This is a genomic window from Olivibacter sp. SA151 (assembly GCF_054130995.1).
In genome coordinates this window covers 2,018,500-2,076,170 of record NZ_CP096391.1, presented here as the reverse complement: position 1 = coordinate 2,076,170, position 57,671 = coordinate 2,018,500, and the positions used below count along the sequence as shown (strand labels likewise).

The following is a 57,671-nucleotide window of genomic DNA, read 5'->3' as shown; positions in this document are numbered from 1 at the left end:
ACAGGTTCATAACTCCAGGTCGCTCCATGATCATCGCTATAAATATTTCTTCCGTATGCCGGAACAATTAATCTACCTGGATGATCGTAAGCAGTTCTGATACCGATCCCTGGACCAACACAATCCCATTTATAACTCAAAGGAGTTAATGTACCGGTGCGATCTACGGGATCAGACCAAGTAGCGCCATGATCATCACTGTATGAAGTATGAATTCTTCTATCACCCCAAGCTTGAAAATCCGACCATTTGGTTTTGAATTCGTCGTTCCATTCTAAAAAGAGCCATATTCTACCGTTTACGCCTACCGAAGGGTCATAAACAGCTGTGGGATTTCCCCAGGTACCATTTCCTTTTCCCACTACCTCTCCTAATGCCGACCAGGTTGTTCCGTTATCCATCGACCTTTTAAATACCACATTGATATCGCCATAGTCGCTTGGACTCCAGCGCCTACCTTCCGCAAAAGCTACCAGCGTTCCGTTCTTGGTTTTAATAATCGATGGGATACGGTACGAATGGTAAATCCCTTCACTACCCCCGTTAAAAACAATTATCCGCGTGTTAATTGGTGCTGCTAAGGCTGCATGCTCAGTAAGACTTTGCTCCTGATCAAGACCCGGTAGTTTTTCTCGATCGGCATTTGTTACTTTAGCGCAACTCAATGCGATAGACAAAACAAAACCTAAACCGAGGTATGCCAGATTAATTGGTTTAGTAATCCACATTTTAACGTTATTCATTTAGATTTATATTTCGTTATTAGTACTTATGTAGTACATATCAAATGTGACAACTATTTTAAATATTTCCAAATTTTTATCGAAAAACTTCCTCGGCTCGCAGAATTGGCTATCACAATTCTCTACAGGCAAGTTCTCCCAACAACTTAAGATCTCTTTCCAATTTCTCATCCCACAATAGTCCGTAGTTTAACCGGAGGCAGTTATCGTATTGGTTTTGTAAGGTGAATATTCTGCCCGGAGCAAAACTAATTTTATAGCTTAAACACTTTTCATAGAGAGTGACAGCATCGACAGCCTTGGGTAATTCTACCCAGATAACAAATCCTCCTCGCGGTCTGGTGGCCATTGTCCCCTCAGGGAAATAGTCTGAAATAGCCCTTGAAAATTTCAACATGTTACCGTGAAGTGTGTGCCTTAGTTTGCGGAGATGACTCTCGTACCGACCCGTTTCGAGAAACCAGGCAATAACTTCGTGGGTAACAGAGGTGGATGAAATACTATGATAGAGTTTCATTCGCCTTACCTCGTTTTTGAATTTTCCAGGAGCGACCCAACCGACCCGATAGCCCGGGGCAAGTGTTTTCGACACGGAGCTGCACCATAGCACTAACCCACTTTCATCGTAAGTCTTGCATGATTTCGGACGTTGTTGACCAAAATATATATCGCCATTGAGATCATTCTCAATAAGTGGGATGTTATATTTTTCCAAGAGACGTACGGTCTGCTTCTTATTTTCATCCGGCATACAACTGCCTAGCGGATTACTGAAATTGCTGATAAAAAGACATACATTTATTTTGTTTGCTTTCAGTGCATCTTCCAACGCATTTAAATCAATACCATGCTGAGGATCCGAGGGCAATTCTAATACTTTAACACCTAAAACCTGAGCTAGTTGCAGCATTCCAAACGAAATCGGGCTTTCCATCGCCACCGTATCGCCTCTTTTTGTTAATGCCATCATGCAGTAAGATAATGCATTCAAGCAACCGCCGGTTGTGATAATTTCGTCGTGGTTCAAATGCCCCTCCATCGCAAAAGACCATCGGGCAATCTGACGTCGTAATCTTTCATTCCCTTCGATTTTATCATACATTACGCCGCTTCCTTTTAACTCTCTCATCGCCACTGTTAAACCCTTATTGAGTTTTGCAATAGGCAACAATTCATTCGCCGGAATCCCTAAAGCAAGTGCCAAATGGCCATCTTCTCCCAAACCGTCATAAATTTTGCGAACTAATAGCTCGCTGTCGGCATAATGTGCTTCGGCCTCGGGTTTGGTAATTTGAGGAAGCGCCGGGACTTTCGTTTTGGAATAACGCACATAATATCCCGATTGAGGTTTCGTTTCAATCAACATTTTACTTTCCAGATTATAATATGCACTTAATGCCGTATTCTGACTTACTCCATACTCACGGCAAATAGTCCTTAAAGAAGGAAGCTTATCACCTGTTCGTAAAGCACCATTTAAGATTTGTTGCTCAATAACTTTGGCGATCCGTATATACATGAAATCTAATTTCTCTTTAACTTTTTTCATTCGTTATTCATTTAACTGCTACCATCAAAAATAACATATCTGCATCTGCTATCATAAAGATGTTTTATCGAACTTTGTTTATCAAAACGAACGTAAATACGATGGCACACAATGAGATAAAAACAGGTTTTCTTTTCGCAAATCGCGAACTACTCATTCTTGCACTTCCGGGAAATATCCGATCCCGAAAAAACACCTACTATAGTATGTACCGTAAGATCGCCTAAAACCAGCAACAATGGACTCAGTTCAAAAACACATATTTATTATCGGTTCAGGAGCCATCGGCAAAGCGCTCGCCGTTTTCCTTAAACTTGCCGGAAGAAAAGTGACTGTAATCAGAGGAAGGGTAAAAGATGCTTGCACAACAACCAGGCGTATAGGTATTGAAATCCAAAATGGCGTGACCCTCGAAGCCAATGTCAAAATTACAACATTGGATTCGCTTCCAATGATTGATGGCATTGTTGTTCTCTCCAACAAATCGTTTGGGAATGAACAATTGGCGCGTGCACTAAAAGGAAGAACAGGTAACTCCCCTATTGTTCTCTTGCAAAATGGGTTAGGTATAGAGCAGTCCTTTCTAGATCACGGATATCCACAGCTATACCGTTGTGTACTCTTCGTAACCAGTCAGCTAATCAACCAATCTAATATAAGGTTTAAGCCCGTAGACATTTGTCCAATCGGTATTGAACGGGGAAATAAGGCTGATCTGGAAAGGGTCGTCAACCACCTCAATACACCAAATTTTAGGTTCAGAAGCGAACTCCACTTACAGCATATTATTTGGAAGAAAGCTATTATAAATTGCGTTTTCAATTCCATTTGCCCCTTATTGGAAATTGACAATGGTATATTTCATAGAAGTCAGGACGCGCTAAAAATTGCACGCAGAATCATTGTAGAATGTATTAATATTACTACAGAAAAAGGGATAGCAATTCGTCAGGACGAAGTCGAAACCGGTTTGCTGCAAATAAGTCAGTTGTCTGAAGGACAAGCGATATCGACTTTACAGGATATTCGAAACAAAAGAAGAACGGAAATAGAAACGCTGAATCATGAAATAGTACGGATAGCGGAGCAGATGCATCAGCAGGACAGCGTTCGTGAAACCAGATTGTTGGGCGAGCTTATCAAGCTCAAATCAGAGCTTACCCAAAACATTATAGATACGGAAGTAATTGGCAAATTATAAAGGAAAGAAAGAATGACTATGAAAACAATACTAATAACAGGTGCAAGTAGAGGAATTGGCGCTGCGACAGCGCTTCTTGCCGCCCGAAATGGTTATGCAGTAGCAGTTAATTACCAAAAAAATCATAAGGCAGCGAATGAGGTTGTCAACCAAATTCTTTCCATGGGAAGCGAAGCCATTGCAATTCAGGCCGACGTTTCTAAAGAAGATGAAATCCTTCATTTGTTTTCCGTAATTGATAGCCGGTTTGGAAATCTCCATTGCCTCGTTAACAATGCCGGCATACTGGAACATCAGATGAAGCTTGTCGATATGGATTATGCCAGGTTACAGCGGATGTTCAAAGCCAACATCCTTGGTTCGTTTCTTTGTTGTAAGGAAGCGATTAAACGTATGTCTACAAAATTAGGTGGCAAAGGCGGCACCATTGTTAATGTTTCATCCATTGCTTCCAGAACCGGTGCACCTTTTGAGTATATTGATTATGCAGCCACTAAAGGAGCGTTGGATAGCCTTACGATCGGATTGTCTAAAGAGGTGGCGGACGAGGGTATTCGGGTAAATGCCGTTCGTCCTGCATTTATCTATACCGATATACATGCCGATGGCGGGGAACCTGATAGAATTAATCGACTAAAAGAAGGCATACCATTGAAAAGAGGTGGTTTGACAGAAGAAGTAGCTGAAGCTATTTTATGGCTTGCGTCAGAAAAATCTTCGTATTCTACAGGCATTTTCATCGATGTCACCGGGGGCAAATAGATGAATTTTAACCGCTTAAAAGATAAAACATAAAGAAAAAACACCTATTTATAAACCGTATCAAAACCTCATGACAAGGTGCTTGTAAAATTGATGGGACATACTCGCTCGAGTAAATTGCGCCGCCATACAAAACGACGATCGAAAATGATTTTTTTATAAGACTCTAAAAGCTTCATATCGCAACAATAGTTTTTCATTGAACCCTTGCATTTTTTAGTTCGTTTGGATAAAATCGAACTGAACAAAATAAAGACCTATGTACTTTGGTAAAAACAACAATTATGACCAAGTGTAGCATCTTATTTTTGGGAATACCTCCTATCGCAATATCAAGCAGCATCGCTAAAGCACAGCATTATGATTACGAAATGCCTGCGTTAAACCGGTTGATGACCAAGATTGATAGTGTCATGCAGAAAGAGCACCTGCCAGGATTAACAATTGGGTTATGCCAATCTGGAATATGTAATTCATACTTTCACACAAATACCATAAATTTACGAAAACAGTCCAAAATATCTAATGTCTGAAATAAATACCTTAGCTGCTTTTTATGCCTTTTCGGGCGGAGCATTATGGCTATTAGGATCCCTGCTCTTTATTGGATTTGATAAAGTAAATACCCAAGCCAACCGATGGCTTGGGGCATTCTATTTTATTCTGGCATGCAGTTTTACGCAACTTTTTCTGGAAGAATTTGAAATAGGTGGCAGTTTCCTTATTCATCTGCTCGAACTACCAAGATGGGCGATGCTTCCCTGTCTATATATGGCAGTAAGCGGCTACGTGTCCCCATCTTTACCAAAAAAAGATAAGCTTCTCCACTTCGTTCCTTTTTTGCTTTTCCTTGTATTTTCTTTGGTGTACTTAATGCCAAAATTCTTTAATGGGCAATACCATCTGCCGATATTACCTCCGTGGATCGGCTTTATCGTTCGATATTTTTCTTTTGGCCAGATGGTTTATTATTGGATCGTCTGTTTCTTGTTGCTCCGTCGTCACCAAAAGAATATAAAACGAGTTTCTTCTTTTACCGATAAAATAGATCTGGAATGGCTAAGATATCTATTGATTTCCGTGTTAGTTTTGATTTTTATCCGCATACTGAGCATATCCAGCATTCACGTAACTTATTACTCCCCAATCCTTTATTTTTTAGGAATAATTCTTTTGGCCTATTCAACGCTGTCTCAGAAATCAATTTATGCTATCGAGGCATATCAACCGCCGGAAAAAGACGGAATTGCACCCCAGAAAGTGTTAAATGAACGGCTTACCGCAGAACAAGTGGAGGAGCTCAAATCCATCGTTACGAGAAAAACAGACAGTGAAAAGTTGTACCTCGATCCAAGTTTGACACTTTCAGTGCTTTCCGGTAAAATTGGCATCAGCACCCATGAACTCTCTTATGTTCTCAATAACGGGCTTGGTAAGAGCTTTTATCAGTTTATAAATGAGTTACGGACCGAGGAAGCAAAATCATTACTCTTATCAGAAGACACCAAGCATTTAGATATGCTCGGTGTTGCAATCAGAGCTGGTTTTAATTCCAAAACTACATTTTATACCACCTTTAAAAAAGCGACTAAGCTCACACCTAAAGAATACATTAAAGCAAATTCAAAGACTAGTTGACAGCAATTCCGTTCATTTGCATCCACCCGAACTTCTTCTAATCACTGAAGGGTTATCATTGCATCATAAGATAATTACGAAATACGCATGTTCGAAAAACACAAGCGCATGCGTATTCCATATGACCATTAAAAAATAAATCATAATCGGATGAATCCAATGAACAAGTCTGCAATCGCTCCAAAAGATTCGTGTGGTCATCGGCAGCATTTTATTCGGAAACGTATTTCTTGCAATAAGCTGTTTTGCACAGCCCCCCGGCCGTACATTGCCTTCCCACTTATTTTTTTATTGAATGATAAAGAAGCGACACAGGTCTCATGTTTCGAGACGATGTATGGATCAAAGCAAAATAGAAGGTTATGATATGGAAGATTTTAATCGAATTTTCGTCATTTGGTATATATTAGTCGTTTGGACAGCTGATGGAATAGCACAGCAAGTGACGGACGAAAACTTCAATTATTCGGTTTCCATCCCTATGTACGGGGTTGGAAATGGCCCCGTAATATTATTTGATGAAGCCCATAATAATGCGTCGACATTGAAGGGGACCTATGCCGCCTTTGGTAAACTGCTAACAAGTGACGGTTATCAGGTAGTAAGCAGTAAAGAAAAGGTGACTCTAGAACTTTTAAAAAAAGCCGAGATCTATGTAAGCGTCAATGCGATGTATGATATGGAAGACTGGGATTTACCGGCGAGGTCGGCCTTTTCCCAAGACGAAATAAATGAACTCTGCCATTGGGTAGCCAATGGGGGAAGCTTATTTCTTGTAACGGATCATATGCCCTGCGGTGCCTCGGTCAATGAACTAGCAGGAAGATTTGGAATCAACATACTAAATGGCTTCGCTATTCGAAAGGATGGTCGGCCAGAGATATTTTCAAAAGAAAAAAAAACACTTATTTTAAATGAGATTACCAATCGTCCCGGTAAAAAAATCGATAGCATTATGTGCTGGGGTGGAACGGGATTTATTGTTCCGACTCATGCCCATGTAATTTCTGTATTGGGCGACGATTACCGCATCTACCTCCCTAGCTATGTTTCCCAAATAAGAAAAAGATTATCAGACACTATTCCTTATATTTCTGGAAGAGGGTTAGTGAATGGCGCATATTTAGAATTTGGTAAAGGAAGAATTGTCATATTCGGTGACGGGGCACCTTTTTCAGCGCAGCTCCAAGGTGTCAAAAGTGAGAAAAGAGGCATGAATCATCCCGCAGCAACACAGAATGCCCAATTTCTGCTTAATATTATACACTGGTTAGACAGGAAATAATAAATGTAAAAACAGCTATTTCCAGTGCGGGTTTTGGCAACTTTTGTTAGCCCGCTATTTGTTCATCCATCTATACGCTACTCCTTTATTTTTTCAGCTTAGCTACTTGTATGGCTATTAATTTGGGCAAATAATTGGGTGTACAATTTTTAGCAACTATTTCATCTTTATACAGCCCTGTACGTTCTCCCAGTGCAACACATCTCGGACGATACTTCTCTTCAAAAATTCCGATTTGAGCCGTCGTGAAATTCATTGCCCATTGAACTTCAGGCACTTCTTTTTCGATACGTGCTTCAATTTTAGAAAGCAATTCTTCACTATTTGACGGTGGCGTTTGTCCAACCCAACGTAAACGAGCTTGGTAATACCAAAAAATTCGTCTTTGTAGTGAAGATTGACTGTTTTCCCAAGTTTCCATTAATGAAATAGTCTTTTTGTCTTTTGAAAGTTGGTTTGCCATTAACCAGTCTATTAGTTGAAGTCTTTCATCTTCATGATGTTGCTTCATGTCGTTATCCAAATTGTCAATGAGTTTTTGCGAGAGTTGCTTTTTGTCCATAATCAAAATTGCCAACTGTCGGGGTAAAAATTGGCCTGTTGACCAAAGCTCCAAAGCCAATTCGTGGTCTTTTTTTATCTCACCCGCAATTTTTCGTAGGTCTCCCAGCTTAGTTTTAGCATTGATCTGAGCCAAGATGTTTTTCGCTTGTGAAGAGAGTTCCATATCAATCTTTTTGTTTTCGGAGAAATAAACAATTTCTGACCCTGAATAACCGTCCGCTTACCTTGTTGTTCTCGATTCAGGAAAATATTTCTTTGTGTTTGTTTCGGTTGTATTTTCCATCTTAATTAGCCTTGTTTCCAAAGCTAAAAATCCAATAACAAAGGTGACGATAATCCCAATTATATACCCTAAATAATCCATACAGTAAGCTTGAATTTTTGTTTTATTCTTTTTCGGAGAGTTCCTTGATAATGTTTATCGCATCATCCCACATTTTCTGATGAAACGGAATATCGCTTTTTGCCATTTTACCAACTTCAATGGAAAGTATGTATCCGTCTTTATCAGGAACGATACGATACTTCTCATAGTAATCGCCTAATGCGGTTTCGGGTTTCTGTTCCACATCATCATAGTAATGCAGTTGTAAATATTCTTCCGGTCTATGAACTTCTACTACTCCAGTTGCACCGATATTGTTTTCTGCATCTCTCCAAATAATTAGCGAGCCTTCATTCCAATCTGTTTCTGCAATCGCACCTCCACCAAATGCTGTTCCCCATTGATTATTAGGATTAAGAACAATATCCCAAATATTTTTCAGACTTGCCCGAATGCGAATTGACTTGTTAAAGCTGCCTGTTTCCACAAAATTGCGAAGCGATTGCCCAAGGATACTTTCCCAACCCTCATTGAAATCTGCTTTTTCGAAGTCAGGATGCGACAGAAAGCTGTCCGTACCTGAATGGGTCAGTTTCAAACGGGTTTTGTTCTCGTCTTCACTAAACAACTCAAATGTTACTAATGATTGTCCCTCATAACCCTCATAGCTCCAAGTATAAGCAATTTTTGTTATTGGCTTAGCTTCCACAACCTGACACTTGTGCAAATATATTTTCCCCTCGTTTTCTGCAGAAAATTGAAACTCAAATCCAACTTCTGCTTTGAAGTCGGATACGTCAAAATACCACTGTTTCATTTGGTCTTTATTCGTAAGAGCTTCCCAAACTTTTTCCATCGTGGCTTCGTAAATACGTTCGATTACTACTATTTTCTTGTTCATTATTTTGATCTTTTATTGTTGTTAAGAAATTTGCCCAATGCGTCCAATTTGCTTTCCCAAAACTGTTTGTACTGTGATACCCATTCGTTTATTTCGTTCAGTTTTTCCAATTTTGCTTCGCAAATCCGTTCACGTCCTTGTTGCTTCATATTTAGCAAACCACATTCTGCTAATATTTTTAAATGGAGTGATATGGCTTGCCGACTTACATCAAACTGTTCAGCAATGGTGTTGACATTGACAGGTTCTTTTGCAATCATACCGATAATAGCTCTCCGTGTCGGGTCTGCAATAGCTTGAAATACATCTCTTCGTGTCTCCATAATATGCAAGTATTTGCTTGCAAATATAAAAGCAAGCATTTACTTGCGCAATTTTTTTTATACTTAATTTCAATTAATACCTTGGAAGCATAACTTATTAGCCATTAACGGATAGCAATAAATCGAGCAATATGCTTACGTGCTCGACCTCCATTCCATTGACAGAAGTTGGGTATAGGAAGGGTAGCAGGATTACCTCGCTGCGCTCGGTGATCCTATAGGTGAGGATGACAGACAAAAAGCTCCGCACTACGTGCTTGGCTTTTGTTGTTTTACAACTCGCTCAAGCAAGCTTGGCTCGTTGTAAAACAACAAAAGCCCTTGCTTTCGCAAGAGCTTTTTGTCCGTCGGGGTGGCAGGATTCGAACCTACGACCTCCACATCCCAAATGTGGCGCGATACCGGGCTACGCTACACCCCGATCTTTCCATTTAACAATCGTATTCTTTTGTAAACGGAGTGCAAATATAGAATTTGTTTTCTAATAAATAAAATTTATTTAACAGTTTTTTTTGATGCAAATTGTAGGAACTTTCCTATCAATTTGCCGGTGCGTTCTAGGTTTTCAGCAGTACATTTTTTTAGTTCCTCAAGGGACACTGCTCCATGCCCCGTTGGAATTAAGATATCAAAATAAGTGTCCATTTGTTCATTCGTTTGCAAGGGGACGTTACCGGCTACTCCGATGACAGGTAGTCCCAAGGCTTTCGCCCTATATGCCACACCGAAAGGGCCTTTTCCATCCAATGTTTGTAAGTCAATAGCCCCCTCTCCTGTTATCAGCAAATCGGCTTTGATGAGCTTTTTATCGAAGTCCGTCACTTTCAAGAAATAATCAATCCCATTCAATAGCTCGGCATCCAACATAGCCCACAATCCCGCAGCCACCCCACCTGCTGCACCACCTCCTATTAACCGACCGGCATCTTTGTTTAGCTGAGTTGTCCAGATATAATTCAAATGCTCTAAAAAATCGTCCAATATCTCCTGTTGTTCCACGGAAGCACCTTTTTGTGGTCCAAATACAAAAGCGGCCCCGTTGCTCCCTAGCAGCTTGTTTTTTACATCTGTTAAAACAGTAAACCGGCAGTATTCAATTTGCTTGTCTAATCCCGACAAATCAATTCTATCAAGTTTCAAAAGTTCCAATGGAGATACCTTTAGCTCCTCCCCCTTTTTATCTAGAAACTTGGCGCCCATTGCGCTTAATATACCACAAGCTCCATCCACGGTTGCCGAACCTCCTACACCTAAAATAATATATCTTGCACCCCTGACTAGAGCATCCTTTATCATAAGTCCGGTTCCCTGACTGGTTGCCTTCATGGGATTTAGTTCATTGTCGGCTAGCAATCGTATCCCCGATGCATCGGCCATTTCAATGTACGCAGTAGCAGTCTTCTGATCATAGCCGTAATTGGCCTTGATTGGCCTACCTAAAGGATCAATTGTATTAACTTCAACAGTATTCAGACACAGATGTTTGATCAGCAACTTCATGGTGCCATCGCCCCCGTCTCCAATTGGAAAACAGCTAAGGGAACATATCAGCCCACTCTCTTTCAGGCCTTCAGCCAGTGCAATGGCTGCTTGATCGGCCGCCAAGCTATTCTTAAACGCATTAGGTGCTATGAGTATCTGCATAACTATTCTTTTGCCAGGCTGTTAATCAATTCGTGGCGGCATGAGTTTATATACGACCGGTGTTATGATCCGCGACAGAAGGGTCGAGCTAATTAATCCGCCTATCATAACAATAGCCAAAGGCGAAATGAGGGGATTACTCGACCAAGCAATCGGTAGCAAACCGCCAATGGCTGTTAAAGTCGTTAATATAATTGGCAGAAAACGGATCTCCCCTGCCTTCTCAATTGCCTCATTCAATTCCATACCTTCACGCCTGAGTTGATTGGTAAAATCCACCAGCAAAATTGTGTTCTTGACCTCTATGCCTGCTAACGCCACAATACCGATCGTGGCTACAAAGGATAACGTGTTACCGGTGACCAGCAACGCCAGTACCGCCCCGACGATACCTAATGGAATAACCGAAAGAACAATAAGCGTACTCTTGAAGGTCTTGAACTCCAATACAAGTACTGCAATAAAGAGAAAAACGGTAACCATAATGACAGTTCCGAATCCACCGAATGACTCTTGTCTACTTTCTACTTCACCACCCATTTCGTAGTGGTAACCGGTTGGTAGCTTCATACTATCCATCTTCTTAATTACCTCATTGATAACCCGGTCATTTAAATACCCTTTCTTAACAAACGCATTAACCGAAATCGTTCGTATCTTGTTGATGTGATTTATGCTGACAGGCGACGACTCAAAGCCGACTTCGGCTAATTGCTTTAATGGTATAGCTACGCCTTGTACATTGTTTACGTAAAGATTATTTAGTACCGATAAATCCGGATAAGCCGCTCTTGGCACGCTAAGGCGTATACGGTAGTCGTCATCGTCTGAAGCAGGATTTGTATAAGTAGCTAAATCGATACCTGCCAACGCCATACGAATTGTTCTATCGATGGAAACACTAGGCACGCCAAGACTTAGTGCTTTTTCCTTGTTAATGCTTAAACGAATATCGGTTTTATAGTTCTTAACGGGGTTATTCACATAAATAGTCCCTTCTGTTTCTTTTAAAGTTTGTTCAACATGAGCGGCCAACGATCGTAAAGTGTCTAAATTTTCACCAAACAAACGAACTTCAACCGGTGATATAATGGGCACGCCTTGCTCAAAATCTTTTACTTCTACCTTAGCGCCCGGGTACGGCGTCCACGCATCTCTTAACCTTTCGATAATGGCGACCTTTTCATCTGATTTAACGTCACTCCTAAGTTGAACGAAAATTTCAGCAAAGTCGGTGCGCTGATTTTGTTGGGCAACGTTATAGTAAATACGTGGGTTACCTTTGCCCACATTCGCTGTATAATACTGCACTTGAGGAATCGATTTTAATTCTCGTTCTATTTGTCTGGTAATGCTATCGGTATAAAATATACTTGCTTGCTGTGGTGCAGAAATATCAATTAAAAATTGTGGCTTCTCCGATGCCGGGAACAAACTGAAGCCAATGACAGGAATCAAACCCAGCGAACCAATGAAAATGATGCCTGCCACCAATATCGCGATCCACGGTTTTTTAAGCGCCTTATCCAGCAAGACGGCATAGGTTCCGTGAATGATCCGTTGAAAAGCCCTTAATACAGCATTTCCTTCCGGGTTCTCATGCGCTTTCAACAAACGACTTGATAGAAAGGGCACAACCGTCAGCGCAATAATCATCGAGGCAATGACGGTGCTGATAACGGCTACCGGCAAACTTCTAATGAAATCACCGGAAGCTTCCGGCATAAACATTAATGGCATAAAGGCAATGACCAGCGTTGCCGTACAACCCAGAACCGCCATAGCAATTTGCCCTGTTCCTTTTATCGCAGCATCAAGCCTTGAATGTCCTTCCCGCAGCCATCGTTCTATGTTTTCAACCACAACGATGCTGTCGTCCACCAAAAGTCCCAGTGCAACAACAAAACCAACGATACTTAATTGGTTTAAACTGAAACCAAAAATATGTAAGAGCACTAAACCAATGGAAAGAGAAAGAGGTATCGCTATCATCACGACCATGGAAGCCCGATTTCCTAATGGCAATAAGGTAATTAAAACCAATGAAACAGCAATTAAAAAATCAATACCCAAACCGCTCAAGCGATGATTAACATTCTCCGCCTGATCAAAGTGCAGCACCAAATCCATGTTTTTTGGCAAGCTTTGCTTAAATTTTTCAATAACAGGCAAATAAGCCTCTTGCGTTTTGCTTATATTTTCACCGGATTTCTGTGCCGCATTAATTAACAAGCAACGGTAACCATTTAGGCGGGTAATGTGGTCATCAGGTGCAAAGTCCGGATAAACATCCGCAACATCCTTTAACAATACATTCTTCCCTTCGCTACTAAATACAATCGTATTCCCAATCTCATCGATACTTTGGTAGTTACCGCTGGTTTTGACACTGAAGGACTTCCCTCCACCCAATATGCTACCGCCCGGAATATTAGCGGCTTCACTTTGAACCGCTTCCATCACCGTGTTAAGTGGAATATGCATCTGCGCCAAACGATCGGGGTGGACATCTATGCGCACCAGCTGCTCGGGCAAACCACTTATTTTCACTTCTTTGAGTGACGGAATCTTCTCCAATTCATCTTGTAGATTTTCGGCTACTTTCTTTAATGCCTTTCGGGATGCATTTTGGGATATTAACGCCAACTGAACAACATTTACCCCGCTGGGTTCCACCTTCTGAATGTCTATATTATAAATATCTTGAGGCAACTCTGCGCGTAATGCTCCGATTTCCCGCACCAGCTCCTGATATTTACTATCGTAATCACTTTCAAATTTATACTCCACCGTTAATACAGCGAGCCCATTTAAAATGGTAGTTTTAATCCGCTTAATATCATCCAAGCCATATATCTTCGTTTCCATTGGCTTAACCACCAGTTCCTCCATATCTTTTGGACTTGTCCCGGGATATACCACTACCACCGGAAACATAGGCGTTTGCATTTCCGGATCTTCTGCCCTTGGCATGCTTAACATAGTGCTTATGCCCACTACTACCACCATGATGACCATAATCAAGGTGAACTGGCTGTTCTTTATTGCATACGATGAAAGGTTCATTTTTTTTAGCTTTCAGCAGTCAGCAATCAGCTTTCTGCTACTTAACGAATTCCTGCTCTACTACTTAACCACTCAACTACTTAACCACTCAACTACTTAACTAATTAACCACTCAACTACTTAACCACTCAACTACTTAACTACTTAACCACTTTAATTGGTGACCCATCTGTTAAATAGGCACTTCCTGAAATAATCAACGATGGGGTGTTTTCCAATCCCGCTGAGATTGACACCGTATTTTGTTGAATAGCATCTACCTTTACCTCAACCTGCCTAGCTGTTTTTCCGTCATTCGTAACGAAAACAAAAGCCTTTCCGGCATCGCCATCTAAAATAGCGTCGTAGGGTATTTGCCAATGAGACGCATCTTCCTTCGTCTGTATGACAGCTTGGGCAAACATACCCGTACCGATTTTTTTGCCGTAATCACCCGGAAGAAGTTTAAGCATAATGGTGAATACACCGGAAGCGGGGTCGATCCCCTCCGATTTTTTATAAACCAGCGCCGCCACCTTGTTCCCAAGCACTTCGGAAGAGATAATAGCAGAATCACCGACCGCTATACGCGACCACTGTTGATCACTCACACCTACTTTCAACTGCCAATCGCTGCCCCCCGTCCTATTCAACTGAAGCACAGGACTTCCCGGACCCACAACTTGCCCGTCATTCACAAAGCGTTTCAGCACATAACCTGCTGAAGCCGCCCTAATCTCAGTTTGATTTCGATTATAATTGGCTGCCCGCAATTGCTCTTGGGCAATTCGAAGGGCAGTTTCGGCATTCTGTAACTGTTCAAGGGTAGCCACACTATCTTTGAATAAGGCTTGCGCCCGCTGAAAATCACGTTGTGCTTTTTCCTCAGAAAGCTTAGCCTGTCCGACACTCGCAGCAACCTCTGTCGGATTCAACGTTGCCAACAATTGACCGGTTTGTACGGCATCACCCTCTTTCACATATATCTTACTAACTACGCCACCATTTTTAAAAGAAAGAATCGCTTCGTTGTCGGTTGTAAAAACGCCGGATGTCTTGATTTGCTGTCCTACCGATTTCTGAGATAATGTTAATAATTTTACGGGTATCGTATCCTCACGGAGCCCATCGGCCGATCGATCGCTGGTGCTTTTACAGGAAACAAAAGCAACCAGAAGTACTAATAGAGAACCAAATCTATTCATAACCTTATTTTTTTAATGGATAAGTGGCTGTTTCCCTTTCCAACTCCGCGGCAGCCAACAAGACGTTATATTTATTAATGAGTGTAGATAATTGAGCGGTGGTTAATTGATTTCTTGCGTCAATTGTTTCAATGTATGTATTAGAACCTACTTTATACCCCTTTTCAATCAGCCGTTGATAAGACGCGGCAGCCTCTAATTGCTTTAAAGAAGAGTGATAATTCTGCCACGCGGCAATCAGATTGTTCTTCGCGATCCTCGAGCTCACTTCCAGTTGTTGTTGCACATGCGCTCTATTAAGAGATGCGTCAGCCAACTCTAATTGCGACTGCTTGATTTTTATGCGGTTTCTATTACCGGTGTATATAGGCAAATCAAATTGCAAACCAACCATCAAATAACGCGATTGATCGTTGAAACGCATTTGCTCCGCTTGGGAGCCCAAATCCAAAAATCCGCTGATCTTAGGAATGGAAAACTTTTTGTTCATCTTAATGACATTTTCATTGATAGCTATCACTTGTTGAAGTGATTTCAACTCCTCACGTGACTGAATATCAGGATCTGCCTGTAACAGAACAGTTGCTTTTTCCAAGGCCGCATCAGCATTATACAGAGTATCTATGAATGTCTCTCCTTTTCTGTTGAGTAATGCGTTAAAATATAACCGAGCGTTTATTTGTTGTTGCTCCGCCTGGGTAACCTGCGATCTTACCTGCTCGATTTCGCTGTTAGCGCGAAGCACATAGGCCGGTAGTCCTTTACCGTTTGCCAATAGACGTTCGTTAACCCGCTTGGATTCCTCAGCCAGTTTTAATGCCGATTCATATATTTTTACAGCTTGGTGTGCATTTAAAAAGTTGAAATAGGCCGACTTAATATTTTTCACCAATTCACGCTCGTAAGTCTGCACCTCAAATTCTTGTAAATGAACCTGTTGCTCATTAATCCGCTTATTGTATCCAATATCCGTATTAATAATGGGTACCGTCGTTCTAATCCGAGCGTCATAATAGTTCTTTGGCAAAAAATTGATCGATTCGTTCTGCAGCTGAGGAAAGTTTTGAGAATTTGTCAATTGATTCAAGGTCGTATATACCGGGTTCATCAAATCACCTAAAGGCAATAATATATTTCGACCTCCCGAGGCCGTGCTATAAGTTGCCTGAAGAGCAACGCTTGGCTGGTACATACTCTTTGCTGTCTGGAGAGCCAACATCGCCTTATCCAAGGAAATGTTTTTTTGCTTGAGCACTAAATTGTTATGTCTTCCCTCCTCGATATAAGCATCTAACGTACTGATTTGCGCCCTCGACAAGAAGGGGATCAGTAACACTAAACAACAAGTTATTATAAACAGTGTTTTCATTATTAACAGTGTTCTTTAATGAATAAAAAAATTAACCTTTTATCTGTTCCAGAAATTTAATATAACTATCAAAAGCGCAATCAAGAATTTGAGTCCCCTCCTTTAGCTCAATCAAATGCTTCTCAACGACATGGGTGATATGCCCGTGCATATTAAGCGCACACAAACCGTGCACGGTCGACCAAACCAACAAGGAAAACATTTTAGTGTCATGTCCCTTAAAATAACCGGATCGTTGACATTCAGCGATCGTATAAACCAGAAAGTTAAAAGCCTCTACACCATCGTCCCACTGCTCTGCCTCGCTACCGCAAATTTTCTGAAGATATTCCAAAGGCTCCTTCATGATGAACATAAGTTCATAAAATTCACGATTTTCCATGGAAAACTGCAAATAGGTTCGCCCCATCGCTTTCAAGCGCTCAAATGGGTCATCCACGTTACTAAGGGCAGAAAATTTAGTGCGCAACACCTTGAATCCCTCCTTCTGTAACGTATAGATAATATCGTTTTTATCTTTATAATAAAGATAAATGGTAGTCGGACTGAACTCAATGGCTGATGCTATTTTCCGGATAGAAGTAGCTTCATAACCTTCTTTCAAAAACAACACTTTCGCAGCGTCTAAAATACGCTGACGCAAATCTTCTTTATGCCTCTCTTTGCGTTCCTTTATTCCCATTTTTTATACCTCAAGCAAATAACACAGCAAACATAGTTAACAGTGTTAATATTTCCAAATTTATTTTGTAATCAGCTCTTAGATGTTAGTCAAGAGGTGTCATTAATTAGCTTGCGGCAGACACCGAAACCTCTCCGTCTTATAATATTGTTACACCAATCCATATATATTCAAAAACAAAAATTTTACCTTCGTTCAAAAAAATTGGCCGACTAACAAATCGGTATTTGTTCAAATAAGCAATAAACATTTGGGCATCTATAAAAAAGAATTGTTTATTTTTAACTTAATGATTCAATTTGCCAAATTTCTACAACAAATAATTTAACACACATGAAGTATTATTCCCCTTTACTTTACTGCAGTCTGGCCTTTGCTGTCTTTCAAGGCTGCTCGCAAGCTGAAAAGAGCACAACACTCACTAATACTCCTGAGAAACTAATCGATCCTGCCAATATGGACACAACTTTTAAACCGGGAGATGATTTTTTTCATTATGCAAGCGGCGTCTGGCTGAAAAACAATCCAGTACCGGCCAAAGAAACGCGTTGGGGTAGCTTCAACCAACTACGAGATTTTAACGCAAAAGCAGTAAAGAGCATTTTGGAAGAGGTTTCCACAAAAAAAGATGCAAAAACAGGTAGCGTAGAACAACGCGTGGGGGATTTTTTCTCGAGTGCGATGGATAGCGTTGGAATCGATGCTGCGGGCAAAGAACCAATTAAAGATGATTTAACGCGCATCAACAGTATAAAGGATATCGATGGCGTTGTCAAAGAAATTGCATTTCAGCGAACTATTGGAATTGGTTCCCCTCTTTATAATTTTTACGTCGATCAAGACGAAAAAAATACAGCAGCCAACATTGCGCAATTTGGTCAAGGTGGACTCACACTCCCTGATCGCGACTATTATCTAGTTAATAACACGAGAAATCGTGATATTAAACAAGCCTACGAAACTTATGTTCAGCAGCTATTTACCCTGGCAGGAACTAACGACACGGAAACGGTTAAAAAGTTTGAACAAATATGGAATATAGAAGCTGCTCTCGCGAAAGCCGAATGGAGTCGGGAGGATATGCGAGATCCCTACAGAACCTACAACAAACTTACATTAGCCGACTTAAAGAAGAACGCTCCCCAACTCAATTGGGAGACGACTTTTAGTACGCTAAAGATTGAGGATGCAGACAGCGTAATAGTCAACAATCCTTCATTTTTCGTCGAGGCATCTAAGCTACTTGCAAAAAAATCGGTTGACGAATGGAAAACATATTTGCAATGGAATATGCTTAAAACTGCAGCACCACACTTAAGCACGCCTTTTGTCAAAGCTAATTTTGCTTTCACACAGGCCCTGACAGGTCAGAAAGAGATGACACCCCGTTGGCAACGCAGTTTTGAAGTGATTGATCGTTCCATCGGTGACTTATTAGGCCAATTATATGTAGCCAAATATTTCAAACCTGATGCAAAAAAACGAATGGTTGAATTGGTAAAGAACTTATCGGAAACTTACGAGGAACGAATCAAGACACTGGACTGGATGAGTGAAACGACCAAGAAAAAGGCCATTGAAAAACTACAGGCCTTCACACCCAAAATCGGCTATCCCGATAAATGGGAAACCTATGACGGTTTGGAAATAAAGAAGGATGATTATTATGGAAATATCCGCCGTGCCAAGATATGGAACTATAACGACATGGTGGACCAGTTAGGCAAACCGGTAGACAGAACACGTTGGGGTATGACACCGCCGACTGTGAATGCCTATTACAATCCGGCAAACAATGAAATTGCTTTCCCAGCCGGTATTTTACAATTTCCGTTTTTTGACTTTTCGGCAGATGATGCAGTTAATTATGGTGGGATCGGCGCCGTCATCGGTCATGAGATGACGCATGGCTTTGACGATCAGGGAAGGCAATACGCTGCCGATGGTAACTTAAAAGACTGGTGGACAAAAGAAGATGCGGATAATTTCAAAAAATTGGCGAATAAGGTGGTGGAGCAATACAATGGCTACACCGTTCTTGATACACTTCATGTAAAGGGCAAGCTCACCTTGGGAGAAAATCTGGCGGATTTGGGCGGTTTGGCCATGGCCTATGCAGCATTCAAAAAGACTCCTCAAGGGCAATCCAACGAAAAGATTGATGGCTTTACCCCTGATCAGCGTTTCTTTTTATCATGGGCTCAGGTATGGCGTATGAATACTACACCTGAAACAGCCGCTCAATTGATTTTGGTGGATCCCCATGCACCTGCTACAGCACGGACAATCGGCCCCCTAGTTAATATGGATGCTTGGTATAAAGCCTTTAATGTAAAAGAAGGCGATAAGCTATACAAACCGGAGAATGAACGAATCAGGGTTTGGTAGAAAGGTATAAAGCGTAGGGTATAGGGTATAAGGGGGCGGCATACCTTATACCCTATACCTAAAACCTTACCTTAAATCTCAATAAGCTCCAAACATAGGTTCTTTTAAACGACAGATAGGATGATATTCTTTAAAGTCAACTGCCATAGCGATATATCCGTCTCTTACGGGTTCTTCTCTAACCAAATCGGTGCTTAAGTACTTTTTATTGTCATCACATAGCAAAGTAACAACAACTGCATCTTCCCCCAATTCTTCCTTCAGCTTAATGGCTCCAATCACATTAGCACCCGAGGAGATTCCTACGGCCAATCCTAACTGTTCGGCCAATTTTTGGGCCATCAAAATAGCATCACCATCATTCGCCCGAACTACCTTGTCCAATTGATCTAACTGAACAATGGCAGGTATAAATTCATCAGATATCCCTTGTATCCGGTGCGAGCCAACTTTAAATCCTGTAGATAGCGTAGGACTTTCGGCCGGTTCCAAAGGATGAATCCGAACTTGGGGATGTACACTGCGTAAATAACTTCCTACACCCATGACTGTCCCACCGGTGCCGACTCCGGCAACAAAAGCATCTGGCTGTAGGCCTTTGCTTTTTAATTGTTCCCAAATTTCACGTCCTGTTGTTCGTTCATGTGCTTCACAATTATACCTGTTTTCAAATTGGCGAGGTAAAAACACACCGCCTCTCTCAGCCATCTCTTCACTCATTTTAATACTTCCCAAAAAGCCACCCTCCTCTTTACTAACCAACACAATCTCGGCTCCCATGCTTTTTATGATGTCAATACGTTCGCGACTAAGCCAGTTAGGCATGATAATTTTAACCGGGTGCCCAAGCGTCCTGCCAATCGCTGAAAAGGCTATTCCCGTATTTCCACTCGTTGCTTCAACGATGGTGTCAGTTGGTTTTATTTGACACCCTAAATAAGCTTTATACATAATATATAAAGCCATCCGGTCTTTAATACTTCCGGTTAGATTATAATGTTCGCACTTGACGTAAATCTTATTGGCTTTTCCAAGATATTTGTAATGTAATTCCAGCATCGGCGTATTACCTACTAAATGCCATAAATGCTTGAATCGACTATCCAATTCAGGCGATAGGCAAGCGCTTAATACCTCTTCTTTTGAAATAAAGTTCATTGTATTCAATTTATTGGTTGATAAAAAAATTGCCCTATATTCTTTAGAAAATTCTATATAGACTTAGTAGACAAAGGGTTATTTTTTTTAGCGAAGTATTTTATTGGTTAAATTAACTCCACACTTATTAAGACAAAGGCTGAGCGCCGATATTAGCAGCAAAGGTAGTCTTTTTTATATAAACAATGAAATTCCCTTAATTACGATCGCAATCGGCATAAGCAAGTACGTTGATTTTATGTTTTGTCTACACAAATGCCTGAATCGTCGTCCATAACAACCTTATTGTATATAGTAGCGAACAACCGATTGCACAAGCAAATCTATTTCCTTACTTTCATTTAAAACTTGATAAAGAAGCATTGTTAGCATGTTAACATCCTTATCCTTCAAGCAAGTCCATGTGGCTCTTCATATTTTTATATGGAGCGTCCTATTGCTTTTGCCCTATCTTATCGGATCTGCTGACAATAATTATCAAATTGGTGCTATACCCGGTTGGCTCTTTACACTAACAGGCATAATACATGCCGCCATATTTTATGGAAATGCCTATTTTCTTTATCCAAAGCTATTCAATAAACGATTCTGGTGGTTATATATAGTTGGTAGCCTCTTGTTAATTTTCGTTTCTCTCCGATTAAAGCATTGGCTGCTTTTAAACTTTTTTGCTGAAATTCCCCGTAGTCCTTTGGTTTATAGATTCCTCTTCGCTCCTTCCATTCTTGTCTTTGTCATAAGTTTTGTTTACCGTATGGTGTTAAACAGGATTCGAGCAGAACGATTGCAAAAAGAACGGCTAGCGGTTCAATTACAGGCCGAACTTAAATTTCTCCGCACGCAAATCAGTCCGCATTTCCTTTTCAACGTATTGACCAACATGGTGTCCCTTGCCCGAAAAAAATCTGATAAATTAGAAGAATCCCTTATTATGTTGTCAGGTATAATGCGTTACATGCTTTACGACACAGAAGGCAAAAAAGTCGCTTTAATCAAGGAAATTGAATATTTAGAAAATTACATTCAGCTGCAAGCCTTGCGATTTGGGCAAGAAGTCAGGATAATCAGCCAGCTGTCAAGGCCAGCCGAGGACAAGCAATATGTTATTGAACCCATGTTGCTTATACCATTTGTTGAAAATGCTTTTAAACACGGTGTTACCCACTTGGAAGCTCCACAAATCCATATCTCTTTGACAGTAAAGGATGACGTGCTCTTTTTTGAAGTTCGAAATCACTATCAAAGCCAGCATAAAACCGTCCATGAACGATCAAGTGGTATAGGACTGGAGAACACGAAACAGCGTTTAGAACTTTTATATAAAGAGAAATACGCATTAAAAACCAATGCAGACAATAATCTGTTTTGCATACAACTTACACTTAAACTAATATGATGAGGTGTTTAATTGTAGATGATGAAGTATTGGTGCGAGAGCTAATGGAAGATAATATTCGGCAAGTACCCTTTCTAAATTTAATAAAATCCTGTAGAAATGCGCTGGAAGCGGCAGCTGTATTGCACCAAGAACCGATCGATCTGATTTTTCTGGATATACAAATGCCGCAAATAAGTGGCCTGGAATTTCTGCAGACACTCAAAAAACCACCATTGATCATCTTGGTTACCGCTTATGAACAATATGCGTTAGAAGGTTTTAATCTACAGGTGGTAGACTATCTCTTAAAGCCCTTTGGCTTTAAGAGATTTTTAAAAGCTTGCAATCGCGCACAGGACTTGTTCGCCATGCAAACCGCCGTAACACCAAAAAAGGAGGAGACGGATCACTTCTTCGTTCATGTTGAGTATACTTTAGTTAAGATTTTGATAAACGAAATAGACTATGTGGAAGGGCTTAAGGACTATATTAAAATTCACTTATCCTCTACATCCAAACCCGTGTTGACGCGCATGACCATGAAATCGATAGAAGAACGATTACAGCCTTTTTCTTTTATACGTACACATAAATCTTACCTTGTTGCTGCAAATAAAATCACGACCATTAAACGTGATTTCGTATGCATTCGAGACCAAGAAATCCCGATTGGCGAATCTTTCAAGGAACGGGTTAATCAATTATTGAATCTCGGAAGTTAAATTTTTGCTGTTTGTCGATACATATGCTATCCTGGTCTACTTTCCTAAAATACTAAAATCAAAGCCACTAATTTTAAATCAGTAAGGCAAAAAACTGCATCAAAAAGGAAATTTGGTGAAAGCCTTATGAGAAGGTTTAATTTTAAAATTTGGTATTATGTTAGTCTTCATTGCAATTCGGATACTTTTTGTAGCCTGCATGATTTTTATAATCGGCTACATTTATGGGGGATTTTCCCGCAAGCCTGTGTTGGCGACCATTTCGAAAGTCGCTGCAATTCTCGTTATTTTTCTTTTTATAGCAGCCAATATTTTCGCTTTCCAATGGCGAGGCAATAGGCTTTTTGGGAAACACGTACATCATTGCGATCAGATTGAATACAGGCAAGATAAAGAAGAACGTTAATTTACTGGAGTGGGTTTTGACAATGCCGTCTGCACAAGTTGCGCAGACGGCGTTTTGTTATTACGAAACAATGATAAACAATCCTTTATTTTTTCGAGATAATTCGCTCGTTTACTTTTCTCCAATCAAAGACATGAAAGGTTCGGTTGGTACTCATAGCCACCAAAATCCCTTCAGGAAATTGCGCTCCTAAATTTACGGAACTAGCGTCGGCTCCATCCGTCTCCATTGCACTAACAGGAATTTCAGCTAATAAAGGATATTCGTTTTTATTGGCTTTAGTTCCTTCCCGAGGATAAACCATAAAGGTATGCGAGCCTTGGTTAGACACGAGAATATAACCGGTTTCAGCCCCCGTTTTGTAAATAGCAATTCCTTCATGATCCTTTGAAAAACCACTTTGTCCGAAAAGAGCTAGTTCTTCATTATTATTTACCGCAGGATCAGCCATATATTTCCGAATCCCCGTTTGTTCATCGGAATAATAGATATAGCCCAGTTCGTTATCGACCGCAATGGCTTCAATTTCCTTCTTGCCACTATACTTCCCAAATTTCCGTACAAGGTCACCGCTGACAGATCCGGCTCCATTGTCTCTTAACCGATATTGCCATAAATAACCCGCTGCCGGGCCCGATTTTCTGCCTACCACCGCAAATACTTGCTTGTCTCTCGGCCGCGTATACAAAGCAATGCCCATTGGAGCTCGCTCCTCTTCACCTACAAATACATCTATTCCGCCGTTATCCACGGGACTTAAATCAGGCAGCGTAAAAACTCGTATTTTATTTGTCTCACGCTCAGTCAACACCGCAATGTCCACACTTTTCCCGTTCAATTGAAAACCGTAAGCAATATCAACGTTATTCGGCCTTTTAATCCCCTCTACTCTTTTGACAATTTTCCCCTGCAGATCAAAAGCATAGAGAGCTCCATCACTATCTTTATCCGTTCCGATAATTAGGCTTTTTTCCACCTGTGCTGAATTAATCCAAATGGCTGGATCATCACTATCATGTTTAACCTTTTCGGTAATGACCGTTGCAACTAATGTATCTGTTGGGTGATCCAATGGTTGAGTTGATTTACTATCATTTTTATTGCTAGCCGATTGACAACCAAAAGCCAGTACAGTAGCCATAAACGCTAAAACGAAGTATACTTTATTTCTTTTGTTCATTATTCTTTTTCTCACAAAAATGCCTTTATTGACTGAATTAAATCAATTTTCAAGCGTTACAAATAGTGAACATGATTAAAATAAAGGCAACAATTTGTAACAATACGTCCTAAATTTAGATTATGCCCGCCTCTTCTCTGTTATTGAAATAGTATTAATGATGCATTTATAGAGTTTTAACAAAGGGTTAATAAGGATGTTACCCTTATTAACCCTTTGTCAACACCTTATTAACCCCTTATCAACCCTTTGTTAATGGTAACAATAGTATCAAGTATTCGAGTGGAAAGCCTAATTAAACCATAAACAAGAACGCTTTATATAGCTTGAAGAAATGCCGTTAAACTCTTGCCCGGCTCGACACCTAATTTTTTACGAAGACGATACCTGGATACACGAAGACTGTCTGTAGAGATACCCAAGAGGGCAGCCATGTCCGGTGTATTCATGTTGAGTTTAATGAGGGAAACCAGGCGCAGATCTGCCGCAGATAAATCAGGGTTAATCTGTTGTAAATGCAGAAAGAAATCTTGATTAATTTCTTCGAATACTCTTCGGAAATCAACCCAGCTAGCTTCTTTATGAAAGCTTTGGTTAATCTTATTGAGTAATTGCCTAAGCTCTTTTTTATAGCTTCTACTATCGTTTCGAATAATTTCAGTCAAAGCCAGTTTCATTTCCTCCAGCAATTTATTTTTTTCAATTGCCTGGAGCGTATGAGACGTAATTTCTTTTGCTTTGCTTTCGATTTCGATCTGTAATTGCTCTTCCTGAAGTTTTTTATTTTGCAGCTCTACTTCCATTAAACGTTGCTTAGCCTGTAGCAGATCCGTTTCCTGATCGCGAAGCTGCCTTTCATTGCGTATTTTTTGCCGCTGGTTTCTCACCACGATTATGAATAAAAGAACCAATAAACAAGCGATAATACCAAGTGTTGCATAGATAATAATGGCCGTTCTGCGCTCCTTCGCCAATTGTGCGATGCGGGCGTCTTTACGATCAATATCGTAAAGTACCTTAAGCAGAGCAGCTTGGTTTTTACTATCTTCATTATAGATTTCGATATACAGCTTCCGACTCAACTCTAAATAGTAAAATGCACTATCCGCATTTTTCAGAAGACTATAGGTCTTCCCTAGGTCCCTATAAGCACTACTTAATCTGCTCCATGCTTTGTTTTCTTTAGCTAACTTTTCGGCCAGTCCGGTATAGATCAAGGCCTCTTGGTATTTGCCCGTCTTTCTGTTGATATCTCCTATGTTATTATAGGCATCGATTAGCATTGGAATATTACCGTTCGCTTTAAAACGATTCAATGCTTTGGTAAAGTATTGATAGGCCTCAACATACCTTCCCTTGTCTTCATAAATACTTCCTAAATTCTCGTTGATTAAAGCTATGCCGTCTAAGTCATTTATTTGCTCAAAGGCTTGCATAGCCTTTTGTTGAAAGTAAAAAGCGCTGTCGTAATCGCTACATTTTTCGTAAAGATGCCCAAGATTTCCATAAGTATTTCCTTGTCCTTTAACATCTTCTGATCTTTTATAGCTATTTAAGGCTTGGAAATAAAGGCGTTTAGCTTCTTCTCTTTGATTGTTTAAAAATAACAAGAGAGCTAAATCATTCAGGTTTGCCGCTCGTTGACTTTGGTTTCCTCGCTCCAGCAGTTTTTCTGCTTGTAGATGGTAATTTAATGACTGCGCATACAGGCCTGAGTTATAACATATCTGCCCCATCTTTTGCAAGGATAAGGCTTGTTTAAGCTTATCGTCTTGCCTTTCGGCTTGCAGATAACGTTCATTCTCTATGACTAATAAGGAATCGGAAGGTCGAATATCATACAGATCTAAATGCCCAATATCCAAAACAGCAGAAGGTGTTTGCGCTGTTAAAAAACGTGGATAGCATAATATCCAGGCAATTGCAAAGATACAGACACGAAAACGTACCATATCACAAAAATAATCGCCTGATGTTAATTTATTGTTAATTAAAATCTTATAAAGTGTTCGCTTAATAAACGAAGTTGCCGCAGTTATATACCATGACCTAGGGCTATAATAAAAAGGGCTATCTAGTGCATGACAGCCCTTTTATTTTTCTATTATTACTTACATATCAAACTTAAGACCTAGATTATAACGTGGTTTATAAAACTCATTTTGCATCGGACGATTACTGGCGCCCCAATAATAGCGTAACGATTGATTGGTCAGGTTATTAGCTTCTACAAACACGCGCATATACTTTCCGAATTTATACGAAGCATTTGCATCTAAGAAGAATTGGCTATCGTAATAAAAATCGCTAAAAGCATCGGATCCTATTTCATCGATGTAAGCAGCTGTATAATTGGCTGAGACACGCGCGGAAAAGCGTTTATTTTCCCACGATAACGAACCATTCACCATATGTGGGGCAGTTTGTGGCAAAGTCATATTACCTCTCGGATTACCATCCGCATCCGCAATACCTTTCGCTTTCGACTTGGTGTAGGTGTAGTTGGCATATACGCCAAAACCTTTCAGGAATTTACCGGGCAGGAAGTCCAATTGACGCTGAATAGCAAGCTCAAAACCATAAACATCCACATTATCGCCGTTACGATCCTGCACAAAACGCCAAGTTTCTCCTTCCGGAATTAAATTGCTTGCTCCTGGAAAATCGTTTGCAAACTGTTCTGCCGTATAATCTCTATTACTGTATTTATAAATAAAATTCTTCAAGTTTTTATAATATACGCCTCCGGAAATAATACCGACCGACTTAAAATACTTCTCCGCCATGAGATCGAAGTTCCAAGCATAAGTCGCTTTTAGATCCGGATTACCCGCCACGACAAAACCATCGTCTATGTTAGACTGTACATAAGGGGCGATCGAATAATAGTTCGGTCTGGCCAAGCTCGTTGTAACAGCACCTCTTAATACCAAGTCTTCTTGAGGAACATACTTAAAAGTTACACTCGGTAATACGTTTGTATAACTATTTTTAACAGACCTTGTACCTGCCAGTTCTTCCTCATCGGCCACCACATTTCCGGTATAGTCGATATTGGTATGTTCGATCCTTGCCCCTAAAATCATGGACAATTGACTATTGAAATCCTGATCCCAACGAATATAACCAGCGGTTATTCGTTCTTTGGCTTTATAATTTGCGGATAAATACTCATCGGGTTTATCCTCTTGCTCAAACTGAGACGCATCTGTCAAATCAAGGTTACCCAATAAATGCTTGTCGGCAAATAAACCGGGTGCATATTGGTTACCTGGTTCAAAGGCACCTGTCCAATTGACAGTTTGCACATTGCCTAAAACATCATATTGTCCGCCAAGTGGTGTGTATTCAAAGAATTCATTTCTCCGTTCCTTCTCTTTCAGACGTAAGCGGGCACCAAAACGCAAGCGACCTTTTTCACCGTCAATCAAGGAGAAAGGAACCCGAAAGTTCAGTTTTGCACCTAGTTCGGTTTCATCGGTATAATCATGATTTTCGCTGATGGCGTCAAGTTGACTTAAACCAGCATTTGGACGGTCATACACTAAATCTACCGGGCGATCATTAGAAGAGGGCACTTGTTGGATCAATAAGTCTTCTTCGCTTTCGTATTCGTAGTTAATGTATCGTTCATGTGGCCGGTCTTCACTTGCCTTCGCATAACTCACCGCCCAATCCATATCCAAGGACGAACCCAGCAGGTGATTCCCACCCAATGAATAGTTTTGCACACGTTGGTCTTCTAAGCGAGCATAATCAACGCGGTTATTACCGATGCCCCCTTTAGTTTCGCGCGAAATTTTATCGAGTTTAAAACCTCCCGCCACTCCCAGATCTTCTTCCGCCAATTCCATATCGGTTCGCACACGATATCGGTTTTCCCAGTCGTCCCGCCAATTGTACATGAGATTAGCATATAAACTATGATTCTCATTAATTTTATAATCAAAAGCTCCCGCCACACTTCTTCTAACACGGTGCACATTGTATCTTCGAATATCTTCGCGAGATAGCCACGCATTGCCATCTTTATCCTGTTCCCATTCGCCTTCAATACCTTCGGAGCCCAGTTGATTATTGTTGTAAGAGCCACTCAACACCATACCGAATTTGTTATTAGCAAAACGGTTTCCATAAACAAAAGCACCGGTATAAATGGGTGTTTGGTGTAAGGGGTTATAACCGCCTGCTAAGGTTGCTGATATCCGTTGCCCATTTGGTGAAGCCCTCGTAATCAAGTTCACCGATCCACCGATGGCATCCGCGTCCATGTCGGGCGTTAACGTTTTATTCACCTCGATGGTTGAAATCATATCCGAGGGGATTAAATCCATTTGTACCCGTCGATTGTCGCCTTCTGCCGAAGGGATCCGATCGCCATTGAGTGTCACGGAATTTAACTCCGGTGACAATCCACGCACGATAATATTACGGGCTTCTCCTTGGTCATTCTGCATGGTAATACCAGGAACGCGCCGCAAGGCGTCACCGATATTGGCATCAGGGAAACGTCCTACTTGATCAGATGAAATGATATTGGTGATATTAGATTTACTTTTTTGTTGATTAAGCGCCCTGGCCTGTCCTCGGAGACGATCACCCATAATGACTACCTCGTCCATCGTAACGGAACCGTCTTCTAACATAAAATTGACAACTGTATTTTCCCCCGCAGTTACCATGACCTGCTGCTTTGTCCTTTGATAACCCATATAAATTACTTCCATTTCATAGGTTCCTGCAGGCACATTTAAAAATTCATAGTCGCCATTTTGACCTGATATAGTATAACGGTTTCCAACATTGAGGCGTACAGTGGCTCCCGGCAAGGAAGCTCTTGTAAGCGATTCTTGCACTTTTCCGGAAATTACTCCATGCTGTTGTGCAAAAGCGATAAAGGATAAGGTCAAGAGCAAACAGCTTGTAAAAAGTTTTTTCATTTCTTTGATGGTTTAGTATTTCACTTAAGACATGACAGCTTGATATTAACATCTCACTTGTTCATGTTACAAAGTTGATGAACCTCACCATTTCCATGAAAAGGCAAACGTTACAAAATATATACCTAGCCCTTTCAACCGTTAACAGCATAGCAGCAAGCAGATAAAAACAAAGAACAAAACACTCATTAACAAACACTTACAAACAAACAAAAGAACCATTAAGTTTATGTTAAATAGAAGTTAGCTTTGGAGCAGTGAGAAGTAAGATTGAAGGTATAAGGTGGAGTATGATATCCATAAGGCTTATACATTATAGCCTATTACTTAAAGCCCGCATGCCTCTTATGAAAATAAATATGTGCGGGCAATCCAAAAGGTTTTTCACTTGTCGTATAATAACCGGACCCGTCCCGTGCAAAAGTGATTGCTTCGCCTTGCGGTTCGGGCTGATAAGGCTGCATAGTGCCTTCATGACGAAACATTTCGGGTATGGATTCACCTTGTTTACGCTTCCAATAATACACATTCAGTAGATTTTTTATCAGCACCTCCTTACCATCCGGCGAGATATCGGCACTTGTAACAAAGGTATAAGGAATGGAAATACGCTTTTTCAGGGTAATCGTATCAGTTTTCTGTGCAGGAAGTATCGCTTCATAGACACCAACATGCAGGTCGCGCTTACTTATAATATAGAGCTTTTTATCAATAGGGTCGAAAAATAGGGACTCAGCGTCTTTCGGACCGTCTTCATAGCGAAGAGTGTACGTTGTAATGGACTGTTTAGGAATGGTATCAACAACGTTGTTCTCATTAATTTTTGGCTCTTCAAACTTATGAACATAAATAGTTGAATGTTTTGCCAAATTGTCGCCAATATCGCCAACTAATAAATAAGACTTCCCGCTATCTTTCATGGCAGCCATATCTTCCCAATCACGGGCGTCAATTCCTTCTAAATAATAGGTTGTTTTATGTCTCGCCGCGCTATCCAGCAAAAACACACGGGCCTGATCACCGCTATCGTTGTGTGTCCAGAAATAGCCTGGATTATAACCACTGCAGACTAAACCCGAAGCTTCGTCGATAGCGTCATAAGTAATCTCGCCTTTATCGATTGCTTCTCCAAATTCACCTTGTTCTATGGGGCAGAATACGGTAAGAAGAAACGATATACCGATGATGTGAATAATTAAACGCATAGTAATTTATTTGACAATTAAAGGTTCCCCCTCCCTGACCATTTTTTGTACCTTTGCCCATATTTTGGTTGACATGCAGATAGAACAATTTTACGACACCGGGCTCTCCCATGCTTCTTACGCTATTGTTAGTAATAACGAAATGGTACTGGTTGATCCGGCAAGAGATCCTGAGCCGTACCTCGCCTTTGCAAGAGAAAATCATGCCAAAATTATCGGCATCATTGAAACACATCCTCATGCAGATTTTGTAAGCAGTCATTTGGAGCTTCATAAACGTACGGGAGCCGCCATATATACCAGTAAATTAGTAGAAGCGGATTATCCACATCAATCTTTTGACGAAAACGATGTGATTGAAATTGGTAGTCATACCTTAAAAGCACTTAATACTCCCGGACATTCACCCGACAGTATTTGTGTACTGTTGAGCGATCAAACCGGAAAAGAATTGGCTTTATTTACAGGTGATACCCTTTTCGTTGGAGACGTTGGACGACCTGATCTTCGCGAAAATGTTGGAAATGTAAAGGCAAAAGCGACCGAATTGGCAAAAGCCATGTATCATACCTTGCACAGCAAAATCATGAAGTTACCGGCTGACGTGGTAGTCTATCCCGCACACGGCCCTGGCTCGCTTTGTGGCAGGAGCATGAGTAAAGAGTTACAAAGCACTATTGGCAAAGAGCTCAAAGAAAACCCGGTTTTACGCCCCATGAAAGAGTCGGAATTTGTAGAATTGCTAATGGATGACCAGCCTTTTATTCCAAAGTACTTTGTCCATGATGTAGCAATCAATCGTTCGGGGGCCGACGATTTGGAAGCAAGCTTGGCACACATTATACGTATAGTGGAATCAGAAATTGAAAACACTACCGCTTTGCTCATCGATGCGCGCCCTGCACATGTATTCAGAGCCGGGCATTATCCACATGCCATTAATATTCCGGATGGCAACAAATTTGAGACCTGGGTCGGCAGTATTGTTGGGCCGGGCGAATCATTCTATTTAATTGTTGCGGAAGAACGAAACGCGGATGGTTTATTACGTAAACTGGCCAAGATCGGTTATGAGAGTCAGTGTAAAGGCTATCTCACATCAACGGAAAGCAGTAATGTAAGTCCAGCGTTCGATCTTTCTTTTTTCAAAGAAAACGAAACTGACTTTACAATTATAGACATTCGCAATGATAGCGAGCTAAAGAAGGGCAAGTTGTTTAAGGAAGCCATTCATATACCCCTGCCCCGATTACGGGAATCGCTTCAAGCAATACCGGAAGAAAAGCCGATTGTCGTACATTGCGCCGGCGGCTATCGCTCGGCTATCGGCTCGAGCATTATTGCCGCTCGTGTAGCGGTACCTGTATACGATTTAAGTACTGCTGTACATGAATTTTCTCCAATTAGCTAATTACCAAATTGGCTAATTAGCCAATAATTATAAGAAGAAGATGAACTTTGTAATAACCGCTGACGGCTCGAAAACTATTTTCCATGAAACGGTCGGAGAGCATTATCACTCCAAGCATGGAGCGGTGCAGGAAAGCAGGCATGTATTTCTTCAATCCGGGTTACAATACCTCCTCCAACAGGGGTTAACTTCACAAAATGAGAAAGTATCGATTCTAGAGGTAGGATTCGGAACAGGTCTTAATTTTTTGTTGACCGCGGATTATTGCTTGAAACAAAACATTAAATTAACCTATACCGGTATTGAAGCCTATCCACTCGAAGTTGAGGTGATTGCACAAACGGGTTATGACAAAGAAGTAGATGCTACTCTTTGGCATTCATTCTTGGAGCATTATGGCCAGGCTCTGTCCAATCCGCAATGTTTAGTGAACGAAATAGACTTAACGATTGCCCATCAAGAAGTACTTAGCTTCAACAGCAAACAACGTGTTGACGTACTTTATTTTGATGCCTTCGCTGCGATTCATCAGCCGGAAATGTGGACATTGGAAACGCTTGAACATGCATGTTCCTTTCTAAAACCGGGAGGCGTATTTGTAACCTATGCTATTACAGGCAACCTAAAACGTACGATGAAAAGTCTGGGATTTTCCATAGAAAAAGCACCCGGAGCACCGGGAAAGCGGGAGATGTTAAGGGCTGTTAAAATTAGCCAATGTGATGATTAGCCAATGTGATGATTGGATAAAGTGGGTCATAAAAATCCTCACACAAACGGATTTAAGTAATCGGCTAATCAAACAATTAGCTAATTAAATTTCCCCTTCAACCCCCAGCCCGAATAAAGCAAAGTCGTATTTCACGGGATCGTTGGCATCTAGTAGTCGAAGGTTGTCTGTTAGTTCAACAGCCGTATTCCAATCCGTCTGTTTACGCGTAATTAAACCTAAATGCCTGGCAACCCGTTCAACATGAACATCGCAGGGACAAATTAACTCGCTCATTCTTATTCGCTTCCAAATACCGAAATCCACTCCTCGAAGATCATTGCGAACCATCCAGCGTAAAAACATATTAAGGCGTTTACAAGTTGACTTTTGAGCCGGTGAACTGATATGTTTTCGTGTGCGGGTAGGGTAATCCGGTAAACTAAAAAAATATGCCCGAAAACGATTCAATGCATCTTCAACCTTTAAATTCGGACGTATAAGCTCAGTTTGATAACACACATTACTGCTCATCTCTTGACTTGATACAGCTTCTTCCTGCCCTTCCATTAAAAAGTCTTCCCTAAACTCGCTCGACATCGATGAAGGCAAAAACGCATCCTCCAGGGAGTTAAAACGTTCATAATGCGCTCTGAAAAAGCTGACGAAATACAGCAAGTCGGTATCATTAAAAGTTCGATGCTTGAAGCCCAACAAGCCTTTCAAATCATCTGGTTCATGTCCTATAATAAACGCATAAGGCTTTCCATCCATTCTGTCAATTAGTTCGCGGCATTTATTGATAATGGTTTTCCGTTGTCCCCAAGCTAATACCGCTGCGAAAAAGCCCATGATTTCCACATCCTGCTTTACTGAAAATTGATGCGGAATGCAGATCGGATCATTTTCAATAAATCCAGGCTGATTATATTGTTCAACCTTACGATCGAGGAAGTCTTTTATATTTAGCATAACCAATTAGCCAATATGCTAATTAGTGAATTAGCTAATGATTGGCTAATTCACTAATCAGCTAATTGATACATTACCCCAACGCTTGCTCCAAATCTTTCAAAAGGTCTTCAATATCTTCGACACCAACACTAATGCGGATTAGATTATCAACAACTCCGACTTTTTCTCTAATTTCTTTTGGAATAGAGCCGTGGGTCATGGTAGCGGGATGGTTGATCAAAGATTCGACACCTCCCAACGATTCGGCTAAAGAAAAAACTTTAAACGAGGAAGCTACTTTGAAGGTATCCTGTAGGGAGGCGTCCTTTAAAACAATGGAAATCATACCACCGAAATCGCGCATCTGTTTTTTAGCTACTTCATGATTTGGGTGGTCTTCAAAACCCGGCCAATATACCTTTTCAATTCTTGGATGATTCCGTAAGAATTGGGCTATCTGCCTACCATTCTCACAATGAGCTTTCATACGAAGATGAAGCGTTTTTATACCGCGAAGAGCCAGGAAACTATCTTGAGGCCCCGGTGTACCGCCACATGCGTTATAATAAAAGAACAATTGCTTATACAATTCTTCATTATTGGTGACTAAAGCGCCCATCACCACATCGCTATGTCCGGCTATATATTTCGTAACTGAATGCATTACAATATCTGCGCCTAAATCGATCGGATTTTGTAAATAAGGCGAAGCAAAGGTATTGTCCACTACATATAGAACGCCAGCCTCTTTTGCAATGAGTCCTACCGCTTCAATATCAACAATTTGCATCGTTGGATTCGTAGGAGTTTCAATCCAGATCAGCTTTGTTCGATCGTTTAAATAAGACCGGATAGTTTCAGGCCGCGTGAAGTCAACAAAATGGAACTTAATACCAAACTTCTCAAACACTTTTGTAAAGATCCGATACGAACCGCCGTATAAATCATTACCCGTAATAACCTCGTCCCCTGGCTTTAGCAAGCGTAGCACCGTATCGGTAGCGGCCATACCACTGGAGAAAGCCAAACCATATTTAGCATTTTCCAAGGCTGCAATACATTCCTCCAGTGCTTTGCGCGTCGGATTGGTACCTCGCGAGTATTCATAACCTTTATGCTCCCCAGGCGATTGTTGCCAGTACGTCGATGTCTGATAAATCGGCGTCATCACCGCTCCGGTTGTCGGATCGGGATGCTGCCCTGCATGTATAGCTTTTGTTGCGAATTTCATAAATTTCGTTGTTAGTTGTTAGTTGTTAGTTATTGACTATGAACAAGAACTAATAACTAATAACCAATTATCGATTATGACTAAGAACCAGTAACCGATAACTAATAACCAATTAATAAGCCTTAGCAAACAACACCCGTTGTTTTGATGGTTTGCCCGTAAATATACACGTTCCTTCTTCCTCTTTATTATTAAGAGGAATACAGCGGATGGTCGCTTTGGTTTCCTCCTTCACTCTTTTCTCTGTTTCTACTGTACCATCCCAATGGGCCGAGATAAAGCCGCCCTCCCCTTCTAGCACCTTTTTAAATTCTTCATAAGAATTTACTTCGGTAATGTGTGCATCGCGGTAAGTTAGTGCTTTTTGGTAGATATTCTCCTGTATAGTAATTAATAATTGTTCGATGGCTTCCGCTAATCCTGTTTGCGGAACCGTTTCTTTGCTTTGCGTATCCCTTCTTGCCAGCTCCACAGTTCCATTTTGCAAATCACGAGCTCCTATCGCTACACGGACCGGCACTCCTTTAAGCTCCCATTCGGCAAATTTGAATCCGGGACGTTGCGTATCACGGTCGTCATATTTGACGGAAATCCCCTTTTGCTTCAACTGTGCTATTAAGTTATCGGCAAGTGCGCCTATCTGCCGGCTCTCTTCTTCTGTTTTATAAATCGGTACAATAACTACCTGGATAGGCGCTAATTTAGGAGGCAAAACCAATCCAGCATCATCCGAGTGGGCCATAATTAAAGCACCCATCAAGCGGGTAGATACCCCCCAAGAGGTTGCCCATACATAATCCAGCTTGCCTTCTTTCGACGTAAATTTAACGTCAAAGGCCTTTGCAAAATTCTGCCCTAAAAAGTGGGAGGTGCCTGCCTGTAAAGCTTTACCATCTTGCATAAGCGCCTCGATGCAATAGGTATCTAAAGCTCCCGCAAAACGTTCGTTTTCCGTTTTTCTTCCACGAACCACAGGTAAAGCCATCCATTCTTCGGCAAAAGTAGCGTATACATTCAGCATACGTTCTGTTTCTTCCACAGCTTCCTCGCTTGTGGCATGCGCCGTATGCCCTTCTTGCCATAAAAATTCAGCTGTTCTCAAAAATAGACGCGTGCGCATCTCCCAACGTACGACATTGGCCCATTGATTGACCAAGATGGGTAAATCGCGATAAGACTGTATCCAGCCTTTGTAAGTATTCCATATAATGGTTTCCGAGGTTGGTCTTACAATTAACTCTTCCTCTAATTTTGCCTCTTCGTCAACAATGATTTGTCCATTTCCATCATTTTTAAGACGGTAGTGTGTCACAACGGCACACTCTGTGGCAAAACCTTCCACGTGAGAAGCCTCTTTTGAAAAAAATGACTTTGGTATGAAGAGCGGAAAATAGGCGTTGCTGTGGCCGGTGTCTTTAAACATTTGGTCAAGTGCCGCTTGCATTTTTTCCCATATAGCGTATCCATAGGGCTTAATAACCATACATCCACGTACGGCGGAATGTTCTGCTAAATCGGCTTTACTTACTAATTCATTATACCATTGCGAATAGTCTTCATTTCTGCTAGTTATACCTTTACTCATTGTTGTATGTTTGGAATAAAAATTGTACCTTAAATGGGAAGCAAAAGGAACTGTTAAAATTTGTTAAAAATGTTAAAATCACTGTAAAGTTACTTCCATTTTGCGAATGTAAGGATTATTAAATTATTTTTGTAGCAGACGCATTTTTACAACCGTTTACCTATTAAACCTTTTCGGTTTAACGGTGTCTAACGTTATAAAGACCACAAAATTATTTGAAAGGAAAGAACAAATGAAAAGTAAACCATTAATCATAAAAAGTGCCATATTGATAGGTGCCTTATCCTTAGGATCTTGCGCTACCAGTCAGTACGCACAGAATACTTTTCAGGATGATGTTTATGGAGGGAAGACAAAGGCAAAGGAAGTGGCCTACCGCAGCCCGGACTATTACGATGAGTATGCCGAGCCTGCAGAAGGTTACGATGAATATGCAGATACGGATACCAATGCTTATGCCGACCAATATGCAGATCAGAATGGAAGATATTACGACGATGAATATACGGATAGCTATGGGGATGCATATGCAGACGAATATAGCGACTCTGAATATGCCAATCGTATCAATCGCTTTTACTATGCGACACCAGGCATGTCCTATTACGACCCATTTTTTGACCCTTGGTATGGCTATGCCGGCTGGGGCTGGGGCAGTGGCTTCGGTTTAGGCTTCGGCTTTAGAAGTGGCTGGGGTTGGGGTGGCGGCTTCGGCTGGGGCGGATACTGGGGTAACCCATATTACGCTGGTGGCTGGGGCGGCTGGTACTCACCTTGGTGGGGACCTTACTCCTATTACGGCGCTGGTTGGGGCTGGGGCGGCGGCTACTGGGGTGGCGGCTGGGGCTATCCAGGCTGGGGCTGGGGTGGCGGTTACATAAGCCGCGGAAACTATCAGCCTCGTTCATATGCCGATAACTATAGAGGGTCAAGATCGTCTATAACTCGAATTAACCGAGGTGTTACCGGACGGGTTACTTCAGGTAGTTCAAGACCTGCCAGAGGTGTGGTTTCCGGTGGGTCGGCTTCAAGCTATAGAGGTCGAGGCGGCCGGTCTTCATCCGATGCCAATATTAACTCATCAAGAGGTTCATCATATAACGGTTCGGCAAGAGGCAGTAGACCTGCAATTAGCAGACCGAATTATGGAAGATCCGAAGGCTTGTCAAGACCCGGTTATTCCCGTCCAGCTACAACAGGATCAAGACCTGGCGTTACTAGACCTTCAGGATCTTATTCCAGACCAGCTCGACCAACTAATTCAAGACCGAGTGAAGGTTATTCACGCCCTACCTCAAGGCCATCCTATACTCCGTCTCCGAGTCGTTCGTCCGGAGGATTTAGCGGCGGTGGTGGCATGAGCAGAGGCGGTGGCGGCGGTTCCGGCAGCTCGTCTAGAGGTCGCGGAGGACGATAATCTTAGATAAAAATAAAGCCGACCTTTTTTGATCAATTGTTTCAAAATTAGTCGGCTTTATTATTACATAACATAAAGCAATCCACTTATTACTAATTAATTTACTTCTCATGAATAATAAGAAATTAGCAACTCTTTGTCTGTTTTTATTTACAGCGGTTGCTTCTAGGGGTCAAAATTTGGATGAGTCGCTTTTATTTTCACAATATGAGCAAGGCGCCACAGCTCGCTTTAAAGCGATGGGAAATGCGCAAACAGCACTGGGTGGGGATATTAGCAACATCGCCGGTAACCCCGCTGGTCTTGGTTTTTTCAACAATTCCGACATAAGCTTATCGCTCGATTATTTCGGTGATAAGAATAAAGCCACTTACTTTGGTTCCCAAACAGAGAGCACCCGAGATCGCTTCGGTTTGAATCAGTTAGGTATCGTTTTTAATCTCCCGTCTATGCGTGCGAGAGGTGCTAATCTAGATCAGGGTTGGCTTAACTTCAATGTAGGTTTAAGTTATAATAAAACGAACAGCTTTATATCCAACTTGAATTATTCAGGACAAAACAACGAATCAAGTATTGCCGACTATATGGCCGATCCTAGAACAGGTGTTGCTCACGACTTTGGTTGGGATGCGGGTTTAGTTGATATTGGCGCAGACAATCTGTATTTCCCTATGGGTGTTCCGGATAATACACAACGTTCTTTCACACAAACTAAGGGATCTCAATCAGAAACCAACCTGTCATTTGGGGCCAACTACAGCAATAAACTTTATCTAGGTGCATCCGTTGCATTTTCTTCTATTGATCATCGCACCTATAGGCGGTTTGAAGAGGATGGTTACCTGTTCGATGATAGAGTCGTAGACCAAGGCTCTCGTTTCCTAAACCCACAACAAGGTTCTGATGATCCTCGTTTCTACAACGAATTATTGAATTCCGATTATTACTACGATGATGATTACGAAGGGCATACAAAAGGCGCCGGTGTAAACGTAAAGCTTGGATTAATTTATCGCCCTACCGACATTATTCGTATCGGACTTTCGGCCACGACACCTACTTGGTATAATATGTCAACTGATTATTCAGATTATTATGGGATTACTAACTTTCACCCGGAAACAGGTGCGGAAATTTCGTGGTATGAATACGAACCGGAGTACAGTTCATATGACTACAATTTAAGGACGCCATATCGTGTAAATGGTGGTATTTCCGCGGTATTTAGCAAAGGTCTGATCAGCGCAGACGTCGAATTCGTCAACTATAAAAGCATGAAAATCACTACAGATGTTGCTGACCTTGATATGCAATATGCAGAAGACATAAAAAATACATATAAAGGAGCCGTTAACTTAAAGGTCGGTGGTGAATATGTTGTTACGCCACAATTTATGATTCGCGCCGGTTATAACCATACGGGCAATCCTTACGAAAACGTAGATTACAAAGCACAATCGATTACCGGTGGTTTAGGTTTCCGCTTTGGCAACTATTACGTCGATGCAACTTATCAAAACTGGAGACAAGAGTATGATACAACGCCGTACGCTCTAGCTGCTGATTATCCGGTAAATTCGCCTATTGCCAGCGTTAAAAATACCCGTAACAATGTGTTCTTAACTATTGGCGCTAAATTTTAGTGCGATAATCGTAATCGCAAAATATAAAAAGGGTTAAGTAAAGATACTTAGCCCTTTTCCGTTTATTGGAAGCCAATCCTGTAGATTTCTGCATCGCTAAAGTGAAGTCTCCCAAACCAATTCATCCTTCACTTGTTAGCAAGATACGGTAAGTGTCAAAGCAGCCATAACAAAAGTAATATGGGAGATATTAGAAAAAAAATAATGTTTGATGCACCTTTGCAAAGGTCTTTTGATATTTTTCTGAGTGATTTGGGAATTTGGTGGCCTAAAGAGTACACTTGGTCGAAAGAAGAGTTGGTTGCCATCAAAGTCAATCCGACCGTCAATGGTTTTCTTACTGAAATAGGCCCATACGGCTTTCAGTGTGATTGGGGGCGAATTATAAAATTTGATCCATATACTTTAACTTTTCTTTGGCAAATAGGACCTAACCGTGTGCCCGAACCAAACCCTGACAAAGCTAGTGAGGTGGAAATTTCCTTTAGCGAAGGCAATGAATGCACAACGATGATTTTGGAACATCGAAATTTTTCAAAGCATGGCGAAAACGGCCCTGCTTACCGGGAAATGATGGATGCACCGGAAGGATGGGATTATATTCTGGCTTGTTTCGTAGAATATTTACTAACCAAAACGGCTTAAGTGGCTTTAGGCTTTAAGGTATAAGCTATAAGCTTTAGTAGTGCTACAACCAGTGCAACAAGCAACCATTTTTAACAATCTGTTTATTCCCCGAGTGTTCATGAACGCACTTTATTCGGTTATCACACTGACTAATTGGCTAATCATTACATTGGCTAACTATTGACTTCAGCTTTCGGCTTTAGTCGGTGCTACTGCTACTAATAGGGCCGTAAGCTATACGCTGTAAGCTTTAGGCAACACTAGCTCCATCATCAAATTGGCTAATCGGCTTATCGACTAATTAGCAACTCCACAACTCAACTATTTAACTATTGACTAACCGACCGTAGGGAGCTCATGAACCGAGTGCAACGAGCTCATGAATGCCAAATAAAAAGCAAACAACAATGAATAATACCATTAAAATAAATACTTATGAATAATTTAAGCTATAAGCCATCTGATGATCTCATTGCCTAATCGGCTAATCAGCGACTCAACCACTTAACTATTTTCCCAATTTAAAACTAACCGAAACGGCTAAGCCCTTTGAGTCCAGTTTTGTCCGCCCATAACCGATCCCTGTTAAAGGTAATTTGACAAATGGCCTAACACCGATTGTGACTTGGTTGTTCAACTGTTGTTCAAAAGTTGCCGAAATATTCGCTACGCCAAAAGGATGGTTATTTTGCCCTCTTATTTCATAGTTAGTGCGTTGCTTATCTTTATACGGATCACCGGTATCGTAACTAAATTCATATTGCTCTCGTAACATGAAATAGCTGGAAGCACCTCCGTTCAAGGTAATACGGGTGGCACCTTTATTGTAAACCTGATAATTAAGTTCTATAGGTACATCCAGCACATCGCAAGCAGCATCTACCTGACTGGGTGTTGCTCCGTAGCTTCTTTGTATTTTGGGTCGGTAAAAGCTGTAAGGTGAGTTATAATTCTTTCGTGCGTATAGTACGCCGCCTGAAACGCTTAATTTCTTGCTTAATGGTAGCGTATATAATACACCAATATTTTGGCTTAGCTGAGGATTACCGGCACCTCGTACGCTTGTTAAATCAGGCGCTGCTAAGATGGTTAAGTAAGATGGTCTTCTTTCTCGGTTGATCGTTAATTTTGGTTCAGACAAAATTTCTGCATCTGATGTATTAAATGAATATACAGGTGCTGGTTTTAGGCTTTGCCCTACTTTTCCAAGTAAGCCGTTCGTTCCTGCTTGCACTGTTAAGGTATCTTTATATATGTTTTCCGATATAGCTTCCAATCTACCCGTTCGTTCGTTAGATTTGTCTTCAAGAAGAGGGATGGAAATCGTTGGTGACGTATTCTTCAATAGCGCCTTGTCACTTTTAACGATCTGATCGACAACAGGTGGTACCGGCTTATCTATATGCGTTTTTTTAGATATGATACTATCTTCCTTTTTAACCACTTCAACAGACTGATCACGTGTAATGGGCCACCAGATGACAAGAAAAACCAGTATAACAGCCGCAGCGGCACTTAAAGAGCTAAGCCAAATAAGTCTTACCTTCTTTTTCCTATTGTTGACGAGCTTTTCTTCCATAGCTATCCAGTGCATCTCGTCGTAAGATACTTCCGGGTTGTTCAACCCTTCTCTGAATAGATCATCGAGTTTCTTCTTCTCCATCACACTTATTCACTAAGGTTCTTATCTGCTTCATTTCTGTCAACATTCAAGTCGATCGCCTTTAGCATCTCCATCAATTTTGCCCTGGCTTTAAACAGGTTAGATTTAGATGTTCCGACAGAAATATGCAACATTCCTGCTATTTCTTCATGGCTATACCCTTCAATTGCATAGAGGTTAAAAACCGTACGATAGGAAGGGCTTAACGACTGTACCATGAATAATAGGTCTTGATAGTTTAGTTTCTCATAAATTGCTTCGTCAGACCCGGCCTGATCGTAATCCATTATATTTTCATTTCCTGCAAATTTAAGGTTAGCTCTATAATAATCGATTGCCGCATTGGCCATAATACGACCTATCCAAGCAGTAAAAGGTTTAGTGTGGTCGTATTTCTTGATATGCTTAAATACCTTAAAAAAACCATCGTTCATAATGCTGGCGGCATCTATTTTATTACTCGCATAACGTTGGCAAATTCCCATCGAATATGCATAGTAATGTCTATAGAGTTCCTTTTGAGAATTCCGATCCTCTTTAATACATCCCTGTATTAGCTTCGATATGACTTCTTCCTGATTCTCCTTTGGTGCCACCAAGCCCTCCTTCCAATAAGCATTACGAATGCCGTAAAAAAAAGGTTGCTTCAAAGCTAAAATTATTTGTGCGTGTAATGACAAAATTGGTAACAAATATTTTGCAATTTTTATAAAGCTAGGCAACCCTTTTGTCATGCGCTCCGTATTTAGAGTATCAATCAAAAAAAATAAAACGAATAGGTTAGCTTATGAAAGTCACGAAAAAAAAATCACTTTACACACTTGCTGTTTTAGCAAGTTTTATCGCGGTTCTATACAGCTGTTCTAAAGATCAAGCAGTGGAGCCTGAAAAACCTGGCAATGAAGAAGTAACTGCTGAAAATGTTAGTTATAGCAACTTTGCCGGAGCCCTGTTTCAAACGAAATGCGCCGGTTGCCATGCTGCAGGTGGCGGTGCAAGTGGCCGTTGGACTTTCTCCGGCTTTGCATCTGTTCGGGATAATGGAGCGAGAATCAACAATGTCGTGCTAGTAACTGGTACCATGCCTGTCGGCGGTTCACTAAGCGCTAACGAAAAAGCGCTATTAAAAGCCTGGTTTGATCGTAATATGCCGGAACAATAACAATTAGAAATTATGATTCAGAAAATAGTTTTATCCTTATTTCTTATAATCCCTCTTTCTGTTGCAGTTTCAAAGGCACAGAACACCTTTGTAAGTAACGGGGCTACGATATCTTTTTTTAGCAGTACGCCCGTTGAAGATATAGAAGGTGTTAGTAAAAACGGACTTTCCGCACTGGACGTAAATACGGGAGACATTGTATTCAAGGTGAAAAACACCACGTTTCAATTCAAAAAAAAATTAATGCAGGAACATTTCAATGAAAATTATATGGAGAGCGACCGATATCCGTTTTCTGAATTTAAAGGAAAAATAAATGATCCTGGAAAATTGAGAAACGATGGGACCTACCAATGCATGGTTAGCGGTGTACTTACCGTTCATGGTGTTGCTAAAAGTTACACTGCACCGGTTAAAATAACCGTGAACAATGGTGCGATCACAGCTAGCTGTACGTTCAAGGTAAAAACGGCCGACCATGATATTGAAGTTCCAACCATCGTTATAAAAAATATAGCAGAAACCTTAGACGTTAAGGTTGCTGCTATTTACCAAGCTAAAACTCCTTAAGTCATCCTATGAAGCGTATCACATTTTTTCTCCCTTATTTTCTATTGATGATTCCCTTTTCTCGTTTGTTCGCGCAGAGCGATTTAGAGGCGCTAATTCAAGAGGATAGTACCACGCGCGAAAAGGTGAGTGCCACTTTTAAGTCCAACCATTTAATCAATGCACAGTCGACCGAAACGATCCATAAAAAGGAACTCGAATTCCGGGTAGATCACCGATTTGGAGATATTGCAGGAGGTAGTGGGGGTATCGGAAATTTCTTCGGTCTTGATCAGTCGACAGACATCCGCATTGGTTTTGATTATGGTATATCTGACCGATTTAATGTTGGGATTGCCCGTGCAAAGGGTGCAACTGCGGCAACACAATTATATGAAGCCAATTTCAAATATCGTTTTCTAGAACAAACTACTGATAACGCTATTCCGGTAAGTCTTGCCTTTTTTGGAAGTGGGACGGTAAGCGGTGTTAAGGCTTCTGACGATCCTACAGCCTCGACCTCCTATAAGAATTTCGGCGATCGGATAACCTATGTTAGTCAGTTGATTGTGGCAAGAAAATTTAGTCCTAGCTTTTCTTTTGAACTTATTCCGAGTTACGTACATCGGAACTATACGATTTTTGGCGATCAAAATGGTGTATTTGCCTTAGGTGCCGGTGGTCGGTTAAAGATTAGTAAACGGATGGCTATTGTAGCAGACTACTTTCTTCCTTTTAGAAGCAAAGACAAAAAGGAATACGTAGAAAACATCAATCAGCAAAAGTTCTACGACGCCTTAGGTGTTGGTTTAGAAATCGAAACAGGTGGCCATGTCTTCCATTTAAATTTCACTAATGCCACAGCCATTCAGGAATCGCAATTTATACCGGAAACTACGACATCTTGGGGTAAAGGGCAGTATAGATGGGGCTTCAGTATATCTAGAAGATTTTCATTTAATAAAGATAGAGAAGAAAAAGTGGGTGGGTATTAGCGATTGACCACCCTAAGGAACAAGGGTTAAAGTTTAGAAAATCGCACCTGACTGCTGGGCTATGAACGCTTAGCAGTCACTTTTTTAACGGCACCTGGCAGCGCAAACTTAATAAGGCTAATCAACCCAATAAGTGCCCAAAGCCCGTTAGCTACCGTGTTTGGTGTATCGTGATTGTAAAAAGCGCTGATTACGAGAAATAATCCACCTAATGCGTTTAGCAACTGGTATTTCCAACCATTGGAATGAATATAACCTAGGCTAACCAATAAGTAACCGGAAGTACAACAGGCAACGCCGATCCAACCTAACAAGCTAATTGTTTCTAAAGACATGAACATGAACTATTTATCAAAAATAAATAGTTTGCTACTTTAGGAGCCTACATACTGTATTAATTAATTGTTAAAAGGCAGATTGAAATACAAAGGCTTGTCTCAGGTTGACATTCTCCCGTATCTATGCCATATCAATACCGCTAAGCTCGATGACGCAAGAAAACGAACTTTTAGACAAGCCCAATGTATAGATTCAAGGTGTTATTGCTTATTGAGAAAGGCTCTTAACATCCAGTTTTGCTTTTCGTTAAACTGCATAAATGCGTTCACCATATCGTTGGAACCTTCATCATTTGCTTCGTCCGTAATTTCTAGCAGGTCCCGTTGCAAAGCGATCAATACTTCAAGGTCCTCTACCACAGCTTTCACCAGATCGACATCCGACATTCCGATGGTATCTATTTCCTTGATCTCCGCTGTCTCAAGATAGTCCTGATATCGGCTGAGCGGTGATTTCCCTAAGGTTAGTATACGCTCTGCCAGCTCATCAATGGTTGTAATCGCATTATTATATAATTCTTCAAATTTAGCATGTAATGTAAAGAAGTGCGAGCCTCTTACATTCCAATGACAACCACGTAGTTTTTGATAGTGAACATGATAGTTTGCCAATAAATCATTTAGGTGATCTACAACAGGTCTTAATTTTTTCTCTTCTAAACTAATTGCTTTTGGATTCATACATTATATTTTTTGTTAGTACCCTAAGCATGCGATCTGCATGCCGGGAATGACCTACTTATAACGTTTTGGCTTATGAATTGTTTAATACACCTGATCGTCTTTCTTTTTTCTGACAAAAAGATTATAGTTCTCGTGCTTTTCAACATAAACAATAGTATCCTTATCGATGAACCCATCTAAGGCCACGGCATCATACCATTTCCCTTGAATCTCGATTTTACCCGAAGGACGTAAGGCCGTCTTGGCGACTCCTTCTTTGTTAATTAAATTAAGATTTCTTACAGAAGAGACGTATCCTTTACCCGACTGTTGCTCATCGGCTAAAACCAGCCGTTGAAACGCACTGGAACGCAGAATGCTTTTGCCGAAAATGACACAAAGAATAATAGAAGCAATAGTAGCGGCGATTACAATAACGAAGGAAGTCATTACTTGGTTAGGCTCAACAGGTTGAAAGTTAAAGTTCTGATTGGGCACCATGCTGAATGCCAGTCCACATACCAATGCAATGATTCCCAGAATACCTGCAACACCAAAACCCGGTATAACAAAGACTTCGAGTAACAGCAAAATAATACCGATTATGAATAAGGCGATCTCCCAATTATCAGCCAGCCCCTGGATATATAACGGAGCAAAGAATAGAAGTGCAGCTATGATGGCAACAATCAATGCAAAACCGATGCCCGGCGTTTGCATTTCGAAATAAATTCCGCCAATAATCAGTAAAATCAGCACGCTACTCACTGCCGGATTGATAAGAAAATTAATAAAGCTATCAACCCATGTGCTTTGATACCGGGTGATAGATGCCCCTTTTAGACCTTCTTTAGCAAGTATCTCTGTCGAACTAACCACTTCGCCATTGATCATACCAATTTTTAGCGCTTCTTGTGTCGTCAAAGTAAGTACTTTGCCAGCCTCTTTTAATTCCGGTAGCACGACATCCGGGTCCACAAAAGCTTCTGCTACTCGTGGATCTCTCCCCTTTGCTTCAGCCGTTGCCCGCATTAAGCTCCGCATATAGGATTGATATTTCTCCGGCATCACCTCTCCTTGAGGATTTACCACGCTGGCAGCCCCTATGCTTGCACCTTTAACCATATAGATTTTATCACAGGCAAGCGCCACCAGCGCACCGGCAGAAGCCGCATTATGGTTTATAAAAGCAATGGTTTTCAGCTCCGACTCTAATATCTTAGTTCGTATGGAATCGGCGTAATTAAGCATTCCACCGTAGGTATTGATTTCGATTAAAATATAATCGGCATGATGTGCTTTAGCTGCACTAAATGCTTTTTCAGTTTTACGCCAGGCTGCCGGGCCAATTTCTTCACTTAAGTGATATTGATAAACGGTGGCCGTTTCCTGCGTTTTGCCTATTGCAGAACCGGGTAAAAATAACGCAATTAACAGTACTATTGAAAGCCACTGCCGTAGGCTTCTGTCTTTTATCATAAGCATTGTCTTTATTTTTCTCCTTTTACCGATAAAGCTTCTTTTCCTTTGCACGCTTTTAAAGGGATTTTCCATATAAAGATACTATTTTTGTCAGATGGTTATAGAAGAAAGATGAAAGAGGGTAGCAATAATCGTTAACGAATGACAAAAAAATTTTCTTACTTATGTGAAGGCACGATTTGGAAGATGGACATCCATGAGCTCTCCGGTATGCTCGCTATTGAATGGAGAGATCAGGACGGGCTGCCCTACTTTTCGGTTATTCATTATCCTAGTGGTCGTTTGTTATCCGATCACATACACTATGGCGATCGTTGGTGGACACTGGCAGCGGTGAATGCCAACCAACTATTCCTGCAGCATTATCCACAACCAAACCAAGGGCAAACGCAGGGACTTGTAGCTATCGATATACATAGTAAGCAGGTCACCTGGGAGCAATTCAATCTGCAATTCGTAGAGCTTACACAGGAAGGAATAGCGGTAAAGCAACGATTTTCAGATACGAATGCGGTCAGCTTGCTGGAGCCTTTGTCGGGAAGTATACTTGAAAATCATACATTACTAAATAAACTGTCGCCTTTGCCCAGAAATATACGCTCGGCCTCCCCTGTTCACCGGACTCCTCCACTTCCAATTACAAGCACTTTAGTTGGCCCCTATTTCTTTCTGGAAACTGACGGTAAAGAGCTGTGGGCCTATCATGAGAGGAAAGAAGATAAGTTACAACTCATATTAACGGTTATTCAAGAGCACAACGTACAATTTAAGGAATGTATAGTTGATCGATTAGATCATCTGCTGCCGGAAGTCTTTTTTATGGTTGGCCAACAATTGTTTTTTGTAACGAATAATAAACGAGAAATTGTTTCGTATTTTGTATAATTGTAATGTATATGAAGAATAAAAAAATATTAAAAGGCTTAGGCGTGACTGTTGCCTGTGTCTTAACAAGTAGTGTTGTTTTTGCGAATCCGATAACAAGGGATTCGATAGGAGTTGAAAATCAAAATGGTAAAAAAGTAATTCTACATAAACTACAGACCAGAGAATCTTACTACTCTCTTGGACGCAAATACAACCTGAAGCCAAAAGACATCATTGATTTTAATGCTAATAAGTCGCTCAAAGCTGGTGATGTCGTTAAAATTCCGACCGGCGCACCCTTCTCGAACCCTGCAAACAATGTTGTAAAAACTGCGACTCCTAGCTCAAAACCTCCCGTTAATGGCGGTGCAGCTATTACCTCCCAGGGAACCGATTATATTGAATACAAAGTAGGTGCAAAGGAAACGCTTTTTTCCATTTCAAAACGCTTTGGAGTAACTGTTGATGCGATTAAACAAGCGAACAATTTATCCGGCAACTCTTTAAAGGAGGGGCAATTAATCAGAATCCCGAATACATCTATAGAGGAAGCCGCCACTGATCCCAGTGTTCCAAAGAAAGTAATTAGCAACGAAGAGTTAAACGGTGTAACAAGCGAAAACGAACAGCAGGTTGCAAGCGGCAACGCCAATACGATTGAAGAAGAACCGGAAGAAACACCTAAAGAGGATAGCACGCCGGCCAATCGCTACGGAATCAAGCAGGTGACAGCAAGCGGCATTGGAATCTGGATGGACGACTTAAATGGCGAAAGCGGCAAAATGCTCGCCTTGCATAACTCCGCTCCGGTCGGCACTGTAGTTAAAATTACCAACCCGATGACCAATCGAACTACTTATGCAAAGGTTGTAGGTAAATTCAATGAGACATCGGAAAATAAAGATGCTATCATCGTTATTTCCAAATCCGTGGCTTCATTAATCGGTGTAATTGACAGACGGTTTCAGGTTAATATCTCTTATTAGTTAAGTGGTTAAGTAGTTGAGTGGTTGAGTCGTAAAGATGTCATGTAGTTAATTAGCCAATTAGCTAATTTGATAATGGGACTACGTGAGATTAAAGCCTACGGCTATAGCTTACGCCTTAATAATAGTTAAGTAGTGAATCAATACTAACAACGAATAGCTAATAACGAATAACTAAAGTCTAATAGCTAAAAAAAATGTCTAAAAAACCTTATGTCATTGGTATCGCTGGCAGTAGTGGTTCGGGAAAGACGTTCTTTCTGAAGTGTTTTCTTAATCACTTCAAAGATCATGAAGTTACGTTAATCTCTCAGGATGATTATTACCTGCCAGCCAACACCAAAACGCAAGAGGAAAACAAACTGTATAATTTTGATGTACCTGCTGCTATCAACCGAACGCTTTTTTATCATGATATTAGCGCGCTGATTGCAGGGAAGACGGTCTTTAAAGAAGAATACACTTTTAATAATCCGGCAATTAAGCCAAAAATGTTGGAGATAAAGCCAGCTCCCTTATTAATAGTAGAGGGGCTATTTATTTTCCATTTTGAAGAAATCAATACACTTCTGGACGAGCGTATATTTCTTCACGCAGATGAACATATTGCATTAGAGCGCCGACTTCGACGGGACCTTATCGAACGAGGGTATTTTGAGGAAGATGTCAAATACAAATGGTATAATCACGTACTCCCCAGCTTTGATGAATATCTTTTTCCCTACAAATCGCAGTGTGATTTAATTATCGAAAACAATAAGGACGATACCGCGATGATGGTACAAGTAACTGATGAAATTTCCGCACGCTTACGGAAAAAACTATTTTAAAGTCTCATTTCCGGAATATTATCATCGGCTATAAACTTGCCGGCGGTTGCATTCCGGATTTCATCCACACTCAGTCCAGGTGCTCTTTCTAAGAGGCGAAAGCCTCCGTGTGGTTCAATAACAAAGACGGCTAACTCGGTAACAATCTTCCGAACGCACCTCACTCCTGTCAAAGGCAAGGTGCAGGATGGAAGCAATTTACTTTCACCTTCCTTGTTAACCTGTTGCATCGCAACAATGATATTTTTGGCAGACGCTACCAGATCCATGGCTCCCCCCATTCCCTTGACCATTTTGCCCGGTATTTTCCAATTGGCAATATCGCCATTTTCCGAAACCTCCATAGCTCCCAGAATCGTCAAATCTACCTTCTGAGCCCGGATCATTCCAAAACTCATTGCTGAGTCAAATATTGCCGATCCGGGAAGCGTTGTAACCGTTTGTTTGCCCGCATTAATTAAATCTGGGTCGACTTCATCTTCCGAAGGATATGGTCCCATACCAAGCAAACCATTCTCCGATTGCAGTACCACCTGGATATCTTTAGGTATATAATTGGCTACCAAGGTTGGTATACCGATACCGAGGTTAACGTAATAACCGTCTTTTATTTCCTGCGCAATGCGTTTGGCTATTCCTTGTTTGTCTAACATAACTTTTATATATGATAATTAGTCAATGTGATGATTAGTCAATTAGCCAATGTGATGATTAGCCAATTAGCCAATGTGATGATTAGTCAATTAGCCAATGTGATGATTAGTCAATTAGCCAATGTGATGATTAGCCAATTAGCCAATGTGATGATTAGTCAATTTGATAATATCATTAATATCAATACGCTTGCTAGTCCGTCAAATTCACCCTGCTTTTTTTAGATGTAGCAATAATTTTTGTAATGATTTTTGAAATCTGTTCCAATTTAGATAACAACATTTGCGTATTCTCCAGATCATAAGATTTCAAACACAATTGCAACCAATATTCGGTTTCATCCATTTCCTTTGCGGCAATCTTAAACTTATGTATAAAATCTGATTTACTTTCTGCATTCTGAGCTTCTCGAACATTCGCTCCGATAGAAGTTCCACTTTTAAATAACTGGCGTGCCAGATTGTATCTGTATTCCGCTTCTAAGCATTCACAGTAGCTAATAATGTCTAAAGCAAAGTCAAATGTAAGTCTAAGAATGATGTTTTTTTCTATTAAATCTTTATGCATTTACAATTTTATTATTGGCTAATTGGCTAACTTAAAAAATTGGCTCATCTCTAACGGTTCTCTTCTCAATTCTTTTTTCATATTTTTCTCCTTGGAATATGCGATGTACATAAATCCCGGGCGTATGGATATGATCCGGATCCAAGGATCCAACGGGTAGCAACTCCTCGACTTCCGCAATGGTTATTTTTCCGGCCATGGCCATGATAGGATTAAAATTACGGGCCGTTGAGCGAAAGATAAGATTCCCGGTTGTATCTCCTTTCCAAGCCTTTACAATGGCAAAATCAGCATTGAATGCCATTTCTAACAAATAGTCTTTATCGTTAAATCTTCTGATTTCTTTACCTTCTGCCACTTCGGTTCCTACTCCTGCCGGTGTAAAGATTGCCGGCATTCCATAACCGGCCGCCAAGCATCGAGTGGCCAAGGTGCCTTGCGGTATTAACTCAACCTCCAGTTCTCCCGAAAGTAGCTGACGCTCAAATTCTGCATTTTCTCCGACGTAAGACGCGATCATCTTTTTTAGCTGCCTTTTTTGAAGCATTAAACCGATTCCGAAATCATCTACACCGGCATTATTGGAAATACATGTTAAGTCTTTCACTTCTTTTTTCACCAATGCGGCAATGCAATTCTCGGGTATCCCGCATAGACCAAATCCCCCGAGCATAAGTGTCATTCCATCCTGAATGTCTCTAATAGCTTCATCGGCATTGTTCACTACTTTATTAATCATGGCTATCAAGTTTAAAAATCGGCTGCAACGACGTTAATTTACAATTTTGGTTCTATAAAACAAAAGGCTGTAAACAATAAACTATAGGCTGTAAGCAATAAGCCATAAGCCGACTGATGCGCGTAACTAAGAACGCTGCCCCTCGTTATCACATTAGCTAATCATCACATTGGCTAATCGGCTAATTAGCGAATTAACTACTCAACCACTCCACAACTCAGTGACTTAACAATTCCAAAAAACATTTAGAATTAATTTAAATAATACTTACCTTTGGCAGCGTAAATTGATGAAGATGAAGGTATTGAACATTTTTGAGATGGAGCTGGTAAGAAATGGCTGCCCGTTAGATCCTGAAAACCACAAAGGACTGAATCCTTATACCGGTTGTTGTGAGTTCAAGAAGTGTTGCAAAAAATATAAGAAGGGCAAGCGTTGTAAAAAATGTCCCAATAGGTAAAGAATTAGCCCATTCGATAGGCTAATTCAAATATACATACGTTATTCCATCACCGCCTCTATCAGCATGTTCGTCTTCCATCCTGTTAACCTGCGAATATTTACGTAAATAATCCCGTATCATTTTTCTAAGAATACCATCTCCTTTACCGTGAATAACCTTTAGGCTTGGAAAACCCAACATAATGGCCTTATCTAGGTGCTTTTCGATCGCCTGAAGGGCGTCTTCTGTGCGCATGCCCCTTACATCCAATTCAGGATAAAATCCCGTTAACTCTTCGGTAACCATTGCGCTATGAGATTTACGAATTTCTTTTGGAACCTCTTTTGTTGCTACTTTTTCTACACGTTTTCTTTTTACCACCGATCGCAAATCACCCATCGCCAAGATAAGGTTATCTTTCGCAACTTCCAGTACCTGAGCCACATTACCTGATTCTATAATTTTCACCCAATCGCCAACGTGTATTTCTTGGTTATTAGCGACCGTAGCTCCTTTCGTTTTTGGTTCATTGAGTTGGTGGCGTTCAAGCTCTTGCTGCAAGTGTTGTCTAGCTGCCTTCGTTCTCTCTCTATCTGCTTTGCTGTCCTTAATTTCTGAAATCGTGTTTTCCACTAACCTGTTGGCATTTTTTATAATTTCCTGGGCTTCTAGCTTAGCTTGTTTAAGGATTGTCTTTTTATTCTCGTCTAAATAGCGTTGCAAAGCTTCGGTATCTTGTTGTAACTTATTGAGCGCAGTTTCTCTTTTCTCAACTAAACGCTTGGTATCCAGGATTGTCTTTTTTTCCCGCTCTAAGTCAACAAGTAAGGTGTCAACCCGCTTTTGTTGTGCACCTATCTTTTGTTTTGCTGCTTGTAGAACCTCCGTTGGCAATCCAATTTTTTGTGCAATTTCAAAAGCATAAGAACTGCCCGGTTTCCCGATTTCTAAAATATAAAGTGGATGCATGGCTGCATTATCAAAAAGCATGGAAGCATTTTCCAGGCCTTCTGTCGCATTAGCAAAGTTCTTCAAATTAGAATAGTGAGTAGTAATTACACCTCTTATTTTTTTACGGTTCAAAACTTCCAATACCGCTTCCGCTATCGGGCCACCGAATTGTGGATCAGTACCTGTGCCAAATTCGTCAATAAGCACCAACGTTTTACCGTTCGCGTGTTCCGTAAAGTATTTCATCTTCGAAAGATGAGCACTATAGGTACTTAAGTCACTTTCGATCGACTGGTCATCGCCGATATCAGCAAAAAATTGTTTAAAAACACCTATCGTCGACGACTCGTCCGCCGGAATCAATAATCCGGCTTGGGCCATTATTTGCAACAAGCCGATGGTTTTCATCGCTACCGATTTTCCGCCTGCATTAGGTCCTGAAACAACGATTACGCGCTGCTGATTATCTATTTTGACATTCAACGGCACAACTGTTTGTTTCTCCTTCTTAAAACTGAGCATCAGAAGGGGGTGTCTGGCGTTTATCAGTTCAACGGCAGCTTCTTTTGACAACTGTGGCATATCCGCTTCCAATTCGATTGCAAAAAGTGCCTTGGCTCGCACAAAATCAAGTTTACTAAGCAATCCATGATAGGCTAACAAGAGCGGAATATTGGGACGTAATGTATCCGTTAATTCAATTAAAATACGGATCACTTCTCTTCGCTTATCAAATTCAAGATCGCGGACTTTGTTGTTTAAATGAAAAACTTCTTCGGGTTCGATGAATACCGTTTGCCCCGTAGCCGATTCGTCATGAATAAAGCCCTTCAACTTGCGTTTGTTTTCTGCCAATAGCGGGATGCATAAACGGCCATCTCGAACGGTTAGGTTTCCGTCTGCCGTCCAGCCGTTTCCCTGAGCGCTTTTAAAAACATGGTCAATCCGTTTGCGCGCCTCCTGCTCTGCTTTGGCAATATTGGTGATAATTTCTGAGAGAAGCGATGAGGCGTTGGGCTTAATTTTACCTTTCGCATCGATTACGCGTTCAATAGCATTTACAATCCCTTTTTCTATTGGCAAGTGCTCGAATAATGCTTCCAGGTTAGGATAATGTCCATTTCTGTCGTTAAAATATCGGATAACTGCAAATACAGTTTTCAACGACAGTAGCACATGAAAAAACTCTTCTTCTGTCAAAAACACCCCCTCTACCCTAGCCTTTTCTGCGAGGGCACGTATGGGATACAAATGTTCTATGGGCAAGGGGGAATCGTTCAGTAATATTTCTTTAAATTCATAGGTTTGACGCATGAATTTATTGATCTGGTCAAACTGATGCATCGGTTGGATTTTGTCCACCATTTGCCTTCCCATTTCACTTAAACAGTATGCTTTTATTAGTGCCTTGATTTCGGTAAAACCCAATTTATCAACAGCATTCTGAGGATATATCATTCTATTTAACTTTAGGTAGCGCTGTAGGCTGTAAGCCGCAGAGGGTTAGTCCCTACTCAAGTACTTACTACTCCACTACTTAACTACTCAACTTTTAACCATTGGCTAATTAAAAATTTGGCTAATTAACAACTTAACGCCTCTTCGACTTAACCGGCCCCTTTATTTTCAACGAGTCTGCCGGTTTGGACTTCTTGATTGAATCTATGGGTAACAACAACTTACTCAATTCGCTATTTCCATTCGGAATATAAAGGATTCGTTTAACCAATGCCTTCTCCAGGGGCAAAGACCATGCCTCCGATTTACGGTTAGCCGAATCGGTATGCTTCCGATAAAGTAAATTTTTGGTCAACTGAAAATTCACCGAATCAGCCTTTATTTTGTCTAGACTATCTTTAATGGACGCACTCTTTAAAGAATCGGCCACGAAGACCTTTCTCATTTTTGCATCTATCTTCGCTTGTTCATCCTTTTGATATTGCTGCAACCGCTTTTGCACCTCGGCATAAATCTGATTCAATAAGCCCGGATCTTTTGAATAGAAGACGAGGCTTTTGTTAAACCCAGCCGAATCAGTGTCATATTTTTTAAAGATGGAAGCATAATAATTTTTCGCCAGCAAGCGAGACGAATCCATGGGTAAGGAAGACAGGTATCCTTCAGCCAGATGAAAATCACATAAAAGTGGGACCATCTTCTTTTGGGCGATAACTCCTTCAGGCACCTTCTCCTTATTACAAGCCGCTAACAAAAACACTGAAAGAATTACTATTAATAACCGAGTCATTTCTTTAAATTCGCACAAACTTAGATAAAATGCTTTTCATATGCAATTAGTTACCTTTGCGTCCGCTTTAAAGCAGGCGTTTAGGTTGCGATGAGTAATTGTCCAAGAAAGGTACAAGTGTGGGCGGGCGAAAAAAATTGATAAGAGAAATGAGTATTAGTGATAATTTAGAAAAGATTAAAAAAGAAACAGATTCGGTAGGTGTAACATTGGTAGCCGTTTCAAAAACCAAGTCAGTAACTGAGATTCAAGAAGCTTATGATGCCGGACAGCGCACGTTTGGAGAAAACCAGGTACAAGAGTTGCGCGATAAATACGAAGTTTTACCGAAAGATATTGAATGGCATATGATCGGTCATTTACAAACAAATAAGGTAAAATATCTTGCGCCCTTTATCAAATTAATTCACTCTGTTGACAGTTTGAAATTGCTTCAGGAAATTAATAAACAGGCGTCAAAACATGACCGAATCATTGATTGTCTTTTGCAAATTTATATTGCGGACGAGGAAACGAAATTTGGCTTGGCTTACGACGAAGTAATCGAACTACTACGATCCGACGAATTCAGCATACTTAAAAATGTTCGTATTGTTGGTCTAATGGGAATTGCTACCAATACCGATAATGAGAAGCTGATCAAAGAAGAATTCTATGAGTTAAAAACACTTTTTAATGGCATTAAAGCCAGCTTCTTTCGAAAAGACGACGCTTTCAAGGAGTTATCGATGGGTATGTCGTCCGACTATAAAATTGCCATTGAACAAGGGAGTACAATGATTAGATTGGGAAGCACCATATTTGGGTCACGTTGAGTTGTTGAAACGTTAAGTTGTTGAGTCGTTAAATAGTTGAGTCGTTGAGACGTTGAATAGTTAGTGACTACTTAACTACTTTCCTACTTAACTACTTAACTAGTTGTTGAGTCGTTAAATGGTTGAGTCGTTGAGACGTTGAATAGTTAGGTGACTACTTAACTATTTTCCTACTAAACTACTTAACTACTCCCCAACTATTTCCCTACTAAACTACTTGACTATTTTATTACACAAAGCATGATACGTAAAGCGCAAAAAGAAGACTGTTCGAGAATTTTAGAATTGATACATGAGTTAGCCTTGTATGAGAGGGCCCCGGAAGAGGTGACCGTTAGTCTGGAAGAAATGGAAGATGCCGGCTTTGGAGCAAATCCCGTATGGGAGGCTTTTGTAGCTGAAATTGATGGCGTTATACAAGGTATTGCTTTATACTATACACGTTATTCGACTTGGAAAGGGCGACGGCTTTATTTAGAGGACTTAATTGTTACCCAAGAAATGCGAGGTCGTGGCATCGGCAAGCTTCTGTTTGATAAAGTTATTGAAGAGATGCAGAACAAAGGCTATAGCGGTATGGTATGGCAAGTATTGGAGTGGAATGAGCCTGCGATAAACTTTTACAAAAAGTATCGCGCAACTTTTGATTCCGAATGGGTTAACGTTTCGATAAACAATTAATAGATTACCTTGTTAATTTGTCTAATATGCCGTTTTGTCTCTTCCTTTAATAAAGTGCTGATATGTTTAGAATAAAAAAATCTTTACTGATAAACGCTAGCCTGCTACTAACTTGTGCAAACATGCTGTTCCTATCATGCAATCTTAACAACGAACGGAAAACTGTCGCAAAAGCTGACACGCTCCGTTATCGGTATCAGCATTATATATTATCAAGTAAGGAGGTTGTGGATAACGATGGAAAAAAAGACACGACTTATTTCAAAGCGGTTTTTCCTGAATTTGAACAAAAGGAAATCAATGATTTAATCAAAAGACAGTTTACAGCTAATAGGCAGCCCGACACGCAATATAATTCAATTGAACAAGAAGCAAAAGCATTTATTGAAAACTATGAAGATTTTGTAAAAATGGACGAATATCCCCGTGCCTGGTATTCTGAAATGCACGCAAAGGTATTACAAAACAAACCTTCTTTTCTTTCTCTATCCTTAGAACTTAGCGACTATACAGGCGGAGCACACGGGAACTATAATACACTTTTTTACAATTACGACCCGTTAAAAGTCGACACCATTGGACTTGAAAAGATTATCCCTGTGGAAAAGCAACAATCGCTAACCAAGATAGCAGAAGTGATATTCAGAAAACAGGAGGGACTATCTACCGAGCAAGCACTGGACGAATCCTATTTTTTTGAAGATAATCGTTTTCATTTAAACAATAACTTTACCCTTACCCCAAAAGGTTTATTATTTTTGTATAATGTATATGAAATCAAACCTTACGCAGCAGGCATCACAGAATTGATGATTCCCTACGAGCAGATCGACTCATTGATGACGGAGG

Annotated in this window: 51 protein-coding genes and 1 tRNA gene (2 of these 52 only partly in view); 23 read left to right on the top strand and 29 right to left on the bottom strand. The window is 40.7% G+C overall.

Going from position 1 to position 57,671, the window contains the following annotated elements; all coding sequences use genetic code 11:
* On the bottom strand, nt 1–743 hold the 5' portion of the coding sequence (locus tag M1D52_RS08440; protein WP_157622291.1) for a sialidase family protein. 520 nt of this gene lie to the left of the window's left edge; 743 of the gene's 1,263 nt are visible here — the first part of the coding sequence; it begins with the start codon at nt 741–743; its stop codon lies off the left edge, out of view.
* A 112-nt stretch (nt 744–855) separates the two neighbouring features.
* Nucleotides 856–2,292 carry an aminotransferase-like domain-containing protein gene (locus M1D52_RS08435; protein WP_013667815.1) on the bottom strand — a complete coding sequence of 479 codons (1,437 nt, stop codon included), beginning with the start codon at nt 2,290–2,292 and terminating at the stop codon, nt 856–858.
* 238 nt (nt 2,293–2,530) lie between these two features.
* Between M1D52_RS08435 and M1D52_RS08430 the strand changes: the two genes are divergently transcribed.
* From M1D52_RS08430 to M1D52_RS08415, 4 genes are all read left to right on the top strand, one after another.
* A complete protein-coding gene (locus tag M1D52_RS08430) occupies nt 2,531–3,493 on the top strand; it encodes a ketopantoate reductase family protein (RefSeq protein ID WP_437392198.1) in 963 nt (320 codons plus the stop codon).
* An 18-nt stretch (nt 3,494–3,511) separates the two neighbouring features.
* Complete coding sequence (locus M1D52_RS08425; protein WP_437392197.1) at nt 3,512–4,255, top strand: SDR family oxidoreductase; 744 nt, start codon at nt 3,512–3,514, stop codon at nt 4,253–4,255.
* Between the two features lie 525 nt (nt 4,256–4,780).
* Nucleotides 4,781–5,893, top strand: a complete 1,113-nt coding sequence (locus tag M1D52_RS08420) for a helix-turn-helix domain-containing protein (RefSeq protein WP_437392196.1) — start codon at nt 4,781–4,783, stop codon at nt 5,891–5,893.
* Between the two features lie 337 nt (nt 5,894–6,230).
* Nucleotides 6,231–7,178, top strand: coding sequence for a hypothetical protein (locus tag M1D52_RS08415; protein WP_130858491.1), 948 nt, complete (start codon nt 6,231–6,233; stop codon nt 7,176–7,178).
* Nucleotides 7,179–7,263: 85 nt separating this feature from the next.
* On the opposite strand, the gene M1D52_RS08410 is transcribed toward M1D52_RS08415, so the two are convergent.
* The 9 genes from M1D52_RS08410 to M1D52_RS08370 form a co-directional block, all read right to left on the bottom strand.
* Nucleotides 7,264–7,905, bottom strand: a complete 642-nt coding sequence (locus M1D52_RS08410) for a DNA alkylation repair protein (RefSeq protein WP_377610940.1) — start codon at nt 7,903–7,905, stop codon at nt 7,264–7,266.
* Nucleotides 7,906–8,128: 223 nt separating this feature from the next.
* Nucleotides 8,129–8,968: an SRPBCC family protein gene (locus tag M1D52_RS08405; protein WP_377610942.1), complete on the bottom strand. Its 840-nt coding sequence runs from the start codon at nt 8,966–8,968 to the stop codon at nt 8,129–8,131.
* Nucleotides 8,968–9,291 carry an ArsR/SmtB family transcription factor gene (locus tag M1D52_RS08400; RefSeq protein WP_242627407.1) on the bottom strand — a complete coding sequence of 108 codons (324 nt, stop codon included), beginning with the start codon at nt 9,289–9,291 and terminating at the stop codon, nt 8,968–8,970. Before M1D52_RS08400 ends, M1D52_RS08405 begins: the two co-directional genes overlap by 1 nt.
* Before the next feature lie 347 nt (nt 9,292–9,638).
* Nucleotides 9,639–9,712: transfer RNA gene (locus tag M1D52_RS08395), tRNA-Pro, on the bottom strand.
* A gap of 74 nt (nt 9,713–9,786) precedes the next feature.
* Nucleotides 9,787–10,935, bottom strand: a complete 1,149-nt coding sequence (locus M1D52_RS08390; RefSeq protein WP_437392195.1) for a glycerate kinase family protein — start codon at nt 10,933–10,935, stop codon at nt 9,787–9,789.
* A gap of 21 nt (nt 10,936–10,956) precedes the next feature.
* Entirely contained in the window at nt 10,957–14,001 is a 3,045-nt protein-coding gene (locus M1D52_RS08385) for an efflux RND transporter permease subunit (RefSeq protein ID WP_149105989.1), read from the bottom strand.
* Nucleotides 14,002–14,141: 140 nt separating this feature from the next.
* The gene (locus M1D52_RS08380) at nt 14,142–15,185 is read right to left on the bottom strand and encodes an efflux RND transporter periplasmic adaptor subunit (RefSeq protein WP_437365737.1); all 1,044 of its coding nucleotides are present in this window, start codon (nt 15,183–15,185) and stop codon (nt 14,142–14,144) included.
* Between the two features lie 4 nt (nt 15,186–15,189).
* A complete protein-coding gene (locus tag M1D52_RS08375) occupies nt 15,190–16,554 on the bottom strand; it encodes a TolC family protein (RefSeq protein WP_130858496.1) in 1,365 nt (454 codons plus the stop codon).
* Nucleotides 16,555–16,585: 31 nt separating this feature from the next.
* On the bottom strand, nt 16,586–17,236 hold the full coding sequence (locus M1D52_RS08370) for a TetR/AcrR family transcriptional regulator (RefSeq protein ID WP_013667855.1): 651 nt from the start codon (nt 17,234–17,236) through the stop codon (nt 16,586–16,588).
* Nucleotides 17,237–17,569: 333 nt separating this feature from the next.
* On the opposite strand from M1D52_RS08370, the gene M1D52_RS08365 reads away from it, so the two are divergent.
* The gene (locus tag M1D52_RS08365; protein WP_289552018.1) at nt 17,570–19,624 is read left to right on the top strand and encodes a M13 family metallopeptidase; all 2,055 of its coding nucleotides are present in this window, start codon (nt 17,570–17,572) and stop codon (nt 19,622–19,624) included.
* Between the two features lie 78 nt (nt 19,625–19,702).
* Here the strand turns inward: M1D52_RS08365 and M1D52_RS08360 are convergent, their stop codons facing one another.
* Nucleotides 19,703–20,782 (bottom strand): PLP-dependent cysteine synthase family protein, encoded by a 1,080-nt coding sequence (locus M1D52_RS08360; RefSeq protein WP_289552019.1) that lies wholly within the window; start codon nt 20,780–20,782, stop codon nt 19,703–19,705.
* Between the two features lie 370 nt (nt 20,783–21,152).
* On the opposite strand from M1D52_RS08360, the gene M1D52_RS08355 reads away from it, so the two are divergent.
* From M1D52_RS08355 to M1D52_RS08345, 3 genes are all read left to right on the top strand, one after another.
* On the top strand, nt 21,153–22,178 hold the full coding sequence (locus M1D52_RS08355; RefSeq protein ID WP_437365730.1) for a sensor histidine kinase: 1,026 nt from the start codon (nt 21,153–21,155) through the stop codon (nt 22,176–22,178).
* Entirely contained in the window at nt 22,175–22,882 is a 708-nt protein-coding gene (locus M1D52_RS08350; protein ID WP_013667859.1) for a LytR/AlgR family response regulator transcription factor, read from the top strand. The genes M1D52_RS08355 and M1D52_RS08350 overlap by 4 nt, the downstream gene beginning before the upstream one ends.
* A 157-nt stretch (nt 22,883–23,039) precedes the next feature.
* Entirely contained in the window at nt 23,040–23,288 is a 249-nt protein-coding gene (locus M1D52_RS08345; protein ID WP_013667860.1) for a hypothetical protein, read from the top strand.
* Nucleotides 23,289–23,373: 85 nt separating this feature from the next.
* On the opposite strand, the gene M1D52_RS08340 is transcribed toward M1D52_RS08345, so the two are convergent.
* The 4 genes from M1D52_RS08340 to M1D52_RS08325 all read right to left on the bottom strand — a co-directional run bounded on the left by M1D52_RS08340 (nt 23,374) and on the right by M1D52_RS08325 (nt 30,613).
* A complete protein-coding gene (locus M1D52_RS08340; protein WP_437392193.1) occupies nt 23,374–24,468 on the bottom strand; it encodes a phytase in 1,095 nt (364 codons plus the stop codon).
* A 317-nt stretch (nt 24,469–24,785) separates the two neighbouring features.
* Nucleotides 24,786–26,420: a tetratricopeptide repeat protein gene (locus M1D52_RS08335; protein ID WP_437392191.1), complete on the bottom strand. Its 1,635-nt coding sequence runs from the start codon at nt 26,418–26,420 to the stop codon at nt 24,786–24,788.
* Between the two features lie 159 nt (nt 26,421–26,579).
* Nucleotides 26,580–29,408: a TonB-dependent receptor gene (locus M1D52_RS08330; RefSeq protein ID WP_437392189.1), complete on the bottom strand. Its 2,829-nt coding sequence runs from the start codon at nt 29,406–29,408 to the stop codon at nt 26,580–26,582.
* Between the two features lie 323 nt (nt 29,409–29,731).
* The gene (locus tag M1D52_RS08325) at nt 29,732–30,613 is read right to left on the bottom strand and encodes a hypothetical protein (protein ID WP_013667864.1); all 882 of its coding nucleotides are present in this window, start codon (nt 30,611–30,613) and stop codon (nt 29,732–29,734) included.
* A 73-nt stretch (nt 30,614–30,686) separates the two neighbouring features.
* On the opposite strand from M1D52_RS08325, the gene M1D52_RS08320 reads away from it, so the two are divergent.
* Entirely contained in the window at nt 30,687–32,024 is a 1,338-nt protein-coding gene (locus tag M1D52_RS08320) for an MBL fold metallo-hydrolase (RefSeq protein ID WP_437392188.1), read from the top strand.
* A gap of 40 nt (nt 32,025–32,064) precedes the next feature.
* The gene (gene mnmD / locus M1D52_RS08315) at nt 32,065–32,754 is read left to right on the top strand and encodes a tRNA (5-methylaminomethyl-2-thiouridine)(34)-methyltransferase MnmD (RefSeq protein ID WP_437365719.1); all 690 of its coding nucleotides are present in this window, start codon (nt 32,065–32,067) and stop codon (nt 32,752–32,754) included.
* Between the two features lie 84 nt (nt 32,755–32,838).
* On the opposite strand, the gene M1D52_RS08310 is transcribed toward mnmD, so the two are convergent.
* The 3 genes from M1D52_RS08310 to proS all read right to left on the bottom strand — a co-directional run bounded on the left by M1D52_RS08310 (nt 32,839) and on the right by proS (nt 36,503).
* Nucleotides 32,839–33,705 carry a TIGR02757 family protein gene (locus tag M1D52_RS08310; RefSeq protein ID WP_013667867.1) on the bottom strand — a complete coding sequence of 289 codons (867 nt, stop codon included), beginning with the start codon at nt 33,703–33,705 and terminating at the stop codon, nt 32,839–32,841.
* A 73-nt stretch (nt 33,706–33,778) separates the two neighbouring features.
* The gene (locus tag M1D52_RS08305) at nt 33,779–34,918 is read right to left on the bottom strand and encodes a cystathionine gamma-synthase (protein WP_013667868.1); all 1,140 of its coding nucleotides are present in this window, start codon (nt 34,916–34,918) and stop codon (nt 33,779–33,781) included.
* A 112-nt stretch (nt 34,919–35,030) separates the two neighbouring features.
* On the bottom strand, nt 35,031–36,503 hold the full coding sequence (gene proS, locus M1D52_RS08300) for a proline--tRNA ligase (RefSeq protein ID WP_437365715.1): 1,473 nt from the start codon (nt 36,501–36,503) through the stop codon (nt 35,031–35,033).
* A gap of 232 nt (nt 36,504–36,735) precedes the next feature.
* Here proS and M1D52_RS08295 point away from each other — a divergent pair, with 232 nt between their 5' ends.
* The 3 genes from M1D52_RS08295 (at nt 36,736) to M1D52_RS08285 (ending at nt 40,208) form a co-directional block, all read left to right on the top strand.
* Complete coding sequence (locus M1D52_RS08295) at nt 36,736–37,920, top strand: hypothetical protein (RefSeq protein ID WP_437365714.1); 1,185 nt, start codon at nt 36,736–36,738, stop codon at nt 37,918–37,920.
* Nucleotides 37,921–38,030: 110 nt separating this feature from the next.
* Nucleotides 38,031–39,563, top strand: coding sequence for an OmpP1/FadL family transporter (locus tag M1D52_RS08290; RefSeq protein WP_130856825.1), 1,533 nt, complete (start codon nt 38,031–38,033; stop codon nt 39,561–39,563).
* Between the two features lie 180 nt (nt 39,564–39,743).
* Nucleotides 39,744–40,208: an SRPBCC family protein gene (locus M1D52_RS08285; RefSeq protein WP_013667872.1), complete on the top strand. Its 465-nt coding sequence runs from the start codon at nt 39,744–39,746 to the stop codon at nt 40,206–40,208.
* A 490-nt stretch (nt 40,209–40,698) separates the two neighbouring features.
* On the opposite strand, the gene M1D52_RS08280 is transcribed toward M1D52_RS08285, so the two are convergent.
* Both M1D52_RS08280 and M1D52_RS08275 read right to left on the bottom strand, forming a co-directional pair.
* Nucleotides 40,699–41,853 carry a hypothetical protein gene (locus M1D52_RS08280; RefSeq protein ID WP_013667873.1) on the bottom strand — a complete coding sequence of 385 codons (1,155 nt, stop codon included), beginning with the start codon at nt 41,851–41,853 and terminating at the stop codon, nt 40,699–40,701.
* A gap of 5 nt (nt 41,854–41,858) precedes the next feature.
* Nucleotides 41,859–42,503 (bottom strand): RNA polymerase sigma factor, encoded by a 645-nt coding sequence (locus tag M1D52_RS08275; protein ID WP_437392185.1) that lies wholly within the window; start codon nt 42,501–42,503, stop codon nt 41,859–41,861.
* Between the two features lie 137 nt (nt 42,504–42,640).
* Between M1D52_RS08275 and M1D52_RS08270 the strand changes: the two genes are divergently transcribed.
* The 3 genes from M1D52_RS08270 to M1D52_RS08260 are packed head-to-tail and all read left to right on the top strand — an operon-like array spanning nt 42,641 to nt 44,559.
* Nucleotides 42,641–43,015 carry a hypothetical protein gene (locus M1D52_RS08270; protein ID WP_130856821.1) on the top strand — a complete coding sequence of 125 codons (375 nt, stop codon included), beginning with the start codon at nt 42,641–42,643 and terminating at the stop codon, nt 43,013–43,015.
* 12 nt (nt 43,016–43,027) lie between these two features.
* Nucleotides 43,028–43,585 carry a YceI family protein gene (locus M1D52_RS08265; protein ID WP_013667876.1) on the top strand — a complete coding sequence of 186 codons (558 nt, stop codon included), beginning with the start codon at nt 43,028–43,030 and terminating at the stop codon, nt 43,583–43,585.
* Between the two features lie 8 nt (nt 43,586–43,593).
* Nucleotides 43,594–44,559, top strand: coding sequence for a DUF5777 family beta-barrel protein (locus tag M1D52_RS08260; protein ID WP_437392184.1), 966 nt, complete (start codon nt 43,594–43,596; stop codon nt 44,557–44,559).
* Nucleotides 44,560–44,618: 59 nt separating this feature from the next.
* Here M1D52_RS08260 and M1D52_RS08255 read toward each other — a convergent pair whose 3' ends face one another.
* From M1D52_RS08255 to M1D52_RS08245, 3 genes are all read right to left on the bottom strand, one after another.
* The gene (locus M1D52_RS08255; RefSeq protein ID WP_013667878.1) at nt 44,619–44,894 is read right to left on the bottom strand and encodes a CBU_0592 family membrane protein; all 276 of its coding nucleotides are present in this window, start codon (nt 44,892–44,894) and stop codon (nt 44,619–44,621) included.
* A 204-nt stretch (nt 44,895–45,098) separates the two neighbouring features.
* Nucleotides 45,099–45,578: a Dps family protein gene (locus tag M1D52_RS08250; protein WP_013667879.1), complete on the bottom strand. Its 480-nt coding sequence runs from the start codon at nt 45,576–45,578 to the stop codon at nt 45,099–45,101.
* An 84-nt stretch (nt 45,579–45,662) separates the two neighbouring features.
* Nucleotides 45,663–47,039 carry an NfeD family protein gene (locus M1D52_RS08245; protein WP_437365704.1) on the bottom strand — a complete coding sequence of 459 codons (1,377 nt, stop codon included), beginning with the start codon at nt 47,037–47,039 and terminating at the stop codon, nt 45,663–45,665.
* A 144-nt stretch (nt 47,040–47,183) separates the two neighbouring features.
* Here M1D52_RS08245 and M1D52_RS08240 point away from each other — a divergent pair, with 144 nt between their 5' ends.
* The 3 genes from M1D52_RS08240 (at nt 47,184) to M1D52_RS08230 (ending at nt 49,725) form a co-directional block, all read left to right on the top strand.
* A complete protein-coding gene (locus M1D52_RS08240; RefSeq protein ID WP_437365702.1) occupies nt 47,184–47,927 on the top strand; it encodes a DUF4905 domain-containing protein in 744 nt (247 codons plus the stop codon).
* Between the two features lie 11 nt (nt 47,928–47,938).
* Nucleotides 47,939–48,895, top strand: a complete 957-nt coding sequence (locus tag M1D52_RS08235) for a DPBB and LysM peptidoglycan-binding domain-containing protein (RefSeq protein ID WP_013667882.1) — start codon at nt 47,939–47,941, stop codon at nt 48,893–48,895.
* A 197-nt stretch (nt 48,896–49,092) separates the two neighbouring features.
* Nucleotides 49,093–49,725, top strand: coding sequence for a uridine kinase family protein (locus M1D52_RS08230; RefSeq protein WP_013667883.1), 633 nt, complete (start codon nt 49,093–49,095; stop codon nt 49,723–49,725).
* Here M1D52_RS08230 and M1D52_RS08225 read toward each other — a convergent pair.
* Nucleotides 49,722–50,378 (bottom strand): 3-oxoacid CoA-transferase subunit B, encoded by a 657-nt coding sequence (locus M1D52_RS08225; protein WP_437392181.1) that lies wholly within the window; start codon nt 50,376–50,378, stop codon nt 49,722–49,724. The genes M1D52_RS08230 and M1D52_RS08225 overlap by 4 nt on opposite strands.
* Nucleotides 50,379–50,408: 30 nt before the next feature.
* On the opposite strand from M1D52_RS08225, the gene M1D52_RS08220 reads away from it, so the two are divergent.
* Nucleotides 50,409–50,603 carry a hypothetical protein gene (locus M1D52_RS08220; RefSeq protein ID WP_437392180.1) on the top strand — a complete coding sequence of 65 codons (195 nt, stop codon included), beginning with the start codon at nt 50,409–50,411 and terminating at the stop codon, nt 50,601–50,603.
* On the opposite strand, the gene M1D52_RS08215 is transcribed toward M1D52_RS08220, so the two are convergent.
* The 4 genes from M1D52_RS08215 to M1D52_RS08200 all read right to left on the bottom strand — a co-directional run bounded on the left by M1D52_RS08215 (nt 50,572) and on the right by M1D52_RS08200 (nt 55,326).
* Complete coding sequence (locus M1D52_RS08215; RefSeq protein ID WP_437365696.1) at nt 50,572–50,946, bottom strand: four helix bundle protein; 375 nt, start codon at nt 50,944–50,946, stop codon at nt 50,572–50,574. The genes M1D52_RS08220 and M1D52_RS08215 overlap by 32 nt on opposite strands.
* Nucleotides 50,947–50,977: 31 nt before the next feature.
* The gene (locus M1D52_RS08210; RefSeq protein WP_437365694.1) at nt 50,978–51,685 is read right to left on the bottom strand and encodes a CoA transferase subunit A; all 708 of its coding nucleotides are present in this window, start codon (nt 51,683–51,685) and stop codon (nt 50,978–50,980) included.
* Nucleotides 51,686–52,166: 481 nt separating this feature from the next.
* On the bottom strand, nt 52,167–54,536 hold the full coding sequence (locus tag M1D52_RS08205) for an endonuclease MutS2 (RefSeq protein ID WP_437392178.1): 2,370 nt from the start codon (nt 54,534–54,536) through the stop codon (nt 52,167–52,169).
* A 133-nt stretch (nt 54,537–54,669) separates the two neighbouring features.
* Complete coding sequence (locus M1D52_RS08200) at nt 54,670–55,326, bottom strand: DUF4296 domain-containing protein (RefSeq protein ID WP_130856811.1); 657 nt, start codon at nt 55,324–55,326, stop codon at nt 54,670–54,672.
* A 149-nt stretch (nt 55,327–55,475) separates the two neighbouring features.
* Here M1D52_RS08200 and M1D52_RS08195 point away from each other — a divergent pair, with 149 nt between their 5' ends.
* The 3 genes from M1D52_RS08195 to M1D52_RS08185 all read left to right on the top strand — a co-directional run.
* On the top strand, nt 55,476–56,141 hold the full coding sequence (locus tag M1D52_RS08195) for a YggS family pyridoxal phosphate-dependent enzyme (RefSeq protein WP_013667890.1): 666 nt from the start codon (nt 55,476–55,478) through the stop codon (nt 56,139–56,141).
* 240 nt (nt 56,142–56,381) lie between these two features.
* The gene (locus M1D52_RS08190; protein WP_013667891.1) at nt 56,382–56,822 is read left to right on the top strand and encodes a GNAT family N-acetyltransferase; all 441 of its coding nucleotides are present in this window, start codon (nt 56,382–56,384) and stop codon (nt 56,820–56,822) included.
* A 122-nt stretch (nt 56,823–56,944) separates the two neighbouring features.
* Nucleotides 56,945–57,671, top strand: partial view of an RsiV family protein gene (locus M1D52_RS08185; protein ID WP_041387737.1) — the 5' portion only. The gene runs 50 nt beyond the window's last position; 727 of the gene's 777 nt are visible here — the first part of the coding sequence; the start codon lies at nt 56,945–56,947; its stop codon lies off the right edge, out of view.

What these genes read in the sequence shown, in the direction of transcription:
- M1D52_RS08435 (WP_013667815.1), bottom strand. Translation starts at nt 2,292, where the DNA reads ATGAAAAAAGTTAAAGAGAAATTAGATTTCATGTATATACGGATCGCC.
- M1D52_RS08430 (WP_437392198.1), top strand. Translation starts at nt 2,531, where the DNA reads ATGGACTCAGTTCAAAAACACATATTTATTATCGGTTCAGGAGCCATC.
- M1D52_RS08425 (WP_437392197.1), top strand. Translation starts at nt 3,512, where the DNA reads ATGAAAACAATACTAATAACAGGTGCAAGTAGAGGAATTGGCGCTGCG.
- M1D52_RS08420 (WP_437392196.1), top strand. Translation starts at nt 4,781, where the DNA reads ATGTCTGAAATAAATACCTTAGCTGCTTTTTATGCCTTTTCGGGCGGA.
- M1D52_RS08415 (WP_130858491.1), top strand. Translation starts at nt 6,231, where the DNA reads ATGGATCAAAGCAAAATAGAAGGTTATGATATGGAAGATTTTAATCGA.
- M1D52_RS08410 (WP_377610940.1), bottom strand. Translation starts at nt 7,905, where the DNA reads ATGGAACTCTCTTCACAAGCGAAAAACATCTTGGCTCAGATCAATGCT.
- M1D52_RS08405 (WP_377610942.1), bottom strand. Translation starts at nt 8,968, where the DNA reads ATGAACAAGAAAATAGTAGTAATCGAACGTATTTACGAAGCCACGATG.
- M1D52_RS08400 (WP_242627407.1), bottom strand. Translation starts at nt 9,291, where the DNA reads ATGGAGACACGAAGAGATGTATTTCAAGCTATTGCAGACCCGACACGG.
- M1D52_RS08390 (WP_437392195.1), bottom strand. Translation starts at nt 10,935, where the DNA reads ATGCAGATACTCATAGCACCTAATGCGTTTAAGAATAGCTTGGCGGCC.
- M1D52_RS08385 (WP_149105989.1), bottom strand. Translation starts at nt 14,001, where the DNA reads ATGAACCTTTCATCGTATGCAATAAAGAACAGCCAGTTCACCTTGATT.
- M1D52_RS08380 (WP_437365737.1), bottom strand. Translation starts at nt 15,185, where the DNA reads ATGAATAGATTTGGTTCTCTATTAGTACTTCTGGTTGCTTTTGTTTCC.
- M1D52_RS08375 (WP_130858496.1), bottom strand. Translation starts at nt 16,554, where the DNA reads ATGAAAACACTGTTTATAATAACTTGTTGTTTAGTGTTACTGATCCCC.
- M1D52_RS08370 (WP_013667855.1), bottom strand. Translation starts at nt 17,236, where the DNA reads ATGGGAATAAAGGAACGCAAAGAGAGGCATAAAGAAGATTTGCGTCAG.
- M1D52_RS08365 (WP_289552018.1), top strand. Translation starts at nt 17,570, where the DNA reads ATGAAGTATTATTCCCCTTTACTTTACTGCAGTCTGGCCTTTGCTGTC.
- M1D52_RS08360 (WP_289552019.1), bottom strand. Translation starts at nt 20,782, where the DNA reads ATGAACTTTATTTCAAAAGAAGAGGTATTAAGCGCTTGCCTATCGCCT.
- M1D52_RS08355 (WP_437365730.1), top strand. Translation starts at nt 21,153, where the DNA reads ATGTTAACATCCTTATCCTTCAAGCAAGTCCATGTGGCTCTTCATATT.
- M1D52_RS08350 (WP_013667859.1), top strand. Translation starts at nt 22,175, where the DNA reads ATGATGAGGTGTTTAATTGTAGATGATGAAGTATTGGTGCGAGAGCTA.
- M1D52_RS08345 (WP_013667860.1), top strand. Translation starts at nt 23,040, where the DNA reads ATGTTAGTCTTCATTGCAATTCGGATACTTTTTGTAGCCTGCATGATT.
- M1D52_RS08340 (WP_437392193.1), bottom strand. Translation starts at nt 24,468, where the DNA reads ATGAACAAAAGAAATAAAGTATACTTCGTTTTAGCGTTTATGGCTACT.
- M1D52_RS08335 (WP_437392191.1), bottom strand. Translation starts at nt 26,420, where the DNA reads ATGGTACGTTTTCGTGTCTGTATCTTTGCAATTGCCTGGATATTATGC.
- M1D52_RS08330 (WP_437392189.1), bottom strand. Translation starts at nt 29,408, where the DNA reads ATGAAAAAACTTTTTACAAGCTGTTTGCTCTTGACCTTATCCTTTATC.
- M1D52_RS08325 (WP_013667864.1), bottom strand. Translation starts at nt 30,613, where the DNA reads ATGCGTTTAATTATTCACATCATCGGTATATCGTTTCTTCTTACCGTA.
- M1D52_RS08320 (WP_437392188.1), top strand. Translation starts at nt 30,687, where the DNA reads ATGCAGATAGAACAATTTTACGACACCGGGCTCTCCCATGCTTCTTAC.
- mnmD (WP_437365719.1), top strand. Translation starts at nt 32,065, where the DNA reads ATGAACTTTGTAATAACCGCTGACGGCTCGAAAACTATTTTCCATGAA.
- M1D52_RS08310 (WP_013667867.1), bottom strand. Translation starts at nt 33,705, where the DNA reads ATGCTAAATATAAAAGACTTCCTCGATCGTAAGGTTGAACAATATAAT.
- M1D52_RS08305 (WP_013667868.1), bottom strand. Translation starts at nt 34,918, where the DNA reads ATGAAATTCGCAACAAAAGCTATACATGCAGGGCAGCATCCCGATCCG.
- proS (WP_437365715.1), bottom strand. Translation starts at nt 36,503, where the DNA reads ATGAGTAAAGGTATAACTAGCAGAAATGAAGACTATTCGCAATGGTAT.
- M1D52_RS08295 (WP_437365714.1), top strand. Translation starts at nt 36,736, where the DNA reads ATGAAAAGTAAACCATTAATCATAAAAAGTGCCATATTGATAGGTGCC.
- M1D52_RS08290 (WP_130856825.1), top strand. Translation starts at nt 38,031, where the DNA reads ATGAATAATAAGAAATTAGCAACTCTTTGTCTGTTTTTATTTACAGCG.
- M1D52_RS08285 (WP_013667872.1), top strand. Translation starts at nt 39,744, where the DNA reads ATGGGAGATATTAGAAAAAAAATAATGTTTGATGCACCTTTGCAAAGG.
- M1D52_RS08280 (WP_013667873.1), bottom strand. Translation starts at nt 41,853, where the DNA reads ATGGAGAAGAAGAAACTCGATGATCTATTCAGAGAAGGGTTGAACAAC.
- M1D52_RS08270 (WP_130856821.1), top strand. Translation starts at nt 42,641, where the DNA reads ATGAAAGTCACGAAAAAAAAATCACTTTACACACTTGCTGTTTTAGCA.
- M1D52_RS08265 (WP_013667876.1), top strand. Translation starts at nt 43,028, where the DNA reads ATGATTCAGAAAATAGTTTTATCCTTATTTCTTATAATCCCTCTTTCT.
- M1D52_RS08260 (WP_437392184.1), top strand. Translation starts at nt 43,594, where the DNA reads ATGAAGCGTATCACATTTTTTCTCCCTTATTTTCTATTGATGATTCCC.
- M1D52_RS08255 (WP_013667878.1), bottom strand. Translation starts at nt 44,894, where the DNA reads ATGTCTTTAGAAACAATTAGCTTGTTAGGTTGGATCGGCGTTGCCTGT.
- M1D52_RS08250 (WP_013667879.1), bottom strand. Translation starts at nt 45,578, where the DNA reads ATGAATCCAAAAGCAATTAGTTTAGAAGAGAAAAAATTAAGACCTGTT.
- M1D52_RS08245 (WP_437365704.1), bottom strand. Translation starts at nt 47,039, where the DNA reads ATGATAAAAGACAGAAGCCTACGGCAGTGGCTTTCAATAGTACTGTTA.
- M1D52_RS08240 (WP_437365702.1), top strand. Translation starts at nt 47,184, where the DNA reads ATGACAAAAAAATTTTCTTACTTATGTGAAGGCACGATTTGGAAGATG.
- M1D52_RS08235 (WP_013667882.1), top strand. Translation starts at nt 47,939, where the DNA reads ATGAAGAATAAAAAAATATTAAAAGGCTTAGGCGTGACTGTTGCCTGT.
- M1D52_RS08230 (WP_013667883.1), top strand. Translation starts at nt 49,093, where the DNA reads ATGTCTAAAAAACCTTATGTCATTGGTATCGCTGGCAGTAGTGGTTCG.
- M1D52_RS08225 (WP_437392181.1), bottom strand. Translation starts at nt 50,378, where the DNA reads ATGTTAGACAAACAAGGAATAGCCAAACGCATTGCGCAGGAAATAAAA.
- M1D52_RS08220 (WP_437392180.1), top strand. Translation starts at nt 50,409, where the DNA reads ATGATTAGTCAATTAGCCAATGTGATGATTAGCCAATTAGCCAATGTG.
- M1D52_RS08215 (WP_437365696.1), bottom strand. Translation starts at nt 50,946, where the DNA reads ATGCATAAAGATTTAATAGAAAAAAACATCATTCTTAGACTTACATTT.
- M1D52_RS08210 (WP_437365694.1), bottom strand. Translation starts at nt 51,685, where the DNA reads ATGATTAATAAAGTAGTGAACAATGCCGATGAAGCTATTAGAGACATT.
- M1D52_RS08205 (WP_437392178.1), bottom strand. Translation starts at nt 54,536, where the DNA reads ATGATATATCCTCAGAATGCTGTTGATAAATTGGGTTTTACCGAAATC.
- M1D52_RS08200 (WP_130856811.1), bottom strand. Translation starts at nt 55,326, where the DNA reads ATGACTCGGTTATTAATAGTAATTCTTTCAGTGTTTTTGTTAGCGGCT.
- M1D52_RS08195 (WP_013667890.1), top strand. Translation starts at nt 55,476, where the DNA reads ATGAGTATTAGTGATAATTTAGAAAAGATTAAAAAAGAAACAGATTCG.
- M1D52_RS08190 (WP_013667891.1), top strand. Translation starts at nt 56,382, where the DNA reads ATGATACGTAAAGCGCAAAAAGAAGACTGTTCGAGAATTTTAGAATTG.